Annotated in this window: 43 protein-coding genes; 17 read left to right on the top strand and 26 right to left on the bottom strand. The window is 61.5% G+C overall.

The window, feature by feature from the left end; genetic code table 11:
• Together WH299_RS25090 and WH299_RS25095 are read right to left on the bottom strand one after the other, a co-directional pair.
• A partial coding sequence (locus WH299_RS25090; protein ID WP_339551602.1) for a TPM domain-containing protein occupies positions 1–605 on the bottom strand: 605 nt, incomplete at its 3' end.
• Between the two features lie 18 nt (positions 606–623).
• Entirely contained in the window at positions 624–1235 is a 612-nt protein-coding gene (locus WH299_RS25095) for a LemA family protein (protein WP_028619295.1), read from the bottom strand.
• Positions 1236–1460: 225 nt separating this feature from the next.
• Here WH299_RS25095 and bglX point away from each other — a divergent pair, with 225 nt between their 5' ends.
• Positions 1461–3752: a beta-glucosidase BglX gene (gene bglX / locus WH299_RS25100; protein WP_339551603.1), complete on the top strand. Its 2292-nt coding sequence runs from the start codon at positions 1461–1463 to the stop codon at positions 3750–3752.
• A 493-nt stretch (positions 3753–4245) separates the two neighbouring features.
• On the opposite strand, the gene WH299_RS25105 is transcribed toward bglX, so the two are convergent.
• From WH299_RS25105 to WH299_RS25140, 8 genes are all read right to left on the bottom strand, one after another.
• Positions 4246–5403 (bottom strand): phospholipase D-like domain-containing protein, encoded by a 1158-nt coding sequence (locus WH299_RS25105; RefSeq protein WP_122724791.1) that lies wholly within the window; start codon positions 5401–5403, stop codon positions 4246–4248.
• Position 5404: 1 nt separating this feature from the next.
• On the bottom strand, positions 5405–5995 hold the full coding sequence (locus WH299_RS25110) for a YceI family protein (protein WP_016975110.1): 591 nt from the start codon (positions 5993–5995) through the stop codon (positions 5405–5407).
• Positions 5996–6047: 52 nt separating this feature from the next.
• Entirely contained in the window at positions 6048–6806 is a 759-nt protein-coding gene (locus WH299_RS25115; protein ID WP_028619291.1) for an IclR family transcriptional regulator, read from the bottom strand.
• A 64-nt stretch (positions 6807–6870) separates the two neighbouring features.
• Positions 6871–8313 carry an amidase gene (locus WH299_RS25120; protein WP_123476439.1) on the bottom strand — a complete coding sequence of 481 codons (1443 nt, stop codon included), beginning with the start codon at positions 8311–8313 and terminating at the stop codon, positions 6871–6873.
• Positions 8310–9620, bottom strand: a complete 1311-nt coding sequence (locus tag WH299_RS25125; protein WP_339551604.1) for a citrate-proton symporter — start codon at positions 9618–9620, stop codon at positions 8310–8312. Before WH299_RS25125 ends, WH299_RS25120 begins: the two co-directional genes overlap by 4 nt.
• A 59-nt stretch (positions 9621–9679) precedes the next feature.
• The gene (locus WH299_RS25130) at positions 9680–10855 is read right to left on the bottom strand and encodes a M20 aminoacylase family protein (RefSeq protein WP_339551605.1); all 1176 of its coding nucleotides are present in this window, start codon (positions 10853–10855) and stop codon (positions 9680–9682) included.
• 755 nt (positions 10856–11610) lie between these two features.
• On the bottom strand, positions 11611–11925 hold the full coding sequence (locus WH299_RS25135; protein ID WP_339551607.1) for an amidase: 315 nt from the start codon (positions 11923–11925) through the stop codon (positions 11611–11613).
• Positions 11922–12995: a serine hydrolase domain-containing protein gene (locus WH299_RS25140; RefSeq protein WP_339551609.1), complete on the bottom strand. Its 1074-nt coding sequence runs from the start codon at positions 12993–12995 to the stop codon at positions 11922–11924. Before WH299_RS25140 ends, WH299_RS25135 begins: the two co-directional genes overlap by 4 nt.
• 186 nt (positions 12996–13181) lie before the next feature.
• Between WH299_RS25140 and olsB the strand changes: the two genes are divergently transcribed.
• Complete coding sequence (gene olsB / locus WH299_RS25145) at positions 13182–13937, top strand: L-ornithine N(alpha)-acyltransferase (protein WP_003172415.1); 756 nt, start codon at positions 13182–13184, stop codon at positions 13935–13937.
• Positions 13937–14728: a lysophospholipid acyltransferase family protein gene (locus WH299_RS25150; RefSeq protein ID WP_122724779.1), complete on the top strand. Its 792-nt coding sequence runs from the start codon at positions 13937–13939 to the stop codon at positions 14726–14728. Before olsB ends, WH299_RS25150 begins: the two co-directional genes overlap by 1 nt.
• 112 nt (positions 14729–14840) lie before the next feature.
• Here the strand turns inward: WH299_RS25150 and WH299_RS25155 are convergent, their stop codons facing one another.
• Positions 14841–15425, bottom strand: coding sequence for an acyl carrier protein phosphodiesterase (locus WH299_RS25155; RefSeq protein WP_122724777.1), 585 nt, complete (start codon positions 15423–15425; stop codon positions 14841–14843).
• 154 nt (positions 15426–15579) lie between these two features.
• Here WH299_RS25155 and WH299_RS25160 point away from each other — a divergent pair, with 154 nt between their 5' ends.
• From WH299_RS25160 to WH299_RS25170, 3 genes are read left to right on the top strand one after another with little or no spacing between them, the layout of a single operon-like run.
• Positions 15580–15906, top strand: coding sequence for an ArsR/SmtB family transcription factor (locus WH299_RS25160; RefSeq protein WP_016975101.1), 327 nt, complete (start codon positions 15580–15582; stop codon positions 15904–15906).
• A 13-nt stretch (positions 15907–15919) separates the two neighbouring features.
• On the top strand, positions 15920–17086 hold the full coding sequence (locus WH299_RS25165; protein WP_038849807.1) for an MFS transporter: 1167 nt from the start codon (positions 15920–15922) through the stop codon (positions 17084–17086).
• 29 nt (positions 17087–17115) lie between these two features.
• Positions 17116–18171 carry an alkene reductase gene (locus WH299_RS25170; RefSeq protein ID WP_122724773.1) on the top strand — a complete coding sequence of 352 codons (1056 nt, stop codon included), beginning with the start codon at positions 17116–17118 and terminating at the stop codon, positions 18169–18171.
• A gap of 234 nt (positions 18172–18405) precedes the next feature.
• Here WH299_RS25170 and WH299_RS25175 read toward each other — a convergent pair whose 3' ends face one another.
• The gene (locus tag WH299_RS25175) at positions 18406–19038 is read right to left on the bottom strand and encodes a TetR family transcriptional regulator (protein WP_010212311.1); all 633 of its coding nucleotides are present in this window, start codon (positions 19036–19038) and stop codon (positions 18406–18408) included.
• Positions 19039–19324: 286 nt separating this feature from the next.
• On the opposite strand from WH299_RS25175, the gene WH299_RS25180 reads away from it, so the two are divergent.
• The 5 genes from WH299_RS25180 to WH299_RS25200 all read left to right on the top strand — a co-directional run bounded on the left by WH299_RS25180 (position 19325) and on the right by WH299_RS25200 (position 27499).
• Complete coding sequence (locus WH299_RS25180) at positions 19325–20473, top strand: efflux RND transporter periplasmic adaptor subunit (protein ID WP_028619280.1); 1149 nt, start codon at positions 19325–19327, stop codon at positions 20471–20473.
• Between the two features lie 3 nt (positions 20474–20476).
• Positions 20477–23638 carry an efflux RND transporter permease subunit gene (locus WH299_RS25185; protein ID WP_122724771.1) on the top strand — a complete coding sequence of 1054 codons (3162 nt, stop codon included), beginning with the start codon at positions 20477–20479 and terminating at the stop codon, positions 23636–23638.
• Positions 23635–25092, top strand: coding sequence for an AdeC/AdeK/OprM family multidrug efflux complex outer membrane factor (gene adeC / locus WH299_RS25190; RefSeq protein WP_016975095.1), 1458 nt, complete (start codon positions 23635–23637; stop codon positions 25090–25092). Before WH299_RS25185 ends, adeC begins: the two co-directional genes overlap by 4 nt.
• 172 nt (positions 25093–25264) lie before the next feature.
• A complete protein-coding gene (locus WH299_RS25195; RefSeq protein ID WP_339551612.1) occupies positions 25265–26515 on the top strand; it encodes an OprD family porin in 1251 nt (416 codons plus the stop codon).
• Positions 26516–26599: 84 nt separating this feature from the next.
• Complete coding sequence (locus tag WH299_RS25200) at positions 26600–27499, top strand: polysaccharide deacetylase family protein (RefSeq protein WP_122724765.1); 900 nt, start codon at positions 26600–26602, stop codon at positions 27497–27499.
• Positions 27500–27502: 3 nt separating this feature from the next.
• On the opposite strand, the gene pcaC is transcribed toward WH299_RS25200, so the two are convergent.
• The 11 genes from pcaC to pcaR all read right to left on the bottom strand — a co-directional run bounded on the left by pcaC (position 27503) and on the right by pcaR (position 38453).
• Positions 27503–27895 carry a 4-carboxymuconolactone decarboxylase gene (pcaC, locus tag WH299_RS25205; protein ID WP_028619276.1) on the bottom strand — a complete coding sequence of 131 codons (393 nt, stop codon included), beginning with the start codon at positions 27893–27895 and terminating at the stop codon, positions 27503–27505.
• 187 nt (positions 27896–28082) lie between these two features.
• A complete protein-coding gene (pcaD, locus tag WH299_RS25210; RefSeq protein WP_339551614.1) occupies positions 28083–28874 on the bottom strand; it encodes a 3-oxoadipate enol-lactonase in 792 nt (263 codons plus the stop codon).
• Between the two features lie 10 nt (positions 28875–28884).
• On the bottom strand, positions 28885–30240 hold the full coding sequence (locus WH299_RS25215) for a 3-carboxy-cis,cis-muconate cycloisomerase (RefSeq protein WP_339551616.1): 1356 nt from the start codon (positions 30238–30240) through the stop codon (positions 28885–28887).
• Positions 30241–30250: 10 nt separating this feature from the next.
• A complete protein-coding gene (locus WH299_RS25220) occupies positions 30251–31546 on the bottom strand; it encodes an MFS family transporter (protein ID WP_016975088.1) in 1296 nt (431 codons plus the stop codon).
• 188 nt (positions 31547–31734) lie between these two features.
• Positions 31735–32301, bottom strand: a complete 567-nt coding sequence (pcaG, locus tag WH299_RS25225) for a protocatechuate 3,4-dioxygenase subunit alpha (protein WP_122724759.1) — start codon at positions 32299–32301, stop codon at positions 31735–31737.
• A gap of 1 nt (position 32302) precedes the next feature.
• Positions 32303–33007 carry a protocatechuate 3,4-dioxygenase subunit beta gene (pcaH, locus tag WH299_RS25230; RefSeq protein WP_123476469.1) on the bottom strand — a complete coding sequence of 235 codons (705 nt, stop codon included), beginning with the start codon at positions 33005–33007 and terminating at the stop codon, positions 32303–32305.
• A 17-nt stretch (positions 33008–33024) separates the two neighbouring features.
• Positions 33025–34227: a 3-oxoadipyl-CoA thiolase gene (pcaF, locus tag WH299_RS25235; RefSeq protein ID WP_185035896.1), complete on the bottom strand. Its 1203-nt coding sequence runs from the start codon at positions 34225–34227 to the stop codon at positions 33025–33027.
• A complete protein-coding gene (locus WH299_RS25240) occupies positions 34224–35003 on the bottom strand; it encodes a CoA-transferase subunit beta (protein WP_028619270.1) in 780 nt (259 codons plus the stop codon). Before WH299_RS25240 ends, pcaF begins: the two co-directional genes overlap by 4 nt.
• The gene (locus WH299_RS25245; protein WP_122724753.1) at positions 35003–35860 is read right to left on the bottom strand and encodes a CoA transferase subunit A; all 858 of its coding nucleotides are present in this window, start codon (positions 35858–35860) and stop codon (positions 35003–35005) included. Before WH299_RS25245 ends, WH299_RS25240 begins: the two co-directional genes overlap by 1 nt.
• Before the next feature lie 264 nt (positions 35861–36124).
• A complete protein-coding gene (locus tag WH299_RS25250; protein ID WP_095015016.1) occupies positions 36125–37465 on the bottom strand; it encodes an MFS transporter in 1341 nt (446 codons plus the stop codon).
• Positions 37466–37610: 145 nt separating this feature from the next.
• Positions 37611–38453, bottom strand: a complete 843-nt coding sequence (gene pcaR / locus WH299_RS25255; RefSeq protein WP_028619267.1) for a pca regulon transcriptional regulator PcaR — start codon at positions 38451–38453, stop codon at positions 37611–37613.
• Between the two features lie 559 nt (positions 38454–39012).
• On the opposite strand from pcaR, the gene WH299_RS25260 reads away from it, so the two are divergent.
• Positions 39013–39213 carry a hypothetical protein gene (locus tag WH299_RS25260; RefSeq protein WP_003189295.1) on the top strand — a complete coding sequence of 67 codons (201 nt, stop codon included), beginning with the start codon at positions 39013–39015 and terminating at the stop codon, positions 39211–39213.
• A 312-nt stretch (positions 39214–39525) separates the two neighbouring features.
• Complete coding sequence (locus WH299_RS25265) at positions 39526–41001, top strand: inorganic phosphate transporter (RefSeq protein WP_028619266.1); 1476 nt, start codon at positions 39526–39528, stop codon at positions 40999–41001.
• Positions 41002–41153: 152 nt separating this feature from the next.
• On the opposite strand, the gene ccoM is transcribed toward WH299_RS25265, so the two are convergent.
• Positions 41154–41270, bottom strand: coding sequence for a cytochrome c oxidase subunit CcoM (gene ccoM / locus WH299_RS25270; protein ID WP_003172387.1), 117 nt, complete (start codon positions 41268–41270; stop codon positions 41154–41156).
• A gap of 143 nt (positions 41271–41413) precedes the next feature.
• On the bottom strand, positions 41414–41575 hold the full coding sequence (locus tag WH299_RS25275; RefSeq protein ID WP_017137225.1) for a hypothetical protein: 162 nt from the start codon (positions 41573–41575) through the stop codon (positions 41414–41416).
• A gap of 133 nt (positions 41576–41708) precedes the next feature.
• Between WH299_RS25275 and WH299_RS25280 the strand changes: the two genes are divergently transcribed.
• From WH299_RS25280 to WH299_RS25290, 3 genes are all read left to right on the top strand, one after another.
• The gene (locus tag WH299_RS25280; protein ID WP_126569976.1) at positions 41709–42575 is read left to right on the top strand and encodes a LysR substrate-binding domain-containing protein; all 867 of its coding nucleotides are present in this window, start codon (positions 41709–41711) and stop codon (positions 42573–42575) included.
• Between the two features lie 90 nt (positions 42576–42665).
• On the top strand, positions 42666–43136 hold the full coding sequence (locus tag WH299_RS25285) for a RidA family protein (protein ID WP_339551619.1): 471 nt from the start codon (positions 42666–42668) through the stop codon (positions 43134–43136).
• Positions 43133–44314, top strand: coding sequence for an aminotransferase class V-fold PLP-dependent enzyme (locus WH299_RS25290; protein ID WP_339551621.1), 1182 nt, complete (start codon positions 43133–43135; stop codon positions 44312–44314). The genes WH299_RS25285 and WH299_RS25290 overlap by 4 nt, the downstream gene beginning before the upstream one ends.
• Here WH299_RS25290 and WH299_RS25295 read toward each other — a convergent pair.
• Positions 44311–44652, bottom strand: coding sequence for a hypothetical protein (locus tag WH299_RS25295; protein WP_016975077.1), 342 nt, complete (start codon positions 44650–44652; stop codon positions 44311–44313). The genes WH299_RS25290 and WH299_RS25295 overlap by 4 nt on opposite strands.
• Positions 44653–44871: 219 nt before the next feature.
• On the opposite strand from WH299_RS25295, the gene rapA reads away from it, so the two are divergent.
• Positions 44872–47678, top strand: a 2807-nt coding sequence (gene rapA / locus WH299_RS25300) for an RNA polymerase-associated protein RapA (protein WP_339551623.1), incomplete at its 3' end; no start/stop codon positions are given.

A 47678-nucleotide genomic window follows, 5' to 3' on the forward strand; every position in this document is an offset into this window, starting at 1 on the left:
ACCGGCAGGCCCATGCGATTGCATAGCCACAACACGCCGATCAGCAGGATAAACAAGCCGATGGAAAACCCGGGATTATCCTTGGCAAAGTTGGCATCCGCCACATGGACCGGCACGGCCAGTGGCTCGCCGCCCACCACCTGCACCATCGCGGCCACGCCGTCGCTGATGCCTTTGCTGTAGTTGCCGGCCTTGAACGCCGGCGCAATCACTTGGTTAATGATCACCCACGACTGCGCATCCGTGAGTACACCTTCCAGCCCATAGCCGACTTCGATGCGCAATTTGCGCTCATCGCGGGCAACGATCAACAGCGCGCCGTTGTCCTTGCCCTTCTGGCCGATGCCCCACTCGCGGCCCAATTGGTAACCGAAGTCTTCAATGGGCACGCCTTGCAGGTCGGGCACGGTGACCACCACGATCTGGTCGCCGGACGTCTGCTCCAGTGCCTGCAACTGCTGGGTCAGTTGCTGGCGCGTGGCCGGGTCGATCATTTGGGCGTTGTCCACCACCCGCCCGGTCAGCGCCGGGAAGGTCAGCGCCGCCTGGGCCGCACCGACGCAGGCCAACAGCCACAGCGCCAGACCTATCCGTAATAAACGCATCGACACCTCAGTGCAGCCTTATTTGAACTTCACTTGCGGCGCTTTATCGGCATCGGCACTGGTGGCTTCAAACGTGGCGCGGATCGGCAAGTCGCTGTACATCACGCTGTGCCACAGGCGGCCAGGGAACGTACGGATCTCGGTGTTGTAGGCCTGCACCGCCTGGATAAAGTCGCGACGGGCCACGGCAATACGGTTTTCGGTGCCTTCAAGCTGTGATTGCAGGGCCAGGAAGTTCTGGTTGGCCTTCAGGTCCGGGTAGCGTTCGGAAACCACCATCAAACGGCTGAGTGCGCCGCTCAAGCCGTCCTGGGCCTGCTGGAACTGCTTGAGTTTTTCCGGGTTGTCGAGGGTGCTCGCATCCACCTGGATCGAAGTGGCCTTGGCCCGCGCTTCAATCACGGCGGTGAGGGTGTCTTGCTCATGGGCGGCGTAGCCCTTGACCACCTCCACCAGGTTGGGGATCAGGTCGGCGCGGCGTTGGTACTGGTTTTGCACCTGGCCCCAGGCGGCTTTGGCCTGTTCATCCAGTGTGGGAATGTTGTTGATGCCGCAACCGCTCAATACGGTACTAATCAGTAACAAAACTGCGGCTTTCACGCCCCAGCGGTAGCCTTGTGCTGCTTGCATGGTGTTTCTCCTGGCGAACCTTGGTGGAATGTGGCAACGGTAAGGCATAATCCGCTGCGGCGACTGGATTGCATCAGATCAATCAGCTAAAAAGATGCCCAGCACAAATAAGAGTTCAGAAGTGTGGTGCATTTTCTGCAATAACACTCGAACAACAACATATGTTCCCCACATTTTGGCAGATCAGCGCATTTTCGCTGTGCAGTGAGCCGAAAAAGGATATTCATGAAAAAGCTGTGTTTGCTCGGCCTTGTTGCCACTCTGGCCAGTCACCCCGTATGGGCAGAAACAAAGCCTGCTGCGCTTAAAGACAAGGAGGCCTTCGTCAGCGACCTGCTCAAGCAGATGACCCTGGATGAAAAGATCGGCCAATTGCGTCTGATCAGCATCGGCCCCGAGATGCCCCGCGAGCTGATCCGCAAGGAAATCGCCGCCGGCCGCATCGGTGGCACGTTCAACTCCATCACCCGCCCGGAAAACCGTCCAATGCAGGACGCGGCCATGCGCAGCCGCCTGAAGATCCCGATGTTCTTCGCCTACGACGTGATCCACGGCCACCGCACGATTTTCCCGATCAGCCTGGCCCTCGCGTCCAGCTGGGACATGGACGCCATCGGCCGCTCCGGGCGCATCGCCGCCCAGGAAGCCGCCGCCGACAGCCTCGACATCACCTTTGCGCCAATGGTCGACATCTCCCGCGACCCGCGCTGGGGCCGCACCTCCGAAGGCTTCGGTGAAGACACCTACCTGGTCTCGCGCATTGCCGAAGTGATGGTCAAGGCGTTCCAGGGCGTAAGCGCCGCGAATGCCGACAGCATCATGGCCAGCGTCAAGCACTTCGCCCTGTATGGCGCAGTGGAAGGCGGCCGCGACTACAACGTGGTCGACATGAGCCCGGTCAAGATGTACCAGGACTACCTGCCGCCTTACCACGCGGCCATCAAGGCCGGTTCCGGCGGCGTGATGGTGGCGTTGAACTCGATCAACGGCGTGCCCGCCACCGCCAACACCTGGCTGATGAACGACCTGCTGCGCAAGGACTGGGGCTTCAAGGGCCTGGCCGTCAGCGACCACGGCGCGATCTTCGAGCTGATCAAGCACGGCGTGGCCAAGGACGGACGTGAAGCCGCCAAGCTGGCGATCAAGGCCGGCATCGACATGAGCATGAACGACTCGCTGTATGGCAAGGAATTGCCGGGGCTGCTCAAGTCCGGCGAGATCGAACAGAGCGACATCGACAACGCCGTGCGCGAAGTGCTCGGCGCCAAGTACGACATGGGCCTGTTCAAGGACCCGTACCTGCGCATCGGCAAGGCCGAGGATGACCCGGCCGACACCTACGCCGAAAGCCGCCTGCATCGCGCCGAAGCCCGTGATATTGCACGCCGCAGCCTGGTCTTGCTGAAAAACCAGAACAACACCCTGCCGCTGAAAAAATCCGCGACCATCGCCCTGGTCGGCCCGCTGGCTAAAGCACCGATCGACATGATGGGCAGTTGGGCCGCCGCCGGTAAACCGGAACAATCGGTGACCCTGCTCGACGGTTTGAACGCGGTGATCGGCGAAAAAGGCAAGATCATCTATGCCCGTGGCGCCAACATCACCAACGACAAGGCCGTGGTCGACTACCTGAACTTCCTCAACTTCGATGCCCCGGAAGTGGTGGATGACACCCGCCCAGCCCAGGTGATGATCGACGAGGCCGTCAAAGCCGCCAAGGATGCCGATGTCGTAGTCGCTGCCGTGGGCGAATCACGTGGCATGTCCCACGAATCCTCCAGCCGCACCGACCTGAACATCCCGCAAAGCCAGCGCGACCTGATCAAGGCCCTGAAGGCCACCGGCAAGCCGCTGGTCCTGGTGCTGATGAACGGTCGTCCCCTGTCGATTCTCGAAGAGAACCAACAAGCCGACGCGATCCTGGAAACCTGGTTCGCCGGCACCGAAGGTGGCAACGCGATTGCCGACGTGCTGTTTGGTGACTACAACCCGTCGGGCAAGCTGCCGATCACCTTCCCACGTTCGGTGGGGCAGATTCCGACCTACTACAACCACCTGACCATCGGCCGGCCGTTCACCCCGGGCAAGCCGGGCAACTACACCTCGCAGTACTTCGATGACACCACAGGCCCCCTGTTCCCGTTTGGCTACGGCTTGAGCTACACCACGTTCAGTCTGTCGGACATGGCGCTGTCGTCCACTACCCTGAACAAGACCGGCAAGCTTGACGCCAGCGTGACCGTGACCAACACCGGCAAGGTGGACGGCGAAACCGTGGTGCAGTTGTATATCCAGGACGTGGCCGGCTCGATGATCCGCCCGATCAAGGAGCTGAAGAACTTCCAGAAGATCATGCTCAAGGCGGGTGAAGAGCGCACATTGCACTTCACCATCACCGAGGAAGACTTGAAGTTCTACAACACTCAGCTCAAGTTCGCGGCGGAACCGGGTGAGTTCAATGTGCAGATCGGGTTGGATTCCCAGGATGTGCAGCAACAGACCTTCGAACTGCTCTGATCTAAAGCTGTAAACACAGTCAATGTGGGAGCTGGCTTGCCTGCGATAGCGGTGGAAAATTCACCACTGCTATCGCAGCATAGGTATCAATACAACGTTGTCCCCCCCCAACACCAACCACGATGCGAAGCGAGCCGCTCTTGCTCTTGATGTTGATCCTGCTTTTGATCTCAGGCGCCCCGTCAAACACGCTGGCCCAAATCCCTGTCGGATTACGGGCACACCGAGCCTAGGCGAGGTGCCGAGTGTTGGGGCAAGAGCGTTTTGCTTACTTTTGACTGGGCCGGCATTCCGGCTGTTCAAAGGTGAGCCGCCGTAAGGGCGGCCCCCATAGCAGCCGTTACCCAAATAACGGATATGTACACCGCACCACCGCCATCGCTGGCAAGCCAGCTCCTACAGTTAGATCACGGGGTGACAGTTAGATTGTGGTCGCCAATAAGGCCGCCTTCGCAGGCAAGCCAGCTCCCACATTGGATTAGCGGCACTCTAACTAGCCCCGTCGGTCGAGCAAATTCACCACCAACCGATCAATCCACCCCCACACCCGCTGCTTCACCCGCCGCCACAACGGCCGCGACTTCCACGCCTCCAGGCTCACTGCCAGGCTCTGCTCGAAATCCCGCTCGAAACTGCCCACCACCGCCCGCGTCAATTCAGGGTCCAGCGCTTCCAGGTTGGCTTCCAGGTTGAAGCGCAAATTCCAGTGGTCAAAGTTGCAGGAGCCGATGCTCACCCAGTCGTCCACCAGCACCATTTTCAAGTGCAGAAAGCACGGCTGGTATTCAAAGATCTGCACACCCGCGCGCAGCAAGCGCGGGTAATAACGGTGCCCGGCGTAACGCACGGACGGGTGATCGGTACGCGGGCCGGTGAGCAGCAAGCGCACATCGACGCCGCGCCCGGCGGCACGGCGCAAGGCACGGCGCACGCTCCAGGTCGGCAGGAAGTACGGAGTAGCCAGCCAGATACGCTGCTGGCTGCTGTTCAAGGCGCGGATCAGCGATTGCAGGATATCCCGGTGCTGGCGGGCATCGGCATAGGCCACGCGCCCCAGGCCTGGGCCGGTGGCCGGCACCTTGGGCAAACGCGGCAAACCGAAATGAGTGGCGGGTTTCCACTCACGGCGCGCGGCATTGGCGTGCCATTGGCGATCGAACAGCGCCTGCCAATCCAGCACCAACGGGCCACTGATCTGCACCATCACTTCATGCCAGTCGGCGGTGTCCTGCCCCGGCGTCCAGAACTCATCTGTTACACCCGTGCCGCCGACCACTGCGATTACCTGGTCGATCAGCAACAGCTTGCGATGGTCACGATACAAGTTGCGCATCCAGCGGCGCCAACTCAGGCGATTGTAGAACCGCAACTCCACCCCGGCATCGGTCAGGCGTTTGCGCAGCCCGAGGGTAAACGCCAAGCTGCCGTAATCATCGAACAGGCAACGCACCCGCACACCGCGTTCGGCAGCCTGCACCAGGGCTTTAACCATTTCTTCAGCGCAGGCGCCGGCTTCGACCAGGTACAACTCCAGGTCAACCTGGCGCTCCGCCCGGGCAATGCCCACCAGCATCTGCGGGAAGAAATTCGGCCCGTCGATCAGCAATTCGAAACGGTTGGCGCTGCGCCAGGGGAACACCGCGCCGCTCATATCAGCGCGCCGTGAAGATCAGCACCGCACCCACCGGCACTGACAGACTGATCGACTTGAGCCCCGCCGCTTTGCGCAACGCCGCCACACCCGGCGCCAGGTCAAAGTCCTCGGCATGCATCACCAGCGGTTCCAGAGTCACTACCTGGAAGCGTCGGTCGTCCAACCGCGTGGCCAACAACTCGGCGCTGTAGGTTTGGGTTTTGCCGTGCAGGGTCACGGACAACGGCAGGCGCAACTCCAATTGTGCGCCGGGAGCCAAATCATTGATCGGCTGCAGGTTGATCTGCGCGTTGATCAGCGCATCGGGAAAGGTCTTGATCTCGAACAATTGATTGCGCATGCGCTCGTCACGCAGCGGGATGCCGCTGTTGACGGACTCCAGCTCCACCTCCAGTTGCGCCGCGCCCTTGCTGTCGACCTTGCCGTGCAACACCAGGAAGCGCTGCACTTCGGCAATTTCGGTGTTCTTGGTGGTGACGAACGACAGACGCGACGATTCGTTATCCAGATACCAGTCGGCATGGGCAGGCACAGCAGCGGCGGCCAACAGGGCGAAGGCCAGGGGTTTGATCACAGAAGCGTTGAACATTGAAGACTCGTGGGGCGAAAAACCTGAACGAACCTTAACCGGATCGCGAGGGTTACGCCAATGCGCGCTGCACTTCGCGCACCGTCTCTTCCAGGCTGGCCATGTGCAGGTTCAACACCCGCTCCACTGGCGCCTGATGCATCGGCCAATGCAGCGCCATGCTCCCAACCAGACGACCATTGACGCGCACCGGCAGGGCGACGGCGCGAATCAGAAACGGTAAACGCACCGGATACTCCCAATAACCCTCGGTGCGCTGGCCGAAGCCCTGGTGCTGGGTTTGCTCGCAGGCCTGGTATTGCTCGTCCGCCGCCACATGGTCGCGACCCGCCAACCGTTGCACCTCTTCGGCCGGCAATTGGGTGAGGCAGGCCTTGCCCATCGCGGAATGAAACAGGCTGGCGTGCTGGCCGACGATCTGGCAATTGTTCGGATAGAGCTTGCGCAACACGCTGGGGATCGCGCTCTCCATGACTTCCAGGCGCTCGCCGTCAAAGCAGGACAAATCCACCACCAGCCCGGTGCGTTCGCTGAGCTCCAGCAACCACGGCGCCGCGCTTTCCACGACTTGGCGCTTGAAGCGTTGCTGGGTGTCGCCGAACAGACGTTGAGCGCGCAGGCGGTAACGACGATCGCTCAAGCCGCGATAGACCCAGCCCTGCTCCTGCAACGTCAGCAACATGCGCGACACCGTGGCCTTGGGCAGGCGTGTGAGGTAGTGCAACTCCTCCAGCCCCAGAGCCTGGTGCGCGCCCAGCAACTCGACGATCGCCAGTGCGCGCTCGACCGAGCGTACGGTGCCTGTCTCCATGTTCGATCTCCCTGTTGCCGGTGGATGATCATTGTTCACAGCAAGATACAGGCCCGGTCGCAGCTCAACCCGTCGATGCCAGGCACGTCGGCGGCCGACGCTGCACCCATTGCGTCAGCTGTTCATGAGCATAGGCCAATTGCAGCACCGCCCGATCCGCCTGGGCCGGGCCGATGATCTGCACGCCCATGGGCAGGCCCTGGGGGTTAAAGCCCACCGGCACGCTCATGCTCGGCAGCCCGGCCAGGGTCGGGCCGATGACCCCTTCCATCCAGCGGTGGTAGGTGTCCATTTCACGCCCGCCAACGAGGCGCGGCCAGGGCTGCTGTGCATCGAAAGGGAACACTTGGGCGGTGGGCAGAAGCAGAAAATCGTAACGTTCGAACAGCTTGGCGAGGGCGCGATACCACTCGCTGCGATCCAGCGATGCCTGGTACACCTGCTGGGCCGTCAACCCCAGGCCACCCTCCACTTCCCATTGCGCTTCGGGCTTGAGCAGTGCGCGTTTCTGCGGGTTGGCGTAGGCCGCGCCGAGGTTGCCGTGCACCAGCCAGTGGCGATGCACCAACCAGCTGCGCCACAGCCGCGCCATGGAAAAGTCCGGCTGGCAGCTTTCCACCGTGCAGCCCAATGCAGTGAAATCGCCGAGGGCCGATTCGCACAGGCTCAGCACGCCGTCTTCCATTGGTAGATAGCCGTTGTAATCCCCCAGCCAGCCCAGGCGCGCCCCCTTGAAATCACGCTGCAAGGGCTGGCCGAACATCGCCGGGTCCTCCTTGGACGACAACGGCACTCGCGGGTCGTAACCCGCCTGGATGCTCAACAGCCGCGCCACATCCGTCACGCTGCGGCCCATCGGGCCTTCGGTGCCCAGTTGCTGCACGAACAGTTCCGGGGTCGGTCCGTAAGGCACTCGGCCTTGGGACGGGCGCAAGCCAAACACGTTATTGAACGCCGCCGGGTTGCGCAGCGAACCCATCATGTCGCTGCCGTCAGCCACCGGCAGCATGCGCAGTGCCAGGGCCACCGCCGCCCCGCCGCTGCTGCCGCCCGCGACGAGGCTGGGGTCGTAAGCATTGCCGGTGGTGCCGAACAGCGTGTTGTAGGTCTGCGAACCGAGGCCGAACTCCGGCACGTTGCTCTTGCCGATGATGATCGCGCCACTGCCCCGCACGCGCGCCACGCTGATGGCGTCTTCGCTGGGCACGTGCTCGGCGAACAGCGGAGAGCCCAAGGTGGTGCGCAAGCCTTGGGTAGCAGCAAGGTCCTTGATCGCCTGGGGCATGCCGTGCATCCAGCCGCGCGACTGGCCTTGGTCCAACTCGCGATCACGTACCCGCGCCTCGGCCAACACGTCATCAGCGTCGCGCAGCGACACCAGCGCATTCACGCTCGGATTGAAGCGCTGGATCTGCGCCAAATACGCCTGCATCACCTCTTCGCACGACACCTGCCGTGCGTGGATCGCCCGCGACAGTTCGGTGGCATCCCAATCAACAATACTCAAGGCTTCACCTCTTTGGAAAACGGCAGCGTTTTCTGTGCCCGCGGCGCCTCATGCATGCAGTAGGTGCCCAGCAGCGTCAGCACGCAAGCGAACAATACATAGAAGGAGGGCGCGACGGGCGTGCCCAGCACTTTGGTCAGCCAAGTGACGATCAGCGGCGCAAAACCGCCGAACACCATAACCGCCACGTTATAGGCGACCGATACACCGGTCGAGCGAACTTCGATGGGAAACTGCTCGGCCAGTGCGGTCGGCGCCGGGCCGAAGAACCCACCGATGGCGGTGCACAGCATCACTTGCATCACCAGCAGACGCTCGATGGACGGCGCGGCGGCGACCCAAACATACAGCGGATAGACCATCACAAAAAACGCCAGGGTGAACGCCATCAACACCGGCCGCCGTCCCAGGCGGTCCGACAACAAACCAGACAGCGGAATCACCACGGTCATCAGCGCCACCGCGAACATCTGCACCATCAACACCTGGTCCAGCGGCAGACCAAGGCTTTTGTGGGCGAAGGTCGGCATGTTCACCAGCACCACATAGAACGACACCGTCGCGCCACAGGCCAGGCCCATGGACACGAGGATGCTGCGCCGATGCTCGCGCACCACCTGCATCAGGCTCGGCGCCGGGCCGGTCGCCTGTTTGCGTGCCTCGATGAATTCTTCCGGGTCTTCCATGTGCCGACGAATCCACAGGCCCACCGGGCCAATCAGCAAACCGAACACGAACGGCAGACGCCAACCCCACAGGTCGAGGGTTTCCGGCGAAAAGAAGTGCGTGACCGCAGCCACCATCGCCGCGCCACCAAACACCGCCAGGCACTGCCCCACCAACTGCCAAGAGCCATATAAGCCCTTGCGATGGGCTGGCGCGCTTTCCACCAGGAACGCCGTAGCACTCGCGTATTCACCGCCGGTGGCAAACCCTTGAAGCATGCGCGCCACCACGATCAACAACGGCGCGCCCATGCCGATGGCGGCGTAGTTGGGCGCAAAGGCGATCAACGCGATGGACACGGTCATCAGCCGGATAATCAACTGCATCGCGGCCTTGCGGCCTTTGCGGTCGGAATACATCCCCAGCAGGATGCCCCCCACCGGGCGCATGAAAAAGCCCACGCCGAAAGTGGCCAAGGCCATCAACAGCGAGGCGTACTCGTCATCAGAAGGAAAAAACTGTCGGGCAATGATGCTCGCCAGAAAGCCGTAGACAATGAAGTCATACCATTCCAGCGCATTGCCGATCACGGCCGCCACCACTTGGCGGGTGCGGGACACACCTGGTTTTGCAGTCTGCATGAGGAACACTCCATTCAACCGATCGAGGGAAAGGGTCCAGCGGCAGAAAAAGAAGGTCGTCAAGCAGGCTTGAGCCAGCTCTCGGCCAGCGCGCCCCAGTAGGCGGCGCCAGTCAGCAGGATGTCGTCGTTGAAGTCATAGGCGGGGTTATGCACCATCGGCCGCGACACGCCGTTGCCGATGAACAGATAGCTGCCGGGGCAGCGTTGCAGCATCCAGGCGAAGTCTTCGCTGCCCATCAGCGTACGGGTGTTGCCGTCCACCGCGTCGGCGCCGAGCAAGGCGACGCCGACCTGGCGGGCGAATTCGGTTTCTTCGACGTGATTGACCAGCACCGGATAGGCCGGGCGGTGTTCGATCTGCACCGTGCAGCCAAAGCTGGCGGCCTGGGTGTGGATGATGGCGAACACCCGCTCCAGCATCTGCTCACGCACCTTGGGATTGAGCGCGCGCAGGCTCAGACGCAACAGCGCCTGCTGGGGAATCACGTTGGCGGCCTGGCCCGCTTGCAGGGCACCGACGGTGACCACGGCAGCTTCCTGGGTGTCGATATTGCGCGCCACCACTGTCTGCAACGCCATGACCATGCTCGCCGCCGCCACCAACGGGTCCACCGTCAGATGCGGCATGGAACCGTGACCACCAACACCTTCAAGGGTCACGGTGAGCAAGTCTTGCGAAGCCATCATTGGCCCTACGCGCAACCCCAGATGCCCCGCCGGCAGCCCCGGCATGTTGTGCATACCAAACAAGCCATCGCAGGGGAAACGCTCCAGCAAACCGTCAGCCAGCATGGCTTCGGCGCCGCCCTGGCCCTCTTCGGCGGGTTGGAAGATCAGGTTCAAAGTGCCATCAAATTGCCGCGTGGCTGCCAGGTAGCGCGCTGCGCCGAGCAGCATGGTGGTGTGGCCGTCATGCCCACAGGCGTGCATGCAACCGGCGTGTTGGCTGGTGTAGGACGCGCCGGTGTTTTCGATGATGGGCAAGGCGTCCATGTCGGCACGGATGCCCAGGGTGCGCGAACTGCTGCCATTGCGCAGCACGCCCACCACGCCGGTCTTGCCGATGCCGGTGTGCACCTCATAGCCCCAGTCTTTCAGGGATTTGGCGACGAGGGCACTGGTGCGGTTTTCTTCAAAGCCCAGTTCAGGATGGGCGTGAATGTCCTGGCGCACGGCGTGCAAATCGCCGGCAACGTCGCTGAGCCAATCCAGGATGTGCTGGTGTGGGCGCATGGTGATTCTCCTCACAGGCGGGTGTTCCCGTTCTTGTTTGCTGCACATCGCCAGCTAACCGCGATGTGGGCAGGAGGACAATCAAAGGTGGTTCCACTCTGTGGAACCTTGCGGCATTACATGGTTTTCCTGAAGCTTGCCTCTCTCTGTGGTGAGCAAGCTTGCTTGCGTCGGAGGGGGAAGTGCCGCCAAAAACCAGGCGGCCAAAAATCATGAATAACCGGGTCGAATCTTGTGTAAGGAAAGCGTGCTAGAGGGCATTATTTTTTCTGTACAACCACATCAAATAGAACCCACCAAGGGGAACGGCGAAGACAAAATAGAACAGCCATAACAGTGTGTGCCCACCATGGGATGCAGCCGTCTTCAATGGATCCGACCCCCAAAAGCGTTTCCCAGTAACACTGAAGACAATGTTTTCTACTGCGCGCCTTGAGAACGGGAACAAAAGTGCATTAGCCCCGCAGATAGAAATATAAACAGCAGCGTTATCGCTCGACCGGAAACCATAAGCGCTCAAACAGAATAAAAACAATCCAATCATCAAGCCCTCAAAAAAATGGCTTTTCTCCATGCCCATTCGCATTCTTATCATCCTGAAGTAATGTTGAGCCACACGCGTTAGAGCCAGAAACATCCGCTCTGCATATGAAGGGCCGCAACCCATGTCATCGGCCACCTGCAAGATTACTACATGCGCGCGGCATCAAAATCAGGACGCTGCACGTTGCGCTTGAAACGTGCGAAGGTAAATCCTACGGCAGCAGGCGACACCCCTGCCGCTCCCCCAACCACCGCGCCATATGCGTGCGCCCCAACCCACTCGCCGTCACCTCACTGCGCTCCGGGTTATCCCTGAATGCACTCGTCGGCACGTACTGCTTCACATACCCCCGGCAATACTCCGCCGGGTTGTTCGCCACATAGCGGCACGAGCAGTACTCCTTGGCGGTGTAGGCCGCGATGATGTCGGGGAAGGCTTGCAGGTTGACGCGTTCGTGCCAGAGCCAACCCAGCAAGGCGAGCAACAACAGCAGAAACAGACTGGTAACCGGCCGACGGCGGATCATGGTTGCACCGCCGCGAGTACGCGCTTGAGCAGTTCGTTATGGCGATAGCTGCCGTCGCGATCATCGCCATAACGCACGATGACCAAGTGTTCGTCGGGCATCACGTACAACGCCTGCCCCCAATGACCGAGGGCGGCGAAGGTGTCGGCGGGAGCATCGGGCCAGGGTCGTGACGCGCCTTTATTGAGCCACCAATGACCACCGGGGACGGCTTCGTCCTGGCCGGGTTTGTATTTATCGAAGGGCTGGCGATTAAAGACGACCCAGTCTTTCGGCAGCAGTTGTTGATCGCCCCAGCGACCGTCCCGCGCCATCAGCAAACCGACACGCGCCAAGTCGCGAGCGGTGAGGTAGGCATAGGACGAGGCGACGAAGGTTTCATCGGCGTCGGTCTCCCAGGTGGCATTGCGAATGCCCAAGGGCTTGAACAGCGCATCCCACGGGTAACTCATATAGGCCTTGTGCCCAAGCATGCCTTTAAGAGTGGCGGACAGGATATTGGTGTCGCCGCTGGAATAACGGAACACCTGGCCCGGTGCAGTAGCGGCCTCGGTGTCGGCGGCAAAGTCGGCCATGTCGCCGCGGCCTCGGGTGTAGAGCATCGCCACCACCGAGGATTTCAGCGGCGCGTATTCGTAATCTTCCTGCCAGTCGAGGCCCGAGGCCCAGTGCAGCAAGTCGGCCATGGTCACGGCCGGGTGCTGTTTCATCGGCGGGTAAAAGCGCGCGGCGGGGTCAGTGAGTTTGAAGCGGTTATCGCCGTAGGCCACGCCCAGTACGGTCGCCATCAGGCTTTTGCTGACCGACCAGGTGAGGTGCGGGGTGCTGGCGGTGGTGGGTGCTGCGTAGCGTTCGTAGATCACCTCGCCATCGCGAATCACCAGCAACGCATCGGTGCGAATGCCTTTGCGGGTGGCGTCGTCGCGCGCCGGGAAGGCGTAGGCCTCCAGGGCATCAACAGCGGGACCCGAGAGCGGTGTGCCCTTGGCCCAGTCTTTATCGGGCCATGTTTCGGCGTGGGCGGTAACGGTGACGAACAGCAGGGCAACGTACAACAGGCCTCTGACCATGGACGCAGACTCAAGGGGGCATTCAAGCCCGCGAGCCTAGCCGAGGGTGATGACAGATTTGCGACAGCGCGGGCTGTCATCCAAGCGTCACCATAACTTCATGGAGATGACACCGAGCCTACATAGCCTGAGTTTGGACAACAAAGTCGACCGGCCGAAATCGTGGCCGGCACTCGGAGACTCGCCATGACTCAGATCGCCCGCATCAGCGACACCGGCAATGAACGCCGTCTGCAAGCCGAACGCCTGGTTGGCGCGCAGGCGTTGCAGGAAGCCCAGGCCCTGCGGTTCAACGTGTTCAGCGGCGAATTCAACGCCAAGCTGAAAGGCGCGGAACTGGGCCTGGACATGGATGACTATGATGTTCACTGCAGCCATATCGGCGTGCGGGACTTGAACAGCGGTCGACTGGTGGCCACCACCCGTTTGCTGGACCACCAGGCTGCCAGCACCCTGGGTCGGTTCTACAGTGAAGAAGAATTCAGCCTGCATGGCTTGCTCCATCTGCAAGGCCCGATCCTGGAAATCGGCCGCACCTGCGTCGACCCGGCCTACCGCAACGGCGGCACCATCGCCGTGTTGTGGGGCGAATTGGCCGAAGTGCTCAACCAGGGCGGCTACAGCTACCTGATGGGTTGCGCGAGCATCCCGATGCACGATGGCGGCATCCAGGCCCACGCAATCATGCAGCGCCTGCGTGAACGCTACCTGTGCAACGAACACCTGCGCGCCGAACCGAAAAAACCACTGCCGGCGCTGGACCTGCCGTCCAACGTGATCGCCGAGATGCCGCCATTGCTCAAGGCGTACATGCGCCTGGGTGCGAAGATCTGCGGCGAGCCGTGCTGGGATGAGGATTTCCAGGTGGCCGACGTGTTCATCCTGCTCAAGCGCGATGAGCTGTGCCCGCGTTACGCGCGCCACTTCAAGGCTGCAATGTGATGAGCCGCCTGCGGGTTTACGGGCGCATTGCCCGCGTGCTGGTGGTGGTGGCGCTGGGCTTGAGCATGGCCAGCGTGTTTGGGGTATTCGAGCGCATGGGCATCGCCAATTCGATGGTGCGGCGCCAGCGTTGGTCGCGGTTTTTCATGGCGCGACTGACCAGCGCCCTGCCCTTTCGCGTGACGGTGCACGGTGAGTTGCCGACGCAGCCGATGCTGTGGGTGAGCAATCACGTGTCCTGGACCGATATTCCGCTGCTGGGCGCCGTGGCGCCGATGTCATTCCTGTCCAAGGCCGAAGTGCGCACCTGGCCGGTGGCAGGTTGGTTGGCGGCCAAGGCTGGCAGCTTGTTTATCCGCCGGGGTTCGGGCGACAGCCAGTTGATCCGCAAGCAGATGACGCGCCACTTGGAGCAAGAGCATCCGTTGCTGATGTTCCCGGAAGGCACCACCACCGACGGGCGCAGCCTGCGCACCTTCCACGGGCGCTTGCTGGCCAGTGCGATCGATGCGGATGTGTCGCTGCAACCGGTGGCGATCCGTTATCTGCGTGACGGCCAAGTCGACCCGCTGGCGCCTTTTATTGGCGACGATGATTTGCTCTCGCACCTGATGCGCTTGTTTGCCAACGACCAGGGCGATGTGGAAATCCATGTGCTCAAGCCGATTGCCTGCGCCGGGCAGGAACGTGCGGCACTGGCGTATCAGGCGCAGCAGGCAGTGCAGAAGGCGTTGTTTGGGCCGTTGCCGGAAGCAGAAGAGGTTGATGCACGGCCGGCATTCGCCGCTTGAATTAAGTGAACACCGATCAAAATGTGGGAGCTGGCTCGCCTGCGATAGCGGTGGGTCAGCAATACATGTATCAACTGGCAGGCTGCAGTCGCAGGCAAGCCAGCTCCCACATTCAGACCTGAGTAGTGAGTTGAGCTTGTGCAAATTTTTGCAGTTCGGGGTAGAACACCCGGAAGTCTTCGCTCAACGGCTCATACAGCTCGCGCAACTCCTGCATTGCAAACCCCAGCTCTTCTGGCTGCGTCAACCGCCGGGAGATCCCCCGCAACACCTGCTCCATCACCGCAAACTCGCGGTACGAACCCAACCAATCATCTGCCGCCATATACGGCGCAATCTGCGCCAGCCGCCCCGGCAACTGCGGCTCGGCCGCCAGCACGCGGTACACCTGCGACGTAAACCGCTCCAAGGGCTGGTCGGCATACAAGGCCCAGTCCCGCGCCAGGCAGTGGTCGAAAAACACATCGAGGACGATCCCGGCATAACGCCTGCGGGTCAGGCTGAAGCGTGACAACGCCTCCCCCACCAGCGGGTGGCTGTCGGTGAAGCGGTCGATGGAACGATGCAGCTGGATCGCCGATTCGATTTGCGGGCTGAACTGGCCCTGCAGGCGACCTTTGACGAAATCGCCATAGAGGCTGCCCAGCAGTTGCGCAGGAAGTTGGCCGCCCAGGTGCAGATGTGCGAGATAATTCATGGTGCGCAGTCTACCACTGCCCTCAACGTATCGTTATAACCCGATATACCGATTGAGCCTAGGCTCAGACCAAAATCATATTGGTCTATCGGGATAGACCGATATAAAGTTCGCCTCATCGCGATATAACGCTGCAAGACACCGAGCACCTGCCATGTCCATCGACCTCGACGAAATAATAAAAGCCCTGGCGCACCCAGTACGACGAGACATCCTCACCTGGCTGAAAGACCCGAAAGTGCAATTCCCCGAACAACTGCACAACCACGAATACGGCATCTGCGCCGGGCAGATCGACCAGCGCTGCGGCTTGTCCCAGTCGACCGTGTCGGCCCACCTGGCCACCCTGCAACGCGCCGGGTTGATCAGCAGCCAGAAGGCCGGCCAGTGGCACTTTTTCAAACGCAACGAGGACACCATCCAGGCCTTCCTCGCGGCGCTCACCACCGAACTCAGCGCGCACGACAGCGCCGCGTTGTAACAAGGAAACGCTAATGCCCCTCTCGCTACTCATACTGGCCCTCAGCGCCTTCGCCATCGGCACCACCGAGTTCGTCATCATGGGCTTGTTGCCCGATGTGGCGGCGGACTTGGGTGTGTCGATTCCCGGCGCCGGCTGGCTGGTGACCGGCTACGCCCTGGGCGTGGCCATCGGCGCACCCTTCATGGCACTGGCCACCGCCAAACTGCCACGCAAGGCGGCGCTGGTAGCGTTGATGGGCATCTTCATTATCGGCAACCTACTCTGCGCCCTGGCCAGTGACTACAACGTGCTGATGTTTGCCCGTGTGGTCACCGCGCTGTGCCACGGTGCATTCTTTGGGATTGGTTCAGTGGTAGCGGCCAACCTGGTGCCGGCCAACAAACGGGCTTCGGCCGTGGCCTTGATGTTCACCGGTCTGACCCTGGCCAATGTGCTCGGCGTGCCGCTGGGTACGGCACTGGGCCAGGAAGCCGGCTGGCGCTCGACCTTCTGGGCGGTGACGGTGATTGGTGTGGTGGCGTTGATCGGCCTGATCCGCTTCCTGCCGGCCAAGCGTGATGAAGAGAAACTCGACATGCGCGCCGAACTGGCCGCCCTCAAAGGCGCCGGGATCTGGCTGTCGTTGAGCATGACCGCGCTGTTTGCCGCGTCCATGTTCACCCTCTTCACCTACGTCGCGCCGCTGCTGGGCGATGTCACCGGCGTGTCGCCCAAAGGCGTGACCTGGACCCTGCTGTTGATCGGCCTGGGCCTCACTGTGGGCAACATCATCGGCGGCAAGCTGGCGGACAAGCGCCTGGCGGCCACTCTGATCGGCGTATTCATCAGCATGGCGGTGGTCTCCACGGCACTGACCTGGACCAGCGTCGCCGTGATCCCGACCGAAATCACCCTGTTCCTGTGGGCCACCGCGTCGTTCGCCGCCGTGCCTGCGTTGCAGATCAACGTGGTGACCTTCGGCAAGGCCGCACCGAACCTGGTGTCCACCCTGAACATCGGCGCGTTCAACATCGGCAATGCCCTCGGCGCCTGGGTCGGTGGCAGTGTAATTGCCCACGGTTTCGGCCTGACCAGCGTGCCCTTGGCCGCAGCGGCCCTGGCGATCCTCGCGCTGTTGGTGACCCTGATTACTTTCCGTCAGAGCGGCGATGCCGACCTGGCCCCCGCGACTAACTGATCCACTTCAAAGACAAAGGTGCTTTCCCCATGACGACTATTTTCGATCCGATCAAACTGGGCGACCTGGAACTGTCGAACCGCATCATCATGGCGCCGCTGACCCGCTGCCGTGCCGACGCCGGTCGCGTGCCCAACGCGCTGATGGCCGAGTACTACGTGCAACGCGCCTCCGCCGGGCTGATCCTCAGCGAAGCCACCTCCGTGACGCCGCTGGGCGTGGGTTACCCGGACACCCCAGGTATCTGGTCCAACGACCAGGTGCGCGGCTGGGCCAACGTCACCAAGGCGATTCATGGCGCGGGCGGCAAGATCTTCCTGCAACTGTGGCACGTGGGGCGTATTTCCCATGAATCGTACCTGAGCGGCGAAAGCCCAGTGGCCCCGAGCGCGATCCAGCCTAAAGGCCACGTCAGCCTGGTGCGCCCATTGGCCAACTACCCGACGCCACGCGCCCTGGAAACCGCTGAAATCGCCGACATTGTCGACGCCTACCGCACCGGTGCCGAGAATGCCAAGGCCGCCGGTTTCGACGGCGTGGAAATCCACGGCGCCAACGGTTACCTGCTCGACCAGTTCCTGCAGAGCAGCACCAACAAGCGCACCGACCAGTACGGCGGCTCCCTGGAAAATCGTGCACGCCTGCTGCTGGAAGTGACCGACGCGGCCATCGAAGTCTGGGGCGCTGGCCGCGTGGGTGTGCACCTGGCACCGCGCGCCGACTCCCATGACATGGGCGATGACAACTTGGCGGAAACCTTTACCTACGTTGCCAGCGAACTGGGCAAGCGTGGCATCGCGTTTATCTGCTCCCGTGAGAAAGAAGCCGGCGACAGCCTCGGTCCACAACTCAAGAAGGCTTTCGGCGGCGTGTACATCGCCAACGAACGCTTCACCAAGGACAGCGCCAACGCCTGGCTGGCCGAAGGCAAAGCCGATGCCGTGGCGTGGGGCGTGCCGTTCATTGCCAACCCGGATTTGCCAGCGCGCTTGAAAGCTGACGCGCCGTTGAATGAAGCCCGCCCAGATACTTTCTATAGCAAAGGCCCAGTGGGTTACATCGACTATCCGACCCTGGCGCTGTGATGTAAAAAGCTGAAACGAAAAAGCCCCGGTTCGAAGGAACCGGGGCTTTTTCATGGACGCTGGGTAACATTCCTTCACAGCCCTGCAACAAAATCGCTACAAAATACTTAGGCGGCTACCTATCAACCCGCCGCCAGCCCGTATATAAAGTCACCCCACCGATCAGGCGGAAGGACGATTGACTGTCCTTGGGCTTTACTGTTGACACAACCTGATGCAATTACGCATTTTGTCTCAATTGCGCAGGCTGGGGCTCCAGCGCAGCATGTCCAGCCCGGCATCCACCCAGCGTTCGGCTTCCTGATGCAGTTGGAAGCTGTCGGGGACCAGCAGCCACTGGCCGATCAGCCCGTTGATGTAGGCGTGGATGCACACCGCGCCACGGGTGGTATCGAGGTTTTCCGGCAGTTGCCCGCGATGGACCGCGTTACGCAAGGTCAGGCCGATGCGCAGGTTGCACTCCAGGCTATGGGTCTGACGTTGGCGACGCATATCGCACATTTCATCGGTGAATTCGCACTTATGGAACAAGATCTCGTTGATGCGCCGGGTTTTCGGGTCCAGGGCCACTTGATGAAACAAATGAATCAACAGCTTGCGCATGCAGCCCAGCGGGTCGAGTTCATCCTCGCTTTCACTCGCCCTGGCCAACTCGTCCAGCGGCTCATGCAGCGTGTCGAGCAACGCCTGGAGCAAATCGGATTTATTGCTGAAATGCCAGTAGATGGCACCCCGCGTCACACCGGCCAGCGCGGCGATGTCCGCCAGCGTGGTCCGCGCGACGCCGCGCTCATAGAAGGCTTGCTCGGCGGCTTGAAGAATCTGGCTGCGCGTTTCCTGAGCTTCCTCTTTGGTGCGACGAACCATGGCAGTACAACCTCAATCAGGACACTTGAGACTATCGTTAACGCAGAATTAACCGTCGGTAACGATCATCCGAATATTTGTGGGACGACACCGTCATGGGTGCCGAACGTAATGAAATCGAGGCTTTGGGCGTTGCTTTGTCAACATTCCGCGCAGCCTGTCAAGAGTTTACAAACAACCATGAACGTAAGTATATTGCGTAGCAAGCTACTTATCCAGTCAGTGCTTGTTTTTTACCCTTCCACACTTCTTGTGCGCACTCTGCGCGCCTGACCCGAGGATCTTCATGCAACTTAAGCCAGCTGTTACCGCTCTGGTCACTGCCGTCGCCCTGGCATCGCTGCTCAGCGGATGTAAAAAGGAAGAAGCGGCTCCGCCCGCTCAAACCCCTCAGGTCGGCGTGGTCACCATTCAACCGCAAGCCTATACCCTGACGTCCGAGCTGCCAGGCCGCACCACCGCCTACCGCATCGCGGAAGTTCGCCCACAGGTCAACGGCATCATTCTCAAGCGCCTGTTCAAGGAAGGCGGCGACGTGAAGGAAGGGCAACAGCTCTACCAGATCGACCCGTCGGTGTACGACGCCACCCTCAAAAGCGCACAAGCCAGCCTGACCCAGACCAAGTCCATCTCCGACCGCTACAAGCAGTTGGTCGATGAACAAGCCGTCAGCCGCCAGGAATACGACACCGCCGTCGCCAACCGCATGACTGCGGAAGCAAACGTTCAAACGGCCCAGATCAACGTGCGTTACACCAAAGTATTCGCGCCGATCTCCGGGCGTATCGGCCGTTCTTCGGTGACCGAAGGCGCGCTGGTCAGCAATGGCCAGACCGATGCCATGGCCGTGATCCAGCAACTGGACCCGATCTACGTCGACGTCACGCAGTCTTCGGCCGAAATGCTGAAACTGCGCCGTGACCTGGAAAGCGGCCAACTGGAAAAAGCCGGCGCCAACGCCGCCAAGGTCAAGCTGACCCTGGAAGACGGCAGCGACTACGGCCAGGACGGCAAGCTTGAATTCTCCGAAGTGTCGGTTGACCAGACCACCGGTTCCGTGACCCTGCGCGCCGTGTTCCCCAACCCTGACCACACGCTGCTGCCGGGCATGTTCGTACACGCCCAACTGCAAGCCGGCGTGAACAGCAAAGCCATCCTGGCCCCCCAACAAGGCGTGACCCGCGATATCAAAGGTATCCCGACCGCCATGGTGGTGAACAAGGACAACAAGGTCGAGCAGCGTCAACTGGTGGCCAACCGCACTGCCGGCGCCTACTGGCTGGTGGAAAAAGGCCTGAACGCCGGTGACCGCGTGATCACCGAAGGCCTGCAATTCATCAAGCCGGGCATCGAAGTCAAGGTCAAGGACGCCGACAACGCCAAGCCTGCCGGTTCTGCTCCAGCTCCTGCTGCCGCTGCTGGCCAGGGGGAGTAACCCATGTCGAAATTTTTTATCGACCGTCCCATTTTCGCCTGGGTAATTGCCCTGGTGATCATGCTGGTCGGGGCACTGTCGATCCTGAAGTTGCCCATCAACCAATACCCGGCCATCGCGCCCACCGCCATCGACATCCAGGTGACCTACCCAGGCGCGTCCGCACAAACCGTGCAGGACACCGTGGTGCAGGTCATCGAGCAACAGCTCAACGGTATCGACAACCTGCGTTATGTGGCCTCGGACAGTAACTCCGACGGCAGCATGACCATCACCGCGACGTTCAACCAGGGTACCAACCCGGACATCGCCCAGGTTCAGGTGCAGAACAAGCTGAACCTGGCGACCCCACTGCTGCCGCAAGAAGTGCAGCAGCAGGGTATCCGCGTGACCAAGTCGGTGAAGAACTTCCTGATGGTAATTGGGCTGGTGTCGGAAGACGGCAGCATGAACAAGGACGACTTGTCCAACTACATCGTGTCCAACATCCAGGATCCGATCTCGCGGACTGCGGGTGTGGGTGACTTCCAGGTGTTCGGTTCACAGTACGCCATGCGTATCTGGCTTGATCCGGCCAAGCTGAACAACTACCAGTTGACCCCGGTCGACGTCAGCACCGCCATCTCGGCCCAGAACGTCCAGGTGGCCACCGGTCAATTGGGCGGCCTGCCTGCCCTGCCCGGCACCCAGCTGAACGCGACCATCATCGGCAAGACCCGCCTGCAGACCGCCGAAGAGTTCGGCAAGATCCTGATGAAGGTGAACACCGACGGCTCGCAGGTTCGCCTGCGTGACGTCGCGCGTATCGAACTCGGCGGCCAGAACTACAGCATCAGTGCACAGTTCAACGGCAAGCCGGCTTCCGGTATGGCGATCAAGCTCGCGTCGGGCGCCAACGCCCTGGACACCGCCAAGGCCATCCGTGCCACCGTGGCGTCCCTGGAACCGTTCTTCCCGCCGGGCATGAAGGCGGTGGTGCCATATGACACCACGCCTGTGGTGACCGAATCGATCTCCGGTGTGGTGCACACCTTGGTCGAAGCGATCGTGCTGGTGTTCCTGGTGATGTTCCTGTTCTTGCAGAACTTCCGCGCCACCATCATCACCACCATGACCGTGCCGGTGGTATTGCTGGGTACCTTCGGGATCCTGGCGGCGTTCGGCTTCACCATCAACACCCTGACCATGTTCGGCATGATCCTGGCCATCGGCTTGCTGGTGGACGATGCCATCGTGGTGGTGGAAAACGTCGAGCGGGTGATGGCCGAGGAACACTTGTCGCCTAAAGAAGCGACGGTCAAGTCCATGGGCCAGATCCAGGGCGCCCTGGTGGGTATTGCCTTGGTACTGTCGGCGGTACTGTTGCCGATGGCGTTCTTCGGCGGCTCCACCGGTGTGATCTACAAACAGTTCTCCATCACCATCGTTTCGGCCATGGCGTTGTCGGTACTGGTTGCCCTGATCTTCACCCCGGCCTTGTGCGCCACCATGCTCAAGCCGATCGACCCAGAGAAGCACGGCCAACCCAAGCGTGGTTTCTTCGGCTGGTTCAACCGCACCTTCGACCGTGGCGTACTGAGCTACGAGCGCGGCGTGGGCAACATGATCAAGCACAAATTCCCAGCGTTTTTTGTGTACCTGGTCATCGTCCTCGGCATGATCTGGCTGTTCACACGCATTCCTAGCGCGTTCCTGCCGGAAGAAGACCAGGGTGTGATCTTTGCACAGGTCCAAACCCCGGTCGGCTCTTCGGCTGAACGTACGCAAAAAGTCGTCGACGACATGCGCGCTTTCTTGCTCAACGACAAGGAAGGCGAGCCAGGCGAAGGCAAGGCCGTGAAATCGGTGTTTACCGTAAACGGCTTCAACTTCGCTGGCCGCGGCCAGAGTTCGGGCTTGGCGTTCGTGATGCTCAAGCCATGGGATGAGCGTGACGCTTCCCAGTCGGTATTCGAAGTGGCTAAGCGTGCCCAGGGTTACTTCTTCGGGGCCTTCAAGGACGCTATGGTATTTGCCATCGTGCCGCCTTCGGTTCTGGAGTTGGGTAACGCCACTGGTTTCGACGTGTTCCTGCAAGACCAGGGCGGTGTCGGCCACGAAAAACTGATGGAAGCGCGTAACCAGTTCCTGGGGATGGCTGCACAAAGCAAGATCCTCGCAGGTGTACGTCCCAACGGCGTGAACGACGAGCCGCAGTACGAACTCACCGTCGACGACGAGAAGGCCAGCGCCCAGGGCATTACGCTGTCGAGCATCAACCAGACCCTGGCGATCGCCTTGGGTGGCAGCTACGTCAACGACTTCATCGACCGTGGTCGGGTGAAGAAGGTGTACGTGCAGGGTGAGGCCGCTAGCCGGATGTCACCGGAAGACCTGGACAAATGGTACGTGCGCAGCGACTCCGGGAAGATGGTGCCGATGTCGGCCATTTCCTCGGGCAAGTGGATCTACGGTTCGCCGAAGCTGTCGCGGTATAACGGTGTAGCGGCGATGGAAATCCTCGGTACCCCGGCACCGGGCTACAGTACCGGTGACGCCATGGCCGAGGTCGAGCGTATCGCCAAGCAATTGCCGGCGGGCGTAGGTTATGCCTGGACGGGCCTGTCGTACGAAGAACGTCTGTCCGGCTCCCAGGCACCTGCGCTGTACGCCCTGTCGCTGCTGGTGGTGTTCCTGTGCCTTGCGGCCCTGTACGAAAGCTGGTCGATCCCGATTGCGGTGGTACTCGTTGTGCCGCTGGGCGTGGTGGGTGCGTTGATCGCTACCAGCATGCGCGGGCTGTCCAACGACGTGTTCTTCCAGGTGGGCCTGTTGGTGACGGTGGGCTTGGCGGCGAAGAACGCCATCCTGATCGTGGAATTCGCCAAAGAGCTCCACGAACAGGGCAAAGGCATTGTCGAGGCGGCCATCGAGGCGTCCCGCATGCGTCTGCGTCCGATCATCATGACCTCCATGGCATTCATCCTCGGCGTACTGCCGCTGGCGATCTCCTCGGGTGCCGGCTCAGGCAGCCAGCACGCCATCGGTACCGGTGTAATCGGCGGTATGATCACGGCCACTGTGCTGGCGATCTTCTGGGTGCCCTTGTTCTTCGCAACCGTATCCGCCGCTGGCGAACGTAAAAAGACTGACACAACTGAAACCCCTAAAGAGGCTGGCCAATGAGCAAGTCGCTACTTTCCCTAGCCGTCACGGCATTCGTGCTCAGTGGCTGCTCGCTGATACCTGACTATCAGCGCCCCGAAGCGCCGGTGGCCGCACAGTTCCCGCAGGGGCCGGCGTATTCGTCGGCCCAGGCGCCGAGCCAGGCCGCTGCCGAGCAGGGCTGGAAGCAGTTTTTCCATGACCCTGCCCTGCAACAGCTGATCCAGACCGCGCTGGTGAACAACCGCGACCTGCGTGTCGCGGCCCTGAACATCGACGCCTATGCCGCGCAGTACCAGATCCAGCGCGCCGACCTGTTCCCGGCCGTGTCGGCCACGGGCAGCGGCAGCCGTTCACGTACGCCGGCCCGCCTGTCGCAGACCGGCGAATCGACCATCAGCAGCCAATACTCGGCCGGTCTCGGGATCAGCTCCTATGAGCTGGACCTGTTCGGTCGCGTACGCAGCCTGAGTGAAGAAGCCCTGCAAAAGTACTTCGCCACTGAAGAAGCGCGGCGCAGTACCCAGATCAGTCTGGTGGCCAGTGTGGCCAATGCCTACCTGACCTGGCAGGCCGACAAGGAACTGCTCAAGCTCACCCAGGACACCCTGGATGCCTACGAGCAGAGCTTCAAGCTCACCTCGCGCAGCAACGAAGTTGGCGTGGCCTCGGCCCTCGACCTGAGCCAGTCGCGCACCTCGGTGGAAAACGCCCGGGTTGCCCTGGCGCGTTATACCCGCCAGGTGGCCCAGGACGAAAACAGCCTGACCCTGCTGCTGGGCACCGGCCTGCCGGCGAATATCGCCAGCAAGCCGCTGTCGGATGACCTGCTCAGCGAAGTGCCGGCCGGCTTGCCGTCCGACCTGTTGCAACGTCGCCCCGATATCGTCCAGGCCGAGTACAACCTCAAGGCCGCCAACGCCAATATCGGCGCGGCCCGTGCTGCGTTCTTCCCGAGCATCACCCTGACTGCCAGTGCCGGCACCGCGAGCCCAAACCTGGGCGGCTTGTTCAAGGGCGGCTCGGGCACCTGGTCGTTCGCCCCGCAGATCAACATCCCGATCTTCAACGCCGGCAGCCTCCGCGCCAGCCTGGACTACTCGAAGATCCAGAAAGAGATCAACGTGGCGAACTACGAGAAGGCGATTCAGACCGGCTTCCAGGAAGTCTCCGACGGCCTCGCCGCACGTGAGACCTACAAGCAGCAACTGGATGCCCAGCGTGGCTTCGTCGCGGCCAACCAGGATTACTACCGCCTGGCCGAGCGTCGCTACCGCATTGGTGTCGACAGCAACCTGACGTTCCTCGATGCCCAGCGCCAACTGTTCAGTGCCCAGCAATCGCTGATCACCGACCGCCTGGCGCAACTGACCAGCGAGGTCAACCTGTACAAGGCCCTCGGCGGCGGTTGGAACGAGCAGACTGCGAAGAACGAGCCGTTGAAAGAAGAAGCACCGGCGCTGAAGTTGTTCTGATAGCACCTACGTCAACAAAGCCCACCTCTTGGTGGGCTTTTTGTTTTCAGGGGTTGGCCAACTTGCGTTCGATCATCGCCCACAACCCGCTCTCCCCCACTTTCATCGCCCCCATACCGCCCCGCACCATGGCCGCCACCTGCATAAACCCAATAACAACAGGTCAAACACCATGAGCACTTTCCACCCGCGCCGGCTCTTGCTGGCAACCGCTGTCGCCAGTCTCGCCCTGCCCGTCGTCGCTGAAGAACACGGCTTTCTCGAAGACGCCAGCGCCAACCTCAACCTGCGCAACTTCTTCTTCAACCGCAACTACACCAACCCCACCAAGACCCAGGGCGGCGCGCAGGAGTGGACGCAGAGTTTCATCCTCGACGCCAAGTCTGGCTTTACCCAGGGCACGGTGGGGTTTGGCGTGGATGTGCTGGGGTTGTATTCGTTGAAACTGGATGGCGGACGCGGCACCGGGGGCACCCAACTGTTGCCGTTAGACCGTGATGGCCGCCCGGCGGATGAATTCGGGCGTCTAGGGGTGGCGTTCAAGGCGCGTATTTCCAAGACGGAAGTGAAGGTCGGCGAGTGGATGCCGGTGCTGCCGATCCTGAGCTCGGACGACGGCCGCTCCCTCCCGCAAACCCTGCGTGGCGGGCAAATCACCTCGAAAGAAATCGATGGCCTGACCCTCTATGGCGGCCAGTTCCGGGCCAACAGCCCGCGCGACGACAGCAGCATGACTGACATGTCCATGTTCGGTAAAACCGCCTTCACCTCGGACCGTTTCAACTTTCAGGGCGGCGAATACGCGTTCAACGACAAACGCACCCAGATCGGCCTGTGGAATGCGCAGCTCAAGGACATCTACAGCCAGCAGTTCGTCAACCTGATCCACAGCCAGCCTATCGGCGACTGGACCCTGGGCGCCAACCTGGGTTTCTTCTACGGCAAGGACGACGGCAGCGCCCGCGCCGGCGACCTGGACAACAAGACCTGGTCCGGCCTGTTCTCCGCCAAGTACGGCGGCAACACCTTCTATGTGGGCCTGCAAAAACTCACCGGCAACAGCGCGTGGATGCGCGTCAACGGCACCAGCGGCGGCACCCTGGCCAACGACAGCTACAACGCCAGCTACGACAACGCCCAGGAGAAATCCTGGCAAGTACGTCACGACTACAACTTCGCCGCCCTCGGCGTGCCCGGCCTGACCCTGATGAACCGCTATATCAGTGGCAGTAACGTGCACACCGGCACCATCACCGACGGCAAGGAATGGGGTCGCGAAACCGAAGTGGGCTATACCGTGCAAAGCGGCGTGGCCAAAAACCTCAATGTGCGCCTGCGTAACTCCAGCATGCGCCGCGACTACAGCAACAATGAGTTCGACGAAAACCGGTTGATCGTCAGTTACCCGATAAGCCTGCTGTAAACCATCATTGACCTTGCTGTATGGTGCGCGCCTGCCGCTGCTGAGCTGAATCAGCAGCGGCTTTCATTCGAGCCCGCGCACACCATGAAATCCTTCGCTTATGCGTCCGCCCTGCTAGCCCTGGCCCTGAGCCTCAGCGGCTGCATCGGCGCGCCCATTGCCCTCACGCCGCAAACCGAGCAACGCCTGCAAGCCCAGGCACCGATCCGTTTCCTGCTGACCTTCGATGACGGCCCGAGCGCGTCGGGCTACAACAACCCGAGCCGGTCGGTGATCGACGACCTGGCGCAGAACCCGGTGCTGCCGGGGATCAAGGCGGTGTTCTTCTTGCAGACCGAAGCAGCCCGTTCCGGCGGCAGCGCAAGGGGCCGCAAGACCATGCAGCGCGAGTATGCGGCCGGTCACATCCTGGCCTTCCACACGGCCACGGGGTTTCACACCAACCACCGCTGGCTGAGCGATGCCGAACTGGAAAGCACCCTCAGCCAAGGCGCCGCCGATATTGCAGCGATCACAGGCGCGCCGCCGGTGCTGGTGCGCCCGCCGTTCTGGAATTACGACCGACGCACCTTCGCCGCCTACCAGCGCCATGGCATGCACGTATTGCTGACGGACCTGAGCGCCAATGACGGCAAGATCTGGGGCTTCAACGGCAGCCCGCGCCGCCGAGCCAATTTATACCGGCAACTGTCGGTGGTGCGCGAGCGCATTGCGTTGGGTGAGTTGCCGACGGTGGACGGGGTGATACCGGTGGTGGTGACCTTCCACGACATCAACCGCTACACCGCGCGGCATATGCAGGAGTACTTGCAGATCCTGCTGGACAGCGCCCGGATCAACGGCATGAAGACTGCCGCCGAGCCCTTCTACACCGACACCGCCCAGCTACAGCGCGCGGCGCTGGCGCGTACGGTCAAGGAGGTGAGTGAAGAGGTGCATCTGCCAGGCGTGTGGAATTGGGTGTGGGACGCCGACTCCCACTGACCCCTATTCCCGCGACTCAACCCCCAACTCATCCCACACCGACTCCGCCAAGTGGAACGTCGCATTCGCCGCCGGGATCCCACAGTAGATCGCGCTCTGCATCAGCACTTCCTTGATCTCGGCACGGGTCACGCCATTGCTGGCGGCGGCGCGCAGGTGCAGCTTGAGTTCTTCGCTGCGGTTCATGCCGATCAGCATGGCAATGGTGATCAGGCTGCGGGTGTGTCGGGGCAAGCCGGGACGGGTCCAGATGTCACCCCAGGCGTGCCGGGTGATCATTTCCTGGAATTCACTGTTGAATTCGGTCAGGGCATTGAGGCTGCGATCGACATGGGCATCGCCCAGCACTTCACGGCGCACTTGCAGGCCTTCGGCATAACGTTGTTTCTCGTCCACGACAAATTCTCCGTATTCAAATCGATTACTTGTGGTGAGCGGGCTTGTCCCGCGCGGGGCTGCGGAGCAGCCCTAAAACCTGACAACTCCACGCTCATCTGAATAAGTGCGTCGCCTTCATTGGGGACGCTTCACGCCCCAGCGCGGGGCAAGCCCGCTCACCACAACAAGCTCCCTCGCCGCAGGTTTAATGCACCAGCAGAAACTCCAGCACGCGGTCGCTGAACGCCGTACCGGCCTGCACATTGGACAGGTGCGCCGCATAGAACTCGGCGTACTCGGCACCCTGCACATGGTTTTGGATAAAGTGACCGCCGGCCGGCGGTGTGACGACATCTTCAGTGCCGGCAATGACCAGGGTCGGGACTTTGATTGAAGCCAGTTGCTCACGGAAATCCGCATCACGCACCGCCGCACAGTTGGCGGCATAACCTTCGGGTGAAGTGACCGCCAGCATGTCGGTAATCTGCTTGGCCTGGTGCGGGTTGGCCGCCGCAAAGTCTGCGGTGAACCAGCGTGCAATCGATGCATCGCGCAGCGCCACCATCGCCGCCGCCCCATCACGCAGCACCATTTCAATGCGCGGGTTCCACACCTCGGGCGTGCCGATCTTGGCGGCGGTGTTGCACACCACCAGGCGCTGCAGACGCTGGCCAGCATGGATGCCCAGCCATTGGCCGATCAAGCCGCCCATGGACAGCCCACAGAAATGCGCGCGTTGGATATCCAGAGCATCCAGCAGCGCGATCACATCCTGACCGAGTTGCTCGATGCTGTAGGGGCCTGGAGTCACCAGGGACTTGCCATGGCCACGGGTATCGAAACGCAGCACGCGAAAATGTTGGGTGAAGACCGGGATCTGGATGTCCCACATGTGCAGGTCGGTGCCCAACGAGTTGGAGAGCACCAGCACGGGCGCACCCTCAGGCCCGTCCAATTGGTAATGCAGTTCGCCCTCGGCGAGTTGTACAAATGCCACGATGGTCTCCTCAAGCAAAGTGTTCGGCTACGGCGCGGGTGACCCAGGTGTGGGCCTGGCCCAGGTAGTGGGCGGGATCAAGCAAACGGTCCAATTCAGTTGCAGACAACTCGGCGGTGACCTGTGGCTCATCCGCCAGTACCGCCCGCAGGTGAAGCCCCTCTGCAACGGCACGCTTGCAGCATCGCTCCAGCAGATGGTGCGCGGTTTCGCGGCCCAGGCGCTGGGCAAGCACGATGCTGACGGCTTCGGCCAATACCAGGCCTTGGGTCAGGTCGAGGTTTTGTGCCATGCGCTGCGGGTCGACTTCCAAGCCTTCGCTCACCAGCAACGCCTGTTGCAACGCCCCGGACACCAAGCGGCAGATTTCCGGCAGGGTTTCCCATTCGGCATGCCACAGGCCCAGGCTGCGTTCGTGCTCCTGGGGCATGGCGCTGAACATCGTCGAGACCAGGCCCGGCACGCGGGTAGCGGCGCTGATCAGCACCGCCGCGCCCACCGGGTTGCGCTTGTGCGGCATGGTGGACGAACCACCCTTGCCTGGTGCGGACGGTTCAAAAACCTCGGCGGCTTCGGTCTGCATCAACAAGCTGATATCACGGCCCAGCTTGCCCAGGCTGCCGGCGATCAGGCCGAGCACGCTGGCGAACTCTACCAAGCGATCCCGTTGGGTGTGCCAGGGTTGTTCGGGCAAGGTCAGTTGCAACTCAGCCGCCAGCGCTTCGGCCACCGGCATGGCCTGTTCGCCAAGCGCTGCCAAGGTTCCGGATGCACCACCGAATTGCAGTACCAGCAAACGCGGTTTCAGCTGCGCCAGACGCTGGCGATTGCGGGTGACAGCGCCCAGCCAACCGGCGATTTTCATTCCCAGGGTGACCGGCGTCGCATGCTGCAACCAGGTACGCCCGGCCAATGGCACGCCGGCATAGCGCTGGGCCTGGGCGGCAAGAATGTCGCCCAGACGCACCAAATCCGCCTCGATCAACCCCACCGCCCGCTGCAGTTGCAGCACCAGGCCGGTGTCCATCACATCCTGGCTGGTCGCGCCCAGATGCACGTAGCGCTCGGCCCCGGCATCTTCACTGGCAATCAACTTGCCCAGCGCCTTCACCAGCGGAATCGCCGAATTCCCCGCCGTGGCAATCGCCACGCCGAGGGCATCCACGTCGTACAACGACGCCAGGCAGGCCTGGGCAATCGGTGCGACGGCGGCCTGGGGAATCAAGCCGACCTGGGCCTGGGCCCGGGCCAAGCCCGCTTCAAAATCCAGCATGCCCTGCAAGCGTCCCTGATCGCAGAACACCTCGGCCATGCTGCCCGCCGTGAAGTAAGCGTCGAACAGTTGATTGCTCGTGCGCAGCGTCATAACGCGTCCCTTATAGATCGTGGTGCAAGTACTCTGCCTGTTTCGGCAGGCGCAAGCTGAACAGGAAGGCCACCGCCATCATGCCGGTGACGTACCAGTAGAAGGTGTTTTCCATGCCCATGGATTTGAGGCCCAGGGCCACGTATTCCGCCGAACCACCGAAGATCGCGTTGGCCACTGCATAGGCCAGGCCGACACCCAGGGCACGCACGTGAGGCGGGAACATTTCCGCCTTCACCAGGCCACTGATCGAGGTGTAGAAGCTGACAATGGCCAAGGCCAGGGAAATCAGCACAAAGGCCAGGAACGGGTTGGTCACGGTTTTCAGGGTCAGCAGGATCGGCACGGTGCACAGCGTGCCAAGGGCGCCGAACCAAAGCATAGAGTTACGACGGCCGATCTTGTCCGAGAGCATGCCGAACAGCGGCTGCATGCACATGTACACGAACAGCGCGCCGGTCATGATGTAGCTGGCAGTCTTGGCGTGCATCCCGGCCGTGTTCACCAGGTATTTCTGCATGTAAGTGGTAAAGGTGTAGAAAATCAGCGAGCCGCCGGCGGTGTAGCCGAGCACGGTGATAAACGCCGCCTTATGGTTGCGGAACAACGCGGCCACGCTACCGGCGTCCTTGTCCTGGCGCATTTCCTTGCTGGTGGTTTCCTTGAGGGTGCGACGCAGCAACAGGGAGATCACCGCCGCAATGGCGCCGATCACGAACGGAATCCGCCAGCCCCAGGCGCGCAATTCTTCTTCGGTGAGGATCTGTTGCAGGATCACCACCACCAGCACCGCCAGCAGTTGCCCGCCGATCAGCGTCACGTACTGGAACGACGCGAAGAAACCGCGCTGGCCCTTGAGCGCGACTTCACTCATGTAGGTCGCGGTGGTGCCGTATTCGCCACCCACCGACAAGCCCTGGAACAGGCGCGCCACCAACAGCAACGCCGGGGCCCAGGCGCCGATGTCTTTATAGGTGGGCAGGAAGGCGATGACCAGGGAACCGGCGCACATCATCAGCACCGAGATCATCATCGAATTCTTGCGCCCGTGCTTGTCGGCGACCCGGCCAAACAGCCAGCCGCCGATAGGGCGCATCAGGAAGCCCGCGGCGAACACACCGGCGGTGTTGAGCAGTTGGACCGTAGGGTCGTCCGACGGGAAGAACGCCGGGGCAAAGTAAATGGCGCAGAAGGCATAGACGTAGAAGTCGAACCATTCGACGAGGTTGCCGGAGGACGCCCCGACGATCGCAAAAATCCGTTTGCTGCGTTCTTCTCCGGTGTAGTGACTCGTTGTTGTTGTCATGTTTTTTCACTCAGTGGGAACGTGTGTAGCCTAGACATACTTTGCAACAACCATGTTCCGCAAGAAAACTTTTGGGTAGGTGGTGCCTGAACCGGCCTCATCGGGGGCAAGCCCCCTCCCACATTTGATAGGCGGTGCGGTCAACATGTGGGAGGGGGCTTGCCCCCGATGGGGCCCTAAAAAACCACTCAATAATCGAAGAACACCGTTTCCTTATCTGTCCCCTGCAAAATCACATTCCACTGATACACCCCCGCCGCATCCTGTTGGGCGATCAAGGTGCCACGACGCTCCGAGGGCACACACGCCAGCAACGGGTCATCCCCATTCAACGCCTCGCCCTCGAAATAGATCCGCGTGAGCAAGTGCTTCACCAAGCCACGGGCAAACACCAGCACCACCAAATGCGGCGCTTGGGTCGTGCCTTTCAGGCCAGGAACCGCACCCGGCTTGATGGTGGTAAAGCGAAACCGCCCTTCGGCATCCACCGGCACCCGGCCGAAACCTTCGAAGTTCGGGTCGACGGCTTTGTCCTGCTCATCTTCCGGATGGTCATATTTGCCGGCGGCATTGGCCTGCCAGACTTCGAGCATGGCGTCGTTGACGACATCGCCATTGCCGTCCACCACCTGCCCGCTGATCGCCACACGCTCGCCAAGGGTGGCGGCCACGGTGAGGTCTTCGCGGTTCAGCCAGGTCAGGCCGATGTGGTAATACGGCCCGACGGTGTGGGACGTGGTCGCGTTGAGTGTCATCTCATTTCTCCATCGGCGTGGCGTCGCGGCCGCGCAGGACGATGTCCCAGCGGTAGCCGAGGGCATAGGAAGGAATGGTTTTTTCCAGGTCGAAGCTGGCGATCAAACGTTGCTTGGCCGAAGTGTCCGGCACGCAGTTGTAGATCGGGTCGTATTCCAGCAGCGGGTCGCCGGGGAAGTACATCTGCGTGACCAGCCGCGTCAGCACGCTCGGGCCGAACAGCGAAAAGTGGATATGCGCCGGGCGCCACGCGTTGTGGTGGTTGCCCCACGGATAGGCGCCGGGCTTGATGGTCTGGAACTGGTACCAGCCCTCGGCGTCGGTGACGGTGCGGCCGGTACCGGTGAAGTTCGGGTCCAGTGGCGCATCGTGCAGGTCGCGCTTGTGGTTGTAGCGACCGGCGGCGTTGGCCTGCCAGATTTCCACCAGAATGCCCGGCACCGGCAGGCCGTTTTCGTCGAGCACGCGACCATGAATGATGATGCGTTCGCCCTGGGGCTCGCCTTCATGCTGGGCCGTGAGGTCATTGTCCTTCTCGTTGACATGCTCGGCGCCGATGGTCGGACCGGTGATTTCCGACAAGGAATGGGGCAGGAACACCAACGGCTGGGACGGCGAACGCAGGTTCGTCGACTGGTAGGCCGGGTGCAGGTAATCAGGTTGAGTGCCCGCTTGCGGGCGCCGGTATCCAGGCTTGTCACTCATGGTGCAGTCCTCTCTTATTAGATGCGTTCAATCGCCAGGGCCAAGCCTTGGCCGACGCCCACGCACATGGTCGCCAGGCCTTTGCTGCCGCCGGTTTTTTCGAGTTGGTGCAGGGCCGTCAGCACCAGCCGCGCGCCGCTCATGCCCAGCGGGTGGCCGAGGGCGATGGCGCCGCCGTTCGGGTTGACCTGCGGCGCGTCGTCGGCAATGCCCAGTTCACGCAGTACAGCCAGGCCTTGGCTGGCGAAGGCCTCGTTGAGTTCGATCACATCGAAATCGGTCACGGCCAGGCCAAGACGCTCGACCAGCTTGCGCACGGCCGGCACCGGGCCAATGCCCATCACACGCGGCGCGACACCAGCGCTGGCCATGCCCAATACGCGGGCGCGGGCGGTCAGGCCATGTTTCTTGACCGCTTCGGCGGAGGCCAGGATCAGCGCCGCCGCACCGTCGTTCACGCCCGAGGCGTTGCCAGCGGTGACGGTTTTGTCCGGGCCGTTGACCGGCTTGAGCTTGGCCAGGGCTTCCAGGGTGGTGTCGCGTGGATGCTCGTCGTGCTCCACCACAGTTTCGCCTTTTTTATGCGCAACCCGCACCGGCACGATCTCTTCGGCGAAAAAGCCGGCGGCTTGTGCAGCAGCGGTACGTTGCTGGCTGCGCAGGGCAAAAGCGTCTTGGTCGGCGCGGGACACCTTGTAGTCGTCGGCCACATTGTCGGCCGTCTGCGGCATTGCATCCACGCCGTACTGGGCCTTCATCAACGGGTTGATAAAGCGCCAGCCGATGGTGGTGTCTTCCAGCTTCATGTTGCGCGAGAACGCCGCGTCGGCCTTGCCCATCACGAACGGCGCGCGGGACATCGACTCGACGCCACCGGCAATCGCCAGCTCCATTTCACCGCTGGCAATCGCGCGGAAGGCGGTGCCGATCGCGTCCATGCCCGAGGCGCACAAACGGTTGAGGGTCACACCCGGAATGCTCTCCGGCAGGCCCGCCAGCAACAGCGCCATGCGCGCCACGTTGCGGTTGTCTTCACCGGCCTGGTTGGCGCAGCCGAGGAACACTTCATCGACGGCAGTCCAATCCACCGAAGGGTTGCGCTCGATCAACGCCTTGATCGGCAGCGCTGCCAGGTCATCGGCACGCACGGTGGACAAGCCCCCGCCGAAACGACCGATGGGGGTACGGATGGCATCACAGATAAATACATCGCGCATCAGGCTTCTCCAGGCGCTTGGCCATGGGCGGCCGCGGTACGTGCTTCAAGGTCACGCAGGGCGGTCAGCTCCACATCAGTCGGTTCGGCGGTGGTGTCGACCTGGTCGGCAAAACGGATCGCCCAACCGGTGGCGGCCACCACTTGCTCACGGGTCACCCCAGGGTGCAGCGCAGTGACCACAAATTCATGGGTGCCCTCTTCCGGCTCCATGATGCACAGGTCAGTAATAATCCCTACAGGACCGGCGCCCGGCAGGCCCAGGCGTTTACGCGAGTCACCTCCTTCGCCATGGCCGACCGAGGTGATGAAGTCGAGCTTGTCGACAAACGAACGCGCCGACTGTTTAAGGATGATCAGCACGCTCTTGGCCGAACCAGCAATTTCCGGCGCGCCACCGGCACCCGGCAGGCGCACTTTAGGCTGGTGATAGTCACCGACCACGGTGGTGTTGATGTTGCCGAAACGGTCGACCTGGGCTGCGCCGAGAAAGCCCACATCGATGCGTCCGCCTTGCAGCCAATAGCGAAAGATCTCACCGGTCGGTACGACGGTGTCGGCGGTTTCCGCCAGTTCGCCATCACCGATGGACAGCGGCAGTACCGACGGTTTGGCGCCAATCGGACCGGACTCGTAGATCAGCACCACATCCGGCGACGAGGTCAGGCGCGCCAGGTTGGCCGCCTTCGACGGCAGGCCGATGCCGACGAAGCACACGGAGCCATTCTTGAGGCGGCGCGCGGCGGCGACGGTCATCATTTCATTGGTCGAGTAAGCCATTACTTGGCCTCCTGCGCGGTGGCCAGTCTGGCCTGGAATTCGGTGAAATCGGCGGTGCCGTGGATGTATTCATCGATCCAGGCAGTAAAGGTCCCACGGTCGCGGGCGATCGGGTCCCACGCCTGGTAGAAGCGGTTATCACGCTCGTTGTAGCCGTGGGCGTAGGACGGGTGCGCGCCACCCGGCACATGACACACCGCCGTCAGCGCCCAGGTCGGCAGTACGCAACTGTTCATCGGCGCATTCAGGTCATCGACGATTTCTTCGACGGTGACGATGCAACGCTTGGCCGCCAGAGCCGCCTCTTTCTGCACACCGAGGATGCCCCACAACAACACGTTGCCCTTGCGATCAGCCTTTTGCGCATGGATCACGGTGACGTCCGGACGCACCGACGGCACCGCCGCCAGCACTTCGCCAGTGAATGGGCAGGTCACGGTCTTGATCAGCGGGTTGACCTTAGGCAAGTCGGAACCAGCGTAGGCACGCAATACTGCGAACGGCAGGCCCGAGGCACCGGCGACGTAGGCATTGGCCAGGTCGGCGTGGCTGTGTTCTTCGATTTCCAGCGGTTGCGGCCATTGCTTCTCGACCGCGTCGCGCAGGCGATGCAAGGAGCCCACACCCGGGTTGCCGCCCCAGGAGAAAATCAGCTTGCGGGCGCAACCGGCACCGATCAACTGGTCGTAGATCAGGTCAGGTGTCATGCGCACCAGCGTCAGGTCTTTCTTGCCCTGACGAATGATTTCATGACCCGCTGCCGTAGGGATCAGATGGGTGAAGCCTTCCAGCGCGACGGTGTCGCCGTCGTTCACAAATTGCTTCACCGCGTCACGCAGCGCGAGGATTTCAGCCATGGGGTTCGGGCTCCCGGTATGGATCGAAAAAGGCGCTGAGGTGGCGCCGAAGTGCTTGAAGATTAAGCCGGGGAAATGGGCCAAACAATCCGATAATCGACTCAGCGTTCGATTATCGAACGGATTGTTGCCTAGCTAATAATCTGGAGGAATGCGGTCAATGTGGGAGCCGGCTTGCCTGCGATGGCATCGCCGCAGTGTCACTTGCATACCGAGTCGCCTGCATCGCAGGCAAGCCAGCTCCCACCGGAAAAGCGGCCATGATCAGGTAGCGTCGGCGTGGCTGACCATTCCTTTGATAACGACAGCGGCCGTGGCCAATGCGGCAGGAATCACCAGGGCGGTGAGCACTTGCTCGAAGTTCCAGCCCAGGCCCAGCAAGGTCGCGCCCATCCAGGCACCGAGGATCGCACCGAAGCGGCCAATGCCGAGCATCCACGACACGCCAGTGGCGCGACCTTGGGTCGGGTAGAAACGTGCGGCCAGAGACGGCATTGCCGACTGCGCACCGTTGACGCACATCCCGGCAACCAGCACCAGGGTTGCCAGCAGCGTGATATTGCCCAGGCTCTGCCCTACCGCGTAGGCAAACACCCCGGCCAGCAGGTAGAAGATGCCGATGACCTTGTGCGGATTGAACCGGTCCATCGCCCAGCCCACGCCCACCGCGCTCAACACACCACCAAACTGGAACAACGCACCGATAAACGCGGCCTGTTCCAGGCTGGCGCCGCTGTCACGCATCAGGGTCGGCAACCAACTGGTGAGCAGGTAGACGATCACCAGGCCCATGAAGTAGGTGAGCCAGAGCAGCAACGTGCCGGCGCTGTAGGTACCGGAGAAGATCACCGCAAACACGTTGCGCGCCTTGACGGTTTTTTGCTCGGGCACGCTGAAATGGGTGGCTTGGGCGACGATGCTGGGTTCGATGGGCGAGAGGGTTTTGCGCACCTTGTCGGTGCCCCGGTTACGCACCACCAGGTAGCGTGCCGACTCCGGCAGCCACAGCATCAGCACCACTACCAGAATCAATGGCAGGATGCCGCCGATCAGCAACAAGGCATGCCAGCCGAACGCCGGGATCAACTTGGCCGAGATAAACCCGCCACCCGCCATGCCCAGGTTGAAGCCGCAAAACATGCTGGTCACCAGCAATGACTTGTGGCGTTCCGGTGTGTATTCGGACAGCAGCGTCGTGGCGTTCGGCATGCCGGCGCCCAGGCCCAATCCCGTGAGAAAACGCAGCACCAGCAATTGATCGACGTTGCTGCTGTAGGCGGACGCCAGGCTGAACGCGCCAAACACCAGCACTGCGCCCACCAGCACCACTTTACGGCCGAAGCGGTCGGCCAACGGGCCGGAACCCAAGGCGCCAAACACCATGCCGATCAACGCAGCGCTCATCACCGGGCCGAGGCTGGCGCGGTCGATGCCCCAGTCCTGGGACAGCGCCGGTGCGATGAAACCCATGGCGGCAGTGTCGAGGCCATCGAGGAAAACGATCAGGAAGCACAGGATCACCACGCGCCACTGATAACGTGACAGTGGCTGGGCGTTAATGAAGGACTGGACGTCCAACGTGGAACCGACAGAAGGCTGATTCATTGTTTTTATTTCCACACCGATGGCGGGCTGACGACCTGGGGTCGTCGTTATTATTGGGGCGCTTCAACAGCGCTGCCGCACAGTAATAAGTCGCAGGAAAGACCGTCAATTGAGCAAACCGGGATCTGTGCGGTGACCGAACAGCTTAAGCGAACAGCTGCGCGCTCAACTCACGGCTGGCGCTGAGCATGCTCGGCAGGAAGCGCTGTTCCAACTCACTGCGGCTGACGCGTCCGGCGTGGGTGCTGACGTTCAGCGCGGCCAGCACCTGGCCCGAGGCGTCATACACCGGCACCGCGATGGAACGCAGGCCTTGCTCCAACTCTTGGTCGACGATGCACCAGCCTTGCTGACGCACTTGTTGCAGGCATTCGAACAGCGCTGCGGGGGTGGTCAAGGTGCGGCTGGTCTTGGTTTGCAGGTCGGCGTGGTCGAGGTAATCCTGCAGCGAGGCGTCGTCCAGCGCTGCAAGCAGGATGCGGCCCATGGAGGTGCAATAGGCTGGCAGGCGGCCGCCCACCGACAGGTCCACGGAAATCAGGCGCTGGGTGGTGGCCGAGCGGGCGATGTAGAGGATGTCGTCGCCTTCAAGGGTGGCCATGTTGCAGGCTTCGTGGAGCTGCTCGCTCATGCGGTCCAGGTAGGGCTGGGCCGACACGGCCAACGGTGTGGACGACAAATAGGCATGGCCAAGGGTCAGCACCTTGGGCAGCAACGAATAGGTACGCCCGTCCGTAGTGGCATAGCCGAGTTTGATCAAAGTGTGCAGACAACGGCGCACGGCGGCGCGAGGGATTTCCGTGCGGTGGCTGATCTGGGCGATGGTGAGGTGACGCTTGCGCTCCTGGAACGCCTGCACCACGGCCAGGCCGCGAGCCAGGGAAGTCATGAAGTCCGGATCACCGGTAAACGCCTGGATACGCTTGGCCGGAGAGGCAACGATCGGCGGCGCCACTGACGCGAAAGAGTTGCGCAATTGATCGTTCATGTCGGGGATCCTTTCTCTTATTGTCGACCGCAGGGGAGGTTCGGCTGCTATTACAAGCCGCGTCAGCCGGGATGCACAAGGCAGCGCCGAGAACATTGTGCGATTATCGGACGATCATTCGATTATCGCAATTTGCCGGTGAGCCCCGTAAGCCTGGCCGTAGGATTGATTGAAATTAAGCGGTCCTTATTAGTCTGCAAAGTTGGGCGGATTTTATGACGTCAGAATTCACGCAATTACCGGCACGCCCGTGTAACAAAACCCTCACACAAAGTTGACGGTTTTTAACTTTAAGCTGATAGTGTTATTCAAAGGCGCCGCTATAATGCAGGCTATGTGCAGGCTCGCCTGGTTTGTTTATCTGGAAAGGACCGCCAGATAAGATGCACCCACTGTGCAGGGTCGATCGCGATTACCTGCCTCGAATGCACCACTAACAAGTGACCGCCCGCTCCCATTCCAAACTTGAACGTTTCTACGCTCCAACTTGGAACACGCCGAGCACGCATTCCGGCAAAACGCTGCAACGAATTTACACTCAACTCAATTAGGTAACGATGTGACGAAAGATGAACTGCGCGCGGAACTTGAGCGCCAGGAGCAACGTTACAAGGACGTTTACGGCGGAGAAGTCACCACTTACGCCGCCCAACCTGAACCTGAACGCAAACCATGGCGCAAGCGAGCCAGCCTGCTCGACCAGGCATTTGCCCAGGAAATCCAAAAGATTGAACAAGAGCTGAAAACCGAAGAGCCATAAGCGATCCGGTTCGAGCCTCAAGGTTTTGCCTCGGCTGCTGGCATATAGCTAGCAGCCGGCAACCTTGAATCCCACCACCACGGTAAAATTTCATACAAATGTTTCAGGCGTGACGTTTTTGTGACAAAACCCCGCCTTGTGGCCCCTCTGCTTTATAAATCAAAGACTTGCCAAAGCCCCGAAAACCCTGGGATGCACGCCTTTCCCGGTGTTTTTTTCGGTGAAGATTGTTACCGATGAGCAGCTAGTGCATCGATTACTGAGGTTTTCTGGCATAATCGCGCCCCCTTACGACCGGGTCAGAAAACCTTCATGATCGATTTATTCAGCGGACTGGATGCTTGGGTTCTCGTGAGCCTGTTGCTCGCCCTGGCCTTTGTCCTCGCCTTCGAGTTCATCAATGGCTTTCATGACACCGCTAACGCGGTGGCCACAGTCATCTATACCAAAGCCATGCCGCCGCACCTGGCCGTGTTCTTCTCCGGGGTGTTCAATTTCCTCGGCGTGTTGCTCGGCGGTGTCGGTGTCGCCTACGCCATCGTGCACTTGCTGCCGGTGGAGTTGCTGATCAATGTGAACACCGGCCACGGCTTGGCAATGGTCTTCTCTTTATTGGCGGCGGCGATCACCTGGAACCTGGGCACCTGGTACTTCGGTATCCCGGCTTCCAGCTCCCACACCCTGATCGGCTCGATCCTCGGTGTCGGCCTGGCCAATGCCTTGATCAACGACATCCCCCTGGCTGACGGCGTGAACTGGCAGAAGGCGATCGATATCGGCGCCTCCCTGGTGTTCTCACCAATGGCCGGCTTCCTGGTCGCAGCCCTGGTGCTGATCGGCCTGAAGTGGTGGCGCCCGCTGTCGAAGATGCACAAGACCCCGGACCAGCGCCGCAAGCTCGACGACAAGAAACACCCGCCGTTCTGGAACCGCCTGGTGCTGGTGATTTCCGCCATGGCCGTGAGTTTCGTGCACGGCTCCAACGACGGCCAGAAAGGCATCGGCCTGATCATGCTCGTGCTGATCGGTATCGTGCCGGCGCAGTTCGTCCTTGACCTGGGCAGTACCACTTACCAGATCGAACGTACCCGCGATGCGACCGTGCATTTGAGCCAGTTCTACCAGCGCAACAACGCCACGCTCGGCGAGTTCCTGGCCCTGGGCAAAAGCGTGAAGAACGATCTGCCAGGCAAGTTCCAGTGCAACCCACAGCAGACCGAGCCGACCATCAACGCGCTGGTCGACACCTTGAAAGGCGTGTCCGACTATCATTCGCTGACTTCTGACCAGCGTATTGAAGTGCGTCGCTATTTGCTCTGCCTGGATGACACCGCAAAGAAAGTCGGCAAGCTGCCAGGCCTGGATGCGCGTGAGAAGTCCGACCTCGACAAGCTGCGCAAAGACCTGACCGCCACCACGGAGTACGCCCCGTTCTGGGTGATCCTCGCCGTTGCACTGGCCTTGGGCCTGGGCACCATGGTGGGCTGGAAGCGTGTGGTACTGACCATCGGCGAGAAGATCGGCAAGCAAGGCATGACCTATGCCCAGGGCATGTCGGCACAGATCACCACCGCGACCATGATTGGCTTTGCCAACATCTTCGCGCTGCCGGTGTCGACCACCCACGTGCTGTCTTCCGGCGTGGCCGGCACCATGGTCGCGAACAAAAGCGGCCTTCAAGGCGGCACCGTGAAAACCATCCTGATGGCCTGGGTGCTGACCCTGCCGGCGACGGTAGGCTTGTCGGCCGGGTTGTTCTGGTTGGCGTCGAAGGCGCTGGGTAGTTGATAACCCTGCCGCAATAAAAAAGGTGCGATCCGCGAGGGTCGCACCTTTTTTTATATTCGTATTTCTGTAGAAACCGACTCAAATAGCAGGCAAAAAAAAGGGCGACCGAAGTCGCCCAAAATGCCTTGCGTGCTCATGTAATCTGGAAAAACCTAGGGTTTTTTACGCTTGTTCGCGTCTTTCCAGATAAAAATTCCAAACCCTACAAAAAACAGCACCATGAGGCTTACAGTCAGCACTCCGGCAAACACCACATTATCGATAAACATGACCGGCCTCCTGTGCTTGCCCTGTTGCGATAGGGCTAAGTTAATGGAGAAGGCGAATTGGAAAATTGACGGGGATCAATGTCGCCCGCGACGGGGCGTAAAGAAGGGCAATAACTGACCTGCATCAAGGGATGCAGGTTGTTTCAACGCTTTTTCGGTTTGTTCTTCGGCTTTTTCTTCACTTTGCCGAGTGGCATCGCTTGTTCAAATGCCTGGCGCACTTCATTCAGGCGCTTGTCATTGAGGTCATGCACACGCTTGGCGCGTTCGGCATTCAGGTCGATCAGCTTGTCGTCTTCACTCATGGCTTGGCTTACGCTGTGGAAGGGAATGGCTCAATAATGCGGCCTCCCCCGCTCAACGGCAAATCAGCGGGCGACAAAAGGCAGGGCATCGCCCAAAATCGAGGCCTTTCCCCGAACCCGGAGACGCTCTCAGGTGGCACTGCACAAGGACCTTCCACCATTGCTGGCACTGCGTGCCTTCGAAGCCGTGGCGCGGCATTTGAGTTTTATCAAGGCTGCCGGCGAGTTGTCGGTAACCCAGAGCGCTCTCAGTCATCAGGTGCAGAAACTTGAGCAGCATCTAGGCAAACCGCTGTTCATCCGACGCACCCGCGCGATCGATCTGACCACCGAAGGCCAACAGTACTACGACGAAATCCGCCCTGCCCTCGTTGCCATCGCCGCCGCCACGCGTGCCCAGCGGGTTGCCCCCAGCTCCACCGTATTGCGCGTCGGTTTACTGGCATCTTTCGCCACGCTGTGGCTGGCGCCGCGTTTGGCGGATTTTCTCAACCGTTACCCGCATATCCAGGTGGAGTTGTTGCCGGCGATTCAGTTGGCAGATGTCGCGGGCGCCGAGGTCGACCTGGCCATCCGCTACGGCAAGGGTGATTGGCCCGATGTCCAGGCCACGCGACTCATGCCCGAGGTTATCTCCCCGGTGTGCAGCCCGTCATTCAAGGCACGCCAGGACAGTCCGTTGCTGATGGCCACTTCGCACCGCCCTTTTGAATGGACCGACTGGTCTGCGCACTACCAGGTCGACCTCACCCACCATCCCCGCGTAATGCTGCACGACTACAACATCGTGGTCGAAGCCGCCGTCGCCGGACAAGGCATCGCCATGGGCCGCCATCGCCTGATCGAGCGTCGATTACAGGACGGCAGCCTGGTGGAAGCTTTCGACTGGCCGCCCTATCACAGCGACATCGGCTACTGGCTCATCGCGCCCGAAGGCCCCGCCACTGAAGCCACCGCGTGTTTCAGCCAGTGGCTGAAGGAAGCCTGCGCCGACGCGTGAGCTATTTCGATACATCGCGTGAGATCTATCCGTTTGTCGCCCCTCGATGCAGCCAACATGCTGAAACCTCCTGAACCCAGAGGATTCATCATGAGCGACTCCATCCGCGAACGCGTGCAAGCCCTTGGCCTCACGCTGCCTACCCCCAGCCAGCCAATTGCCAACTACATCAACCACGTCATCAGCCAAAACCACCTGTTCGTTTCCGGGCAAATTCCCCTGGTCGATGGCAAACCCGCCTACGTCGGTCGCTTGGGCGAATCCCTCAGCGATGAAGAAGGCGCACAAGCGGCGGAATTGGCGGCTTTGGGCCTGCTGGGGCAATTGAGCAATGCCTTGAATGATGACCTATCGCGCCTGGTGCGCACCGTGCGCCTGGGGGTATTCATCGCCAGCAGCGCTGATTTCAAGCAACAGAGCGTGGTCGCCAACGGTGCCTCCAACCTGCTGGTCAACGCCCTTGGCGAACAAGGCCGACATGTGCGCACCGCCGTGGGCGTCTCCAGCCTGCCGGCCGGCGTAGCCGTGGAGGTGGATGCCCTTTTCGAGTTACGCCCGTGAGCCCGCTCGAAGTCCAGCAGCTGCGGGACGACACGCCGGGCTGCCAATCCGGCATCGTGCACTTCAACCCTGCCGGCGCATCCCTGCCCAGCCAGGCGACCCTCGATGCAATCATTGAGCAACTGCAACGCGAAGCTCGCGACGGCCCGATGGAAGCCGGCGAACATGGCGCGGTGCTGGTGGAAAAAGCCCGCCGCGCCGCCGCGCAACTGCTCAATGCACCCGCCGCCTCGATCGCCTTTGCCGGCAGCGGCTCGACTGCCTGGAGCCTGGCGTTCCAGGCATTGGGGCCTTGGCAGCCGGGCGATCGCATTCTGGTGGGCCGCCATGAATGGGGCGGCAACCTGGCCAGCATGGAGCTGGCAGTGCAGGCCGGTGCCCGAGTAGAAACCATCCCTTGCGATGAGACCGGCGCGGTCTGCCCGCTGGTGCTGGAATCGATGATCGATGCACACGTCAAGCTGATCGACCTCACCTGGCTCCCAGCCAATGGCGGCCTGATCAACCCCGCCCAAGCCATCGGTGAAGTGGCCAGGCGTCACGCTATCCCCTACTTCATCGACGCAGGGCAAGCCGTCGGCCAAGTGCCCGTGGATGTTCAAGCGTTGCAGTGCGACGTGCTCAAGTCGGCCGGACGCAAACACCTGCGTGGCCCACGGGGCACCGCGTTGTTGTATGTGCGACCGGACTTTCTTGAACGCTTGAGCCCGGCCCAGCGCGACGTGTTTTCAGCGCCATGGACCGCCCAGGGTTTCGATCTGCGCAATGACGCCCGGCGCTTTGAGACCAGCGAGACCTCCTTCGCCTTGCTCGCAGGCCTAGGCAATGCGCTACAGGAGATGAATCGCCTGGGCATCGAGCGCGTCTGGGAAAGGGTGTCGCAAACCGCTGAGCGAATCCGCGACGAATTGCGTGGGATTGCAGGCATTACCCTGCATGACCTGGGCACGCAGCAATCAGGCTTGATCGCCTTCAACCTGGCCGGCTGGGATGCATTCGAACTGAAGCGGCGCCTGGGCCTGAAGCGCATCAATATCGGCGCCAACGGCGTGGCCTACACGCCATTGGATATGCAGGCACGGGGCCTGGAAAGCGTGGCGCGGATCTCGGTCAGCCCGCTCAACACCGAGCACGATATCGAGTTGCTGATGGCCGCGCTGCGCGAGTTGCGCGACTAAACCTCGACGTCCACCCACAAGCCCTGGCGCGGGGCATCTTCGATCAGCGGCACCACCGGCACGGTGTTGTCGGCGTTGAGCACATCCCCCGGAATGGCCAGGTGCTGCTCCGGGTCTTCATCGGCTTCACGCCGGCGTTTCTGTTGTTCCTGCTGACGGCGTTGTTCTTCGCGCAGCAAAAAGGCCGACGTCTCGGCGTCGCCCTTTTTCAGGTCGATGGTGCTCTCGTTGGAGCCCGGTTGAACTGGCACCACGGGCGGGATATCCGGCTTCTGTCGCACCGGATCGAGTTGTGACGTCACCGGCACAACGCTGACGGGCAGCATGGGTGGCAGCATAGTGATTATTCTCCTGATCAACAGGCTGTCGGCGGGTTGCAGGGCGACTTGAGCACAGGGTTGCCAACCTGTGACCCAGTCGACACTCCCAAGTGCCCGCCACCCGTCGATTCGGCTTCCGGCCCCCCACGCAAACGGAGTAGTTTTTGTCAGAGTCCTTGGGCGTGGGGGCTTGTTCCGTTAAGATAGTCGGCTTTTTCACGGCGGGAGTCAGGCAGCATGGCGCAGCAGTATCAACCGGGGCAACGCTGGATTAGTGACAGCGAAGCAGAGCTGGGGTTAGGCACCGTTCTGGCACAGGACGGCCGCTTGTTGACCGTGCTCTATCCGGCCACTGGCGACACCCGCCAGTATGCGCTACGGAATGCGCCCCTCACTCGCGTGAGGTTTTCGCCGGGTGACAGCATCACCCACTTCGAAGGCTGGAAAATGACCGTACAGGAAGTCGACGACGTCGACGGCCTGCTGGTGTATCACGGCCTCAATGGGCAGAACGAGCAGGTCACCCTGCCGGAAACCCAGCTCTCCAACTTCATCCAGTTCCGCCTGGCCAGCGACCGTCTGTTCGCCGGGCAGATCGACCCGCTGGCCTGGTTCTCGCTGCGTTACCACACGCTGGAACACACCAGCCGCCAGTTGCAGTCCTCGCTGTGGGGCCTGGGTGGCGTGCGTGCGCAACCTATTGCTCACCAACTGCATATCGCCCGCGAAGTCGCTGACCGTATCGCGCCTCGGGTACTGCTGGCTGACGAAGTGGGCCTGGGCAAGACCATCGAAGCCGGCCTGGTGATCCATCGCCAATTGCTGTCGGGTCGCGCCAACCGCGTGCTGATCCTGGTCCCGGAAAACCTTCAACACCAGTGGCTGGTGGAAATGCGCCGCCGCTTCAACCTGCAAGTTGCCCTGTTTGACGAAGAACGCTTCATCGAAAGTGATGCCACCAACCCGTTCGAAGACACACAGCTTGCGCTGGTAGCCCTGGAGTGGCTGGTGGACGACGAGAAGGCCCAGGACGCACTGTTCGCCGCCGGCTGGGACTTGCTCGTGGTCGACGAAGCCCACCACCTGGTATGGCACGAAGAAAAGGCCAGCCCTGAATACGCACTGGTCGAACAACTGGCCGAAGTGATTCCTGGCGTACTGCTGCTCACCGCCACCCCGGAGCAATTGGGCCAGGACAGCCACTTCGCACGCCTGCGCCTGCTCGACCCGAACCGCTTCCACGACCTTGCGGCCTTCCGCTCCGAAAGCGAGAACTATCGCCCGGTCGCCGAAGCCGTGCAGGAGCTGCTGGACAAGGGGCGTCTCTCCCCTGCCGCACATAAGACTATCCAGGGTTTCCTCGGCAACGAAGGTGAAGCCCTGCTCACCGCCGTCAACGATGGCGACACCGAAGCCAGCGCACGCCTGGTGCGCGAGCTGCTCGACCGTCACGGCACTGGCCGCGTGCTGTTCCGCAACACCCGCGCCGCCGTGCAGGGTTTCCCGGAGCGCAAGCTGCACGCCTACCCGTTGCCAAACCCGGACGAATACCTCGAGTTGCCGCTGGGCGAGCACGCCGAGCTGTACCCGGAAGTCAGCTTCCAGTCGCAGCCGGACATTGAAGAAGAAAACCGCTGGTGGCGCTTCGACCCGCGCGTCGAGTGGCTGATCGACCAGCTGAAAATGCTCAAGCGCACCAAGGTCCTGGTGATCTGCGCCCACGCCGAAACCGCGATGGACCTGGAAGACGCGCTGCGCGTGCGCTCCGGTATTCCGGCCACGGTGTTCCACGAGGGTATGAACATCCTCGAACGTGACCGCGCCGCCGCCTACTTCGCTGATGAGGAGTTTGGCGCCCAGGTGCTGATCTGCTCGGAAATCGGCAGTGAAGGCCGCAACTTCCAGTTCTCCCACCACTTGGTGCTGTTCGACCTGCCGTCTCACCCCGACCTGCTGGAACAGCGGATCGGCCGTCTGGACCGGATCGGCCAGAAACACGTGATCGAACTGCACGTGCCGTACCTGGAAACCAGCCCGCAAGAGCGTCTGTTCCAGTGGTACCACGAAGCGCTGAACGCCTTCCTCAACACCTGCCCGACCGGCAACGCCTTGCAGCATCAGTTCGGCCCACGCCTGCTGCCGCTGCTGGAGAACGCCGACGACGGCGAGTGGCAAGCCCTGATCGACGAGGCCCGTGCCGAGCGCGAGCGTCTTGAAGAAGAGCTGCACACTGGTCGCGACCGCCTGCTGGAACTCAACTCCGGCGGCGCGGGTGAAGGTGATGCGCTGGTCGAGGACATCCTGGAGCAAGACGACCAGTTCGCCCTGCCGATCTACATGGAAACCCTGTTCGACGCGTTCGGCATCGACAGCGAAGACCATTCGGAAAACGCGCTGATCCTCAAGCCCAGCGAAAAGATGCTCGACGCCAGCTTCCCCCTGGGCGACGACGAAGGTGTGACCATCACCTACGACCGCAACCAGGCGCTGTCGCGCGAAGACATGCAGTTCATCACCTGGGAACACCCGATGGTGCAGGGCGGCATGGACCTGGTGCTGTCCGGCTCCATGGGCAACACCGCCGTGGCGCTGATCAAGAACAAGGCGCTGAAGCCGGGCACCGTGTTGCTGGAACTGCTCTATGTCAGCGAAGTGGTTGCCCCACGCTCGCTGCAACTGGGCCGCTACCTGCCGCCGGCCGCCCTGCGCTGCTTGCTGGATGCCAATGGCAACGACCTGTCGAGCCGTGTGTCATTCGTGACCCTCAACGACCAGTTGGAAAGCGTGCCACGAGCCAGCGCCAACAAGTTCATCCAGGCCCAGCGCGACCAGCTGACGCCACGGATCAACGCCGGTGAAGAGAAGATCACCCCGCAACATGCCGAGCGCGTGGCCGAGGCCAAGCGTCGCCTGGCGGCGGACACCGACGAAGAACTGGCGCGCCTGACCGCGTTGCAAGCGGTCAACCCGACCGTACGTGACAGTGAGTTGGTGGCCCTGCGTGCCCAGCGTGAGCAAGGTTTGGCCATGCTGGATAAGGCGGC

The organism is Pseudomonas sp. MYb541, assembly GCF_037479595.1.
Classification (GTDB): Bacteria; Pseudomonadota; Gammaproteobacteria; order Pseudomonadales; family Pseudomonadaceae; genus Aquipseudomonas; species Aquipseudomonas canadensis.

Coding starts and splice junctions, on each gene's coding strand:
- WH299_RS25095 (WP_028619295.1), bottom strand. CDS start 1,235: ATGCAAGCAGCACAAGGCTACCGCTGGGGCGTGAAAGCCGCAGTTTTG.
- bglX (WP_339551603.1), top strand. CDS start 1,461: ATGAAAAAGCTGTGTTTGCTCGGCCTTGTTGCCACTCTGGCCAGTCAC.
- WH299_RS25105 (WP_122724791.1), bottom strand. CDS start 5,403: ATGAGCGGCGCGGTGTTCCCCTGGCGCAGCGCCAACCGTTTCGAATTG.
- WH299_RS25110 (WP_016975110.1), bottom strand. CDS start 5,995: ATGTTCAACGCTTCTGTGATCAAACCCCTGGCCTTCGCCCTGTTGGCC.
- WH299_RS25115 (WP_028619291.1), bottom strand. CDS start 6,806: ATGGAGACAGGCACCGTACGCTCGGTCGAGCGCGCACTGGCGATCGTC.
- WH299_RS25125 (WP_339551604.1), bottom strand. CDS start 9,620: ATGCAGACTGCAAAACCAGGTGTGTCCCGCACCCGCCAAGTGGTGGCG.
- WH299_RS25130 (WP_339551605.1), bottom strand. CDS start 10,855: ATGCGCCCACACCAGCACATCCTGGATTGGCTCAGCGACGTTGCCGGC.
- WH299_RS25135 (WP_339551607.1), bottom strand. CDS start 11,925: ATGATCCGCCGTCGGCCGGTTACCAGTCTGTTTCTGCTGTTGTTGCTC.
- WH299_RS25140 (WP_339551609.1), bottom strand. CDS start 12,995: ATGGTCAGAGGCCTGTTGTACGTTGCCCTGCTGTTCGTCACCGTTACC.
- olsB (WP_003172415.1), top strand. CDS start 13,182: ATGACTCAGATCGCCCGCATCAGCGACACCGGCAATGAACGCCGTCTG.
- WH299_RS25150 (WP_122724779.1), top strand. CDS start 13,937: ATGAGCCGCCTGCGGGTTTACGGGCGCATTGCCCGCGTGCTGGTGGTG.
- WH299_RS25155 (WP_122724777.1), bottom strand. CDS start 15,425: ATGAATTATCTCGCACATCTGCACCTGGGCGGCCAACTTCCTGCGCAA.
- WH299_RS25160 (WP_016975101.1), top strand. CDS start 15,580: ATGTCCATCGACCTCGACGAAATAATAAAAGCCCTGGCGCACCCAGTA.
- WH299_RS25165 (WP_038849807.1), top strand. CDS start 15,920: ATGCCCCTCTCGCTACTCATACTGGCCCTCAGCGCCTTCGCCATCGGC.
- WH299_RS25170 (WP_122724773.1), top strand. CDS start 17,116: ATGACGACTATTTTCGATCCGATCAAACTGGGCGACCTGGAACTGTCG.
- WH299_RS25175 (WP_010212311.1), bottom strand. CDS start 19,038: ATGGTTCGTCGCACCAAAGAGGAAGCTCAGGAAACGCGCAGCCAGATT.
- WH299_RS25180 (WP_028619280.1), top strand. CDS start 19,325: ATGCAACTTAAGCCAGCTGTTACCGCTCTGGTCACTGCCGTCGCCCTG.
- WH299_RS25185 (WP_122724771.1), top strand. CDS start 20,477: ATGTCGAAATTTTTTATCGACCGTCCCATTTTCGCCTGGGTAATTGCC.
- adeC (WP_016975095.1), top strand. CDS start 23,635: ATGAGCAAGTCGCTACTTTCCCTAGCCGTCACGGCATTCGTGCTCAGT.
- WH299_RS25195 (WP_339551612.1), top strand. CDS start 25,265: ATGAGCACTTTCCACCCGCGCCGGCTCTTGCTGGCAACCGCTGTCGCC.
- WH299_RS25200 (WP_122724765.1), top strand. CDS start 26,600: ATGAAATCCTTCGCTTATGCGTCCGCCCTGCTAGCCCTGGCCCTGAGC.
- WH299_RS25215 (WP_339551616.1), bottom strand. CDS start 30,240: ATGACGCTGCGCACGAGCAATCAACTGTTCGACGCTTACTTCACGGCG.
- WH299_RS25220 (WP_016975088.1), bottom strand. CDS start 31,546: ATGACAACAACAACGAGTCACTACACCGGAGAAGAACGCAGCAAACGG.
- pcaG (WP_122724759.1), bottom strand. CDS start 32,301: ATGACACTCAACGCGACCACGTCCCACACCGTCGGGCCGTATTACCAC.
- pcaH (WP_123476469.1), bottom strand. CDS start 33,007: ATGAGTGACAAGCCTGGATACCGGCGCCCGCAAGCGGGCACTCAACCT.
- WH299_RS25240 (WP_028619270.1), bottom strand. CDS start 35,003: ATGGCTTACTCGACCAATGAAATGATGACCGTCGCCGCCGCGCGCCGC.
- WH299_RS25245 (WP_122724753.1), bottom strand. CDS start 35,860: ATGGCTGAAATCCTCGCGCTGCGTGACGCGGTGAAGCAATTTGTGAAC.
- WH299_RS25250 (WP_095015016.1), bottom strand. CDS start 37,465: ATGAATCAGCCTTCTGTCGGTTCCACGTTGGACGTCCAGTCCTTCATT.
- pcaR (WP_028619267.1), bottom strand. CDS start 38,453: ATGAACGATCAATTGCGCAACTCTTTCGCGTCAGTGGCGCCGCCGATC.
- WH299_RS25265 (WP_028619266.1), top strand. CDS start 39,526: ATGATCGATTTATTCAGCGGACTGGATGCTTGGGTTCTCGTGAGCCTG.
- ccoM (WP_003172387.1), bottom strand. CDS start 41,270: ATGTTTATCGATAATGTGGTGTTTGCCGGAGTGCTGACTGTAAGCCTC.
- WH299_RS25275 (WP_017137225.1), bottom strand. CDS start 41,575: ATGAGTGAAGACGACAAGCTGATCGACCTGAATGCCGAACGCGCCAAG.
- WH299_RS25285 (WP_339551619.1), top strand. CDS start 42,666: ATGAGCGACTCCATCCGCGAACGCGTGCAAGCCCTTGGCCTCACGCTG.
- WH299_RS25295 (WP_016975077.1), bottom strand. CDS start 44,652: ATGCTGCCACCCATGCTGCCCGTCAGCGTTGTGCCGGTGACGTCACAA.